Genomic DNA, 57671 nt, shown 5'->3' with positions numbered 1-57671 from the left:
ACGTATCCCCTCCAGCAAGTGCACCTCGTCATGGGTGACCGGCTGGAAGGTGGTCAACACCAGTGACGGGAGAACTGCCGATGGACCAGCGCATTCAGGACGTACTTGACCACTACCAGGAAATCGCCCGGGAGGAAGCCAGCCAGCCGCGAACCGAAGCCCCGGGTGGCCGGGACGGCGGGCAGGACATGCGAATGCGGGCGATAGGACCGGAAACCGGACAGTTGCTGAACATCCTGGTGAAAAGCCTGGAGGCACCCCGCATCCTGGAGCTGGGCACGTCGTTCGGGTACTCGGGTATCTGGCTGGCGGAGGCCGCACGGGCCCGGGGCGGGCGCCTGATCACCATGGAGAAGCATGACTACAAGTCAGCCTTCGCCCAGGAGATGGCCGCCAAGGCGGGGCTCGCCGGGTCCATCGATTTCCGGGTCGGGGACGCCCTGGAGATGATCGACGCGCTGCCGGATGGCCTGGATTTCGTCTTCGTCGATCTCTGGAAGGATCTGTACGTTCCCTGCCTGGAACGCTTCTACCCGAAGCTCAACCCGGGTGCCATCATTGTGGCCGACAACATGATTCGACCCGCGAACACTGAGGTGAAGGCCTATGCCGAGGCCATCAGGCATAAGCCGGGAATCACCAGTGTGATGCTGCCGGTCGGCTCCGGTATCGAGGTCAGCCGGTTCGAGCCATAGCCTGCCTCTTCCGGATGCCTAACCGCCGCGGCCAGATCCGCGGGGCCCACCGGATTGCCCGTGAATCAGGCGGACTCAGCCCCGGGAAAGACCATGGACGGTCCGGGCCAGTTGCCCCGCCGTCTGCTTCAGGTTGGCTTCGGCCTCGTGCATTGCTTCTTCAAGGGTGGCCGGCCCCGGCACGATGGAGTAGGCGGCGGTCAGGCCCAGCTCGTGCATGGCCTGCAGGTCACGGCCCAGCCGGCCACATAGCCCGATCACCGGCACGCCGCTTTTCCGGGCCAGCGACGATACCCCGGCCGGGGTCTTGCCGGCGGCACTCTGGGCATCAATGGCGCCTTCGGCGGTAATCACCAGGTCGGCAGTGGCAACCTGCCCGGCCAGGCCCACGGTCTCCATCACCAGCTCGATACCGGATTTCAGGGTAGCCCCCAGCATACCGGCGACCATACCGCCGATACCGCCAGCGGCGCCGCTACCGGGGAAGGAGTGGATATCATGGCCCTGCTCGGCGGCAAGGCGGGAAAAGTGCGCCAGGGCGCTGTCCAGTTGGCGGACGTCTTCCGGCAGCGCGCCCTTCTGTGGCCCGAAGACGGCGGCGGCCCCGTCCGGGCCCAGCAGTGGATTGCTGACGTCACAGGCCACCACCAGCTGGACGCCGGCAAGCGCCTCCAGTGCAGGCGACAGGTCAAGGGCGTCCAGCAATCGCAGGCCGGCGCCACCGGGCGGTATGTCTCGGCCCGACGAATCCAGCAGCCGGGCACCCAACGCCTGCAGGATTCCGGCGCCGCCATCGGTGGTGGCACTGCCCCCCAGGCACAGCACCAGCTTGTCCGGACCATGGGCGAGTGCCGCCCTGATCACGTCGCCGGTGCCACGGCTGGTGGCCTGCATGGCGTCCCTCTGCACGGCGGCAACGTGGTGCAATCCACTGCCCTCGGCCACTTCCACAATGGCGGTGCGACCGTCATCCACCAGCCCGTATTGTGCACGGACTGTCGACCCCAGGGGGCCGGTGACGTCGACTGGTATCAGCCTGCCAGCCTGGGACTCCACCAGGGCCACCGTGGTGCCCTCACCGCCATCGGCCAGGGGCACCAGGGAAAGGTCGTCCCCGGGCGCGGCCTGTTGCCAGCCCTCGGCAATGGCCGCCGCCACTTCCCTGGCGCTGAGGCATTCCTTGAACGAATCCGGGGCAATGACCACTCGCATGTTACAGCGCTACCAGGGAAACCGCCCAGACCGCCACGATGGTGACAATCCCCATGAACAGGGTGGCGGCGGTATGGGAACGATACGCCGTGGCCACATCCATCTTGCTGAACTGGGAGACCACCCAGAAGTAGCTGTCGTTGGCGTGGGAGATCGTCATGGCACCGGCACCAATGGCCATCACCGCCAGCACCCGGCCAAACTCGGAGTCCAGGCCAAGCTGCCCCATCAGTGGCGCCACCAGGGCCGAGGTGGTGACCAGCGCCACGGTTGAGGAACCCTGGGCGGACTTCAGCGCTGCCGCCACCAGGAACGGCATGATGACACTCAGGCCCAGCGTGGACAGGGTGTCCCCCAGGTAGTCACCCAGCGGGGTCTCCGACAGCACACTGCCGAAGGCGCCACCGGCACCGGTGATGAGGATGATCGGCGCGGACACTTCCAGGCCTTTCTGGGTGTGGCGTGCAAACTCCTCAAGCTTGCCCTTGCCCTGCAACAGCAGGACGGCAAAGCCCAGGCCGACCATCAGGGCGTTCAGCGGCTTGCCCAGGAAGTTGAGGGTTTCGTAGAGCGCACCCGTGCCCAGCGGTTCGGTGGGGTAGCTGGCCACGGAACCCAGGCAGATCAGCACGATGGGCACAAAGATCGGAGCGAACGCGGCCCAGGCAGATGGCAGTTCGCCATAGTGTTCCTTTGCCTCCTCAAAGGCCTCTTCCGCCAGCTCCAGTTCCCGGCTTTCCAGGTTACGGCAACGGGATGCCCAGAACAGGCCCGCGCCCGCCGCGATCAGGGCGAACACAAAGCCAACGCCGATCACCAGGCCCAGGTTGTCCTCAAGGCCAAGGTTGCCTGCGGCTGCAATCGGGCCCGGGGTGGGCGGTACCAGGGTATGGGTGGCGAACAGGCCCGTGGACAGGGCCACGGTCATGGCAACCGGTGACACCGACAGGGTGCGGGCCATGGAGCGCTTCAGGCTGTTCAGGATGACAAAGCCGGAGTCACAGAATACGGGGATGGAAACGATGAACCCCACCATCGACATGGTCAGCGTCGGGAACCGTGGTCCCAGCACCTTCACGATGCTCTCGGCCATGACGATGGCGGCGCCGGTGCGCTCCAGGATCACACCAATAATGGTGCCGAGCACGATGACCAGGCCGATATAGCCGAGGATACCGCCGAAGCCCGAGCGGATCGTGCTTTCAATGGAATCAATGGGAAGGCCGAAGGCGAAGGCCGCAATGAAGGAGGCCAGCAGCAGCGTAATGAAGGGGTTGAGTTTCAGTTTGCTGGTGGCGAATACAATGAAGGCAATCAGTGCCACAAGGATCAGGACCAGATGCATCTTTACACTCCGTTAGTCGTTCTTGTCGGAATCCGGGTACAAGACGCGACAGTCTAGAAGCTAACCGGCAACAGGTCTTTAGCGGTTTGAACAAAAAATACCCAGGGCTTACCAGGGCTTTTTGTCATTTTCTACAAAACTGGTCGGATGGGTTTCCAGCGCGAGGTGCAGTAGCAACAGATCGGGCAGGGAAAACGGGGACAATCCGGTCAGGCCATGGATCTTGCGCAGGCGATACCGAACCGTATTGGGATGGATATGGAGCTGATCGGCGCAACGCTGCACCTCGCCGTTGCACTCGATAAACCGTGACAGGGTCTTCAGGTAGCCCTCGCCCTGTCTCTCGTCCCGGACGGCTGTGATCAGGGTCCGTAGATCCTGCTGCTGCCATCCCGGTGACAGGCTGTGCCAGAGCGCCGCCATGCGCAGGTCCGTGTAGCGCAGGTCCAGGGCCTGTGGGGTCTTGCGCCGCCCGACCTCCCGGGTAGCCTGGACCGACTGGTAACCAAGCTCAAAATCGGTGGTAAACGTCTGCCCCACCGCCAGGGCCACGTCGTCGCGGGCTGTCAGGTTGAGCATACGGCGGATACGGTCCGTATCAGGGCGGCCCGATTCAATCTCCAGGAACACCAGCAGGCGTGAAGTGGACTGCCGGACCGCCAGTACCGGCTTGCCTTTCCGCTCCAGGAAGGACACCAGCGGGGTCAGCACCTTCTCAACTGCGGGTTCGCCATGGGCCTCAACAATCACCCCCACCCGCAGGCTGTCAGCCCTGAGCCCCTGCTGCTCGAACCACACCGCCGGGACCGGCTTGCCACTGCAGGCCGCCAGCAGGGTTTCCTCGATGTGACGCCGGCGATGCTGGCCAGCCTCAAGCAGGGCGACCTGCTCCAGCATCAGTTCGGCGGTTATCCGGACCAGATCCGCATAGCGGGACACCTCCTCCGGTGGACCGGAGATACCCACCACCGCCGCCAGCCTGCCCTCCACCCTGACGGGCAGGTTGACGCCGGGCCGGGCGCCCGGATAGTTGTCGCAATCCTGCTCGCCAATGATCAGGGGTTCGCCACCCTCGGCCACCAGCCGCGCGGCCTCGTGCAGGCTACCCACCCGGTGGGGGTCACCGGACGCGATGATCAGGCCGTCCGGACTCATAACATTCACCGAGTGGCCGATGGCCGGCATGGTGCGGTCGACAATTCGCTGGGCGCTGCGTTGGTCAAGGACTAGCACGTTATGTCACTCCACCGGATCGGGGTATGGCCCCGATGCGTTGCTGCAATGGTTCCACCACCGAGTCCAGGAAGTGCCGTACCCTCGGTGACAGCAGTCGGCTGTGGGGGAAGACAAACTGCACCGGCAGTTCCGATACGATGTAGTCCGCCAGGACGGGTACCAGCGTGCCATCTTCAAGGTCTTTCTGCGCCTGGTAACCCAGCACCCGGCACAGGCCGAGGCCGTCCCGGGCGGCGTCGAGCCCTGCCTCGATCCTGTTGACACTGACAACGGGGTGGACGCGCTGCTCCCAGGGTTCGCCATCGACCTGGAATCGCCACACCTCGCCAGCGGGGTCGAAGCATACGATCGGCCAGTCCGACAACTGCCTGGGGTGGGTGGGCTCCCCCAGCTGCTCCATCAGGGCCGGGCTCGCACAGATCACGATCGGCGTGCTGCCAACCACCCGTGCCACCAGGGAGGAATCGGCCAGATGGCCGATACGCAGCGCCAGGTCAAAGCCCTCCTCAATCATATCCACAATATGATCGTCCAGGCTCAGTTCGGCACTCATGCCGGGATTCTGCTTGAGCCACTGGTTCAGCAACGGCGCCAGGTGCAGGCGCCCGAAGGTGTCCGGGGCAGTAATCCTCAGCTTGCCCGCCGGGTTGGCGCGGCAGCTGTCGAGCCGGATCTCCATCGCCTCGATATCCGCCAGTATCTGCCGGCTGTGTCGCAGGTATTCATGGCCTTCGTCCGTCAACGCAATGCGACGGGTGCTGCGGTTCAGCAGGCGAACGCCAAGGTGCTTTTCCAGTGTGGCAAGGGTCCGCACCACGGCGGCCGGGGATCGGTCCAGCCTGTCGGCAGCGGCGGACAGACTGCCCTCGTCGACAATCGCGACAAAGGTGCTCATGGCCTTGAGTTTGTCCATCGTCAGATACCTTCCGCAGCCGCTCACCGGGGATTTGTGCAAAAACCTGAATAAACCTAGCAGGTCCACGGCATTTATTGAATCCGTGTGGAGGCGTTTACTGGTCCCACAACGTCACCACTCGGAGTCAGTCATGAAACAGCCCCAGCCCATTCGCCAGTACGACCACGTCGGTATCCGGGTGAGCGATCGCCAGGAGGCGGTGGCCTTCTACGAACAGCTCGGATTTGAGGAGGTACGCCATTTCGGCCAGTACGAGGCCAATGAAATGGAAACGACCGATGGCGCGCGCATCAACCTGATCTTCAATGCCACGCGATTGCCCCACGGCAGGAATGTCCTTCTGGACGAGCCGATCAAGCTGCCCGGTGTCACCCACCCCGCCTTTGTGGTGGACGACCTCTACGCCCTGAAGGACTGGCTTGATCAGGCCGGCATTCCCATCACCGAAGGAATCCATCGCCTTGGCCCACGGCGCATCACCCTGTTTATCCGCGACCCGGACAGGAACGTGCTGGAGTTTAACCAGCTACTGCCTGAACCGGCGACCGACAACGACACACCCACATCCTGAGGAGGAACCGACCATGACACTGTACGACCTGGAGCTCTCCGGTAACTGCTACAAGATCCGCCTGTTTGCCGCACTGGCGGGCATCGAACTGGAACGGGAAGCGGTGGATGTGCCCGGCGGCGCTCATAAGCGCTCACCGTTTATTGACCTGAACCCCTGGGGCCAGGTGCCGGTGCTGACCGATGGAAACCTGGTGCTGCGGGATTCCCAGGCGATCCTGGTGTACCTGGCGCGACGGTATGGCGGCCATCAGTGGTGGCCGGATGCGGCCGCCCATCAGGGCGAGATCATGCAATGGCTGTCCACCGCCGCCAATGAAATCCACAACGGCCCGAACATCGCCCGGCTGGTGGACAAGTTTGGCTACCCACGGGACAAGGCCCGCGCACTGGAGGTCAGTGACCAGATTCTGCCCCTGATCGACCAGCACCTGAGTGAACACGCCTGGCTGGCCCTGGGCCGTCCGACCATCGCCGACTGCGCCGTGTTCCCCTACATCGCCGTTGGCTGGGAAGGGGGGGTGTCCCTTGAACCCTACCCGGCGATCCGGGCGTGGATCGACCGTATCAAGGCACTGCCAGGGTACATCGCTATGCCGGGGATCGGGTAGCCGGCGTGCCCTCTCGCTGACTGTAGCGTCAGGGCACGCCTAAATCAGCCCTTCATATGCGCCCGATACGCCCCCTGGCGCTCCAGCATCCAGCCGGGGTACTCCGCCGGCAGGCGGCTGACCTCATCCAGGGCCGTCAGTTCGTCTTCCGAGAAGCGAACCTGTGCGGCCCGGATATTGTCCTGCAACTGGTCAGCCCGCTTGGCGCCGATGATGACACTGGTGACGGCGTTCTGGTGCAGCAGCCAGGCCAGGGCGATTTGCGCCACGCTGACCGGCTGGCCGTCCACCTGCTTGCCGGCGGCGATCTCCCGCATGGTGGTGATCACTGCACTGCCCCGCTCCCGGTCAACAGGTGGGAAATCGAACCTGGCGCGGCGGTTTTCTTCCGACACATCCGGTCCTTCATACTTGCCGGACAGGTAACCACCTGCCAGCGGGCTCCAGACCATCAGGCCGATGTTCTCGGATTCCAGCATGGGGATCACCTCCCGCTCCAGGTCCCGGCCCACCAGGGTGTAGTAGGCCTGTAATGAGAGGATCGGGCACAGGTGGCGGGCCCGGGTAATGCCCACGGCCTTCATCACCTGCCAGGCGGCCCAGTTGGACAGGCCGACGTAGCGGACATGGCCGTGTTGCACCAGGGTGTTCAGTGCCTCCAGGGTTTCCTCGATCGGCGTGGCCGGGTCGAAACCGTGGATCTGGTACAGGTCGATATAGTCGGTTTGCAGGCGCTGCAGGCTGGCCTTCAGTTCGCTCATGATATGGCCACGGGAGGCGCCGCGGGCATTGGGGCCCTCGCCCATGGGGCCGAGCACCTTGGTGGCCAGCACCACGTCTTCGCGGCGGACATCCAGATTCTTCAGGGACTGGCCTACGATGCGCTCACTGGCACCACCACCATAGACGTTGGCGGTATCGATAAAGTTGATTCCCGCCTCCAGGGCGGTCTTCACCAGTTCATCGGCCTGTTCCTGCTGGAGCTGGCCGATCAGCCCCCACATGTCGTCACCGCCACCGAAGGTCATGGTGCCCAGGCACAGTTCCGATACAAACAGGCCCGAGTCGCCCAAGGTGCGCAGGCGCAGGGGCGACTCATTGGAGGGTTGGGGCAGGTTGGGAGTTGTCGTCATCGTCGATCACCTCATGGTTGTGGGACAAGCTGCCGTAGCAGGACCGTTGATCCATACTAGGTGATGTCTACAGAACCGGGCTGGCGGAAACTCTCAGGGGATTGCACAATCCTCTCAACCTGCTGAAGGGCGTGCTGACCTGTAGCACCGGAAGACTTATGATCGAATCAGAACAGGAGACCGCCATGACCGCCCAGCCCAATGTCGTTCCGATGCAACCGGACAACCCTGCCCTGGACCAGCTCCGTGATCTGGTTGCGCAGCAATGGCTGACCCATGGCCTGGAGAATGCCATCGACGGTCTTCGCCTGACCCGCGCGTTGGAACCCAGCGGCACCATCCGGGCCCTTTACCAGACCTCGTTCTGCATTGTCCTGCAGGGGGCCAAGGTAACGGCGGTTGGGGAATCGACGTTTCATTACCGACGGGGTGAGTGCCTGCTGGCGTCCGTGAATGTGCCGGTCAACTCCCGCATTGTAGAGGCAGCCCCCGACAGGCCGTATCTGGCACTGAGTCTGGCGATTGATCCGGCCATGATTTCCGAGCTGCTGGTGACCCATCCGGAGATGGCATACCGGGGCCCCAGACAGCCGGCGATGGTGACGGCCGCAATGCCGGATGAGCTGTACGATCCTGTCACTCGCCTGCTCCAGCTACTCGACCAGCCGGATGATCGCGAGGTGCTGGAGCCCCTGGTACGTCGGGAAATCTGCTGGCGTGTCCTGCGCTCGCCGCTGGGGCCGGCCCTGCAGCAGATCGGCCTGAAGGACAGCGACACCGCCCGCATTGGCCGGGTAACGGCCTGGATGCAGGCGAACTACCAACAGCCCTTCCGGGTGGCCGAACTGGCGGCGATGGCGAGCATGAGTCCGGCGTCTTTCCACCGGCATTTCAAGAGCATCACCCGGTTAACGCCGGTGCAGTTCCAGAAGCTGGTGCGCCTGCAGGAGGCCCGGCGGTTGCTGTTAAGCGAGCAGGAAGTGGCGAGCGTTGGCTACCAGGTCGGCTATGAAAGCCCCTCACAGTTCAGCCGGGATTATCGCAAGCTGTTCGGGGCGCCGCCGGGCCGGGACAAGGCGGTGATGCGGTCGAGTGTGGCGATTGAGAGTGGTGCTTGAGACGGACTATTCGCCCGCCGCTGCCGGCCCCTCGGTTTTACGCGTCCGCCGATACATCCATGCCAGACCCAGCAACGCCAGCCCCAGCCCCATAAAGGCAGCAACACGCCACAGCCCCTGCAAACCCGACATATCCACCAGGAAGATCTTGGCGATCACCACACCAAGCAGCGCCATGCCACCCTTGTGAAGCCACTCGCTGTTGCGGCGGATCGACCAGAGGATCGCCGCGATGGCGTACCCCATGCCCACGATGGAGTAGGTGTATAGCTCGCCTTCGGACACGCCGTACCAATACGCGATCTCGCTTCCCTGCCACAGTTGCCGGATTTCCAGGGCCGTGAACAGCAGGAACGCGGCGGCGGCCCCGCACTGCGCCCAGAGTTTTGGCACGAGGTCGGAGAAACGGGCATGCGCCAGGGCCAACAGCACAGGCGCACCGTAGGCCAGCAACAGCAGGTTGAAGACCGGTGCATCACCAATAAGGTCCATTTGCCACCAGGGGTTGTTCACCGTGATCACCGTCAGGTAGCTCAGTCCCGCCAGCACCAGTAGAATCCGCGCCAGCAGTCGGTAGAACCAGGCCATGGAGACACTGGCCTGCGCCCGGACCACGTACACCACGCTCAGGGCGCCCCACAGGGCGGTATTGATGGCCGCCTCGGTGAGCCCGTAACTTTGAATAAAGATCTCTCCGTCGTACAGCCAGTAACGCAGAACCGCGCCCAGGAACAACACCACGAAATGCAGGGTCGCCCCCTCCAGCCACAGCCGGATACGACTATCCCGGGACGTCAGCCACGTGGCGATGGCACTGCTGAGGGCGACGCCGCCATAGGTAAGGAGCGTCCAGTGAACGCTGGCCTCATAGTTACCCAGCCAGGGATTGAAGGTAAGGCGTGCCACCACAACCGCCAGTATGGCTTTCAGCAACAGGTACAGCTCCGGGGCCTGGTAACGTCTGGCGAGCAGCACGAGGCTGACGAACTGCGCCGCCAGCGCCAGGGTCAGCGACGCCTCCTGCAACCACATGACCACCGCCAGGGAGTAGCAGGCATGGGCGGCCAGCAATGCCCAGACGAGGCCGGCCCGATACCGCTCGTTCCGGTCCATAAACCAGGCCAGCCCGCCGTAGACGCCCCCGGCCAGCAACGTGAAGATCGCCCAGGGGACGGATGGCGCCCCGCCGTTGGTCAGCAGCCATCCCAGCACCAGCCACACAACCGGTGATACCAGCACCAGCGAGGCCCAGCGCCGGAGGTCCACCTGCTGCTGCCACCGCCAGAAGGCCGGCAGGGTCGTCGCCACGGCCACCATGCCCAGGTAGGCCAGGAAGGCACCGTGGTGAGCCGTGTCCAGGGGTGTCAGCACCTCGAGTGAGTGACCGCGTCCTGCGTACCCCAGCCAGCCGGCAAACGTGGCCAACACCGCCGCCCAGGGCAGGAACCAGAGCAGGCCCCGGCTCATGGGCGTCACCACCGCAATGGGGATCAGTATCAGCCATCCGGCGAACGTTGGATCCGCCAGCGGCTGCAACGTGATCGACGCCGCCCAGGCAAGCAACAGCATCATCAGCGCGATGGCACATTGGCGAACCGGAACCCGGGGGGCACCCGGCAGTATCGAGAACAGGACAAACAACGCCGAGAGGTAGCAGGCCGCTGACAGATCGCTGGAGAAAAAGCCAATCACCAGCAGCCACCACAGCAGAGCGCCTGACACAGTGGCGTACCACAGCCAGAGACGGAACACATAGCGCATCAGCAACAGGGAACTGAGGGTGATCACAAAGCTGTAGCCGAGCAGGAAGGCTCCGCCACCGTCCTCGCCTCCGACCAGAATCGGTACCACATAGGCACCACTGAGCCCCATCACCGCCAACAGCGGCCCATGCACCAGGGCCAGCAGCATGGTGATAAGCGAAACCACCGCCAGGGCTACCAGGGCGGTCGCCGGTCCAAGCAGTTCGAAAAGGTGAACCCCTGCCAGCAGGGCCGCATACAACGTAACGCTGCCCCCGCCCGCGAGCGCCGCAAACACCTGATCAGTGCCCATATGGCGGCGGCGCAGGAACTCCGCTCCGGCATGCAGGGCCAGGCCCACCAACAGCGCCAGCAGGAACTGCTGGACAGGGCCGATCAATCCCGACGTGATGGAGTGGCTCACCATGAAGATGCCGGCAAGGCTGACACTGAGGGCCCCCAGCCAGACCATCCAGTTCTCTTTCAGGGCAGCCAGTAGGCGGTTTTCCAAGGACACCACCGGTGTGGGTTCTGGCACCTTTGGTGAGTCGTCCCGGGGAGGTTCCTCGGGTTCGGATGAGGTGACAGGCCGTGGAATCGGATCAGGCTGGCGGCTCATCGGTTCCGGAACCGGTTCCAGGTCCAGATCGAGGGACGGCTCTTCCTCTGGATCGTCGATCGGGGGCTCCGCTTTCAGGTAGGCAAGTTCCTGGCGTAGCTGCGCCAACTCCTTATCAAGTTCCGCTATCCGGGAGGTCTGCCGACCGCTGGCACGAAAGGCGAGAAACCCCAGCAATGATCCCACCGGCACCAAAAGCATGATGCCGGCAACTACAACGATAAGAAGAGCTTCCAATGCGTGAATCCTGATCCGCGACGTTTTTCTTCTGTTGTATTAATGGCATCAAGTTAATGGAAAGCAACAGGGCCAGCAAGACAGACCGCTCAACCCCGTGACACGTATGGGATGTATATAGTGAACCGTAGACGACCTGAAGGTCCTGGCTGATTGCGTTGGAACCCGGGGCTTCCGGCAGAAGCCCCGGGACAGGAGGTATTACTCCCTGGCAGCCGCCGCCTTTTCGGCGGCATCAAAGTTCGCCTGGATCCGCTGCAGCAGGTAGTCCCGGGCGGAGATGGGCGGGTATTTCTGCTCCGGGCCCTGGATGATCTCTTCCTTGTTGGCCTGGCAGAAAAACGCCAGGCTGTAGCGGGGGCCGTTGTACTCACCCGGCCTGGGCATACGCACCCGGTGCAGGGTGGACTTGAGACGGTCGTCGCTCCAGCGCATCAGCATGTCGCCGATGTTGCAGGTGATGCGGTCTTCCTTCGGGGTGACGCTGAACCACTCACGGTTATCACCTTTGCCTTCCGCGTCCTTGCCGGGGCTGACCTGAAGGCCGCCCTGGCCTTCCTGCTGGAACACCATGGTCAGGCAGTCGAAGTCGGTGTGGGCACCGGCCCGCCAGATGGATTCGTCCGGCTGGTGATCCTCCGGCAGCGGCAGGTAGTGCAGCAGCCGCAGGGTGCTCTGGTAGTCCTCGCGGGTGCGGTCGTGGGCACGGGTGAAGAAATCCCGTTCAAAACCCAGGCGGTCGGCGAAGCACGACAATACCTTCATGCCCAGTTGCCAGGCCCGGTGTTCGAAGTCCAGCATCACCCGATGGAACTCCGGCACCACGGTCTGGTTCGGCCAGAGGTCGTCCATGTGCGGCAGGGTGATCTGGTAGGACTCCTTGTCGTCCGCCGTGCCGGTGGACGGGCGCACCTGGGACTTGTACTCCCAGCCGGCGTTCAGGCCCCTCTTCAGGGGGAAGCGCTGTTTCTCGGATTCCGGCAGGGCGAAGAACTTCTCGGACAGGCTGAAAGCCTGTTTGATCAGGGCCAGGTCCAGGCCGTGGTTGGACAGCTGGAAGAAACCCACTTCCGTGGCGGCGTCCCAGAGCTGGTCGGTGATCTCCTCCCGGCGCTGGTCGAAGTCGGTCAGGTCGATCACGGGCACGTCCCGGTCGATCTCCCTGCCCATGCCACCGAAGGTAGTTTCCAGGTTGAGCTCTTTCAGCGCGTACTTTTCTGCAGTGTTGGTCATCGGTGCCTCCCGGGGCTATCGTCTGATTGGGATAAACGCACCGGAGGAGACGAGGGGCAGGCGCAAACGCAGTGGGTCCTGCTGTCGCCGCCTACCGTTCTCGCATCTCCGGTCGACGACTGAGCAATGACCCGACGACAACCGGAAGGCTGGCGACTGACTGCTTCTACTCAGACTGGGCAGGTCAGCCACCTGGCCATGACCCGCTGAACAGTGGGAAGCAGCATCCATGCCACCGCCTCCCCGGGAAAACCCATCCAACAATCAGTCACTTGACCACGGTGCCGGTATGCATCCGCCCTGCCCCGGAACCATGACGGTGCATAATCTGTCACACATGCACTATGAAGGTGCCACGTTGAAACCCATCGGGCGGGAAAATCATTGATCTGACCAGTTGGTCAAATAATGGAAGCGATCTTGCATTGCGCTATCTACCCAGTGTCATTCCATACACAGCCAGTGTCATACGATACACAGAGAGTAGAAGCGGTCAGAGGCCTGCCGGATCCCGGTAAGGCTTCGGGACATTGCTCTTTCGTTCGCAAAGGAGCAACCAGTGAACTATCTGATCCAGAATGCCGTCGCGGTACATTCCGATGAGGCCCCCGGTGCCCGGGACATCCGTATCCGCGATGGCCGCATTGCCGAGTTGGGCCGGGACCTGACCTCCACACCAGAGCAGCCGGAAACCGTTATCGACGCCTCCGGTTGTGTTATCTGGCCGGGGCTGGTGAACACCCATCACCACCTGGCCCAGTCCATCATGAAGGGCGTGCCGGCAGGTCTGAACCAGGGCCTCGGCGAATGGCTCAGCAGCGTGCCCTACCGCTTCTGGCCCAAGGTGACGCCGGAACTGATGTACCACGCCGCCCGCCTGGGCCTGTACGAACTGATCCGTTCCGGTGCCACCACCTGCGCCGACCACCACTACCTGTACCACGCCACCACCAGCCCGGAGCTGGAGGAAGCGGTCTGGCAGGCTGCCGATGAGCTGGGGATACGACTGGTGCTGTGTCGCGGCAGTGCCACGGAAACCGGCTCCCACGAGGGCATGATCGAGCACCGTATCGAGCCGGAGACCATTGAGCAGGTGATCGACCGCCTGGATGCCACCCGCCGCAAGCATCATCAGGATGGCCCCGACGCCATGAAGAAACTGGTGGTGGCCCCCACCAGCCTGATCCATTCCAGCACACCCGACGGCCTGAAGGCGCAGGCACAATGGGCCCGGGAGCATGGCCTGAAGATGCACTCGCACCTGCTGGAGGTGGAGTTCGATGAGATCCAGGCCCGGGAGAAGTATGGTCTGAGCGCCATCGACTACGCGGAATCCTGCGACTGGCTGGGGCCGGACGTCTGGTATGCCCATCTGGTGCACAGCGATCCGCACGCTATTGAGCGTCTTGCCGCCTGCGGCACCGGCATTGCCCACTGCCCCACGTCCAACTGCCGGCTGGGTAGCGGTATCGCGCCCGTCATCGATATGCAGAAAGCCGGGGTGCCTGTCTCACTGGCTGTGGATGGCTCGGCCTCCGCCGAGTCCGGCTCCATGCTGCAGGAACTCAACCTCACCTGGCTGATCCACCGTGCCGTGCACGGCCCGGACGTCACCACCCTGGAACAGGTGCTGGACTGGGGCAGCCGTGGCGGCGCGGAGCTGCTGGGCCTTGGCGATACCGGAACCCTGGCCGTTGGCAAGGCGGCGGACCTGGTGCTGTACGACATCGACCAGCCCCGTTTCGCCGGCGTCCATTCGCCACTGATGGCACCGCTGATGTGTGGTGAACCGGTGACGGTGCGGGACAGTTTCGTGCAGGGACGGCAGATCGTGAAGGATGGTCGGGTTGGCGACCTGGATGAGGCCGAGCTGACCCGCCAGGTACGGGAGAGCGTTGCCGAATTACTGGCCGACGCCTGAGCACGAAAAAGCCGGCAGGTGAGATCACCCGCCGGCTTTTATCATGGTCGATCAGAACCGGAGAGACTTACTCCGGCAGGTTGGCGGTCATGCCTTCCACATACCAGTCCATGCTGGCCAGTTCCTCGTGGGTCATGCGCTCACCTTCCGGTACGCGCAGCTTGCCGGACTGGTCCTTGAGGGGGCCGGTGAACGGATGGAATTCGCCACTGTCGATGGCGGCAATCACCTCGTCCACCTTCGCCCGCTGCTCGTCGGTCAGACGGTCGCTGATGCCGACAATCTGAATGACATCCTCGGAAATACCGCCCCAGTAGTCCTTCGGTTCCCAGGTACCATCCATAACGGACTGAATAGTGTCGATGTAGTAAGGCGCCCAGTCATTGACCACGGACAGCAGGTGGGCGTCGCCACCGAACTTGCGCATGTCGGACGCCTGGCCCACCCCCCAGTTATCCCGCTTTTCGGCTGCGAGCAGCGGTGCCGGGCTGTCGGTGTGCTGGACGATCACGTCGGCACCCTGGTCCATCAGTGCGTTGGCGGCGTCGGCTTCCTTGGCCGGATCGAACCAGGTGTTGGCCCAGACCACTTTGAGTTCGATGTCCGGGTTCACTTCCTTGGCGCCCAGGTAAACGGCGTTGATGTCACGGATCACTTCCGGAATCGGGAAGGACGCGATATAGCCCAGGGTATCGGTTTCGGTAACCAGGCCCGCCGCAGTGCCGGTCACGTAACGGCCTTCATAGGTTACTGACAGGTAGGTGCCCAGATTCTCGGCCTGTTTATAGCCGGTGGCATGCAGGAAGGTCACGTCCGGAAACTGCTCCGCCACCCTCGCGGTGGGGTTCATGAAACCGAAGGAGGTGGTAAAGATCACGTCGTTGCCCGCCTGGGCCAGACGGCGGATGGTGCGTTCGGCATCGGCTCCCTCGCTAACATTCTCCACGTAGGTGGTGTCTACCTTGTCACCGAAATGCTCTTCAACGGCAAGACGCCCCAGGTCGTGCTGGTAGCTCCAGCCGTGGTCACCAATGGGACCCACATAGACAAAGCCCACTTTCATGGGGTCCTGTGCCATGGCGGGGGCAGACAGGGTAATGGCGGCAGCAAGCGCCAGGCTGCGTTTAAGGCTCATGGATACATCTCCTGAACGGTTTGATTATCGTCGTTTTATTGGGTGAACGAATCACACCTTCATGGGCGAGCAAAAAACTGGCCAAGTGTTCAGGAATTCCAGAATCATGATTTAAAAGGACTTTATTTATATCGCCGGCATCACGCCAGGAAAACGGCACCAAACTGGCGCACTACGGGAACCCCATGCCACATGAGAAGCCGGGGCGGTGCCCGGTTTCTCCGGATGACGGGCTGCGGGATGACGGAGAAAACCTTCAGCCTTCCAGTCCGAAGCAGGACCGCAGGGACCCGGCAAGCCCCCTGATCAACTCCGGATAGAGTGTGGGACCTGGCGTCAGATCCGCCCCCAACGGGTCCATCACCGCAGACGTGTTGACACCAGTACCCTCAAACACGGTTCTGACCATATCCGGGTTGTACTGGGGTTCGGTGAAGACACATTGAACGTTGAGCTCCGCCACCCGTTCACGGATCTCCCGGATGCGTGCCGGGCCCGGATCGGAGGCATCGCCAATGGAAATGGCGCCCGCCGCCGCGATGCCGAATCGTTTTTCGAAGTACTGGTAGGCATCGTGGAACACGATGAACTCCCGGTCACCCATCTCATCCACCGTCGCTTCCACGCGGAGGGAGATGTCGTCGATGATTCTTTTCCCCTCATTGGCATTGCCGGCGTACAGCGCTGCGTTTTGCGGATCTTCTTCCGAGAGGGCCTTTGCTATGACATCCAGCCACCGCCGGGCGTTGGCCGGGTCCAGCCAGGCATGGGGGTCGACACCCTCATAGTGGTGATCGTGCCCGTGGTTGTGGTGATCCTCCTTATGATGGTTTTCTTTGCCATCGGCTTCACCAGCATGGCCGTGGTCGTGCCCCTCGAAGGTGGCTCCTTCGCGGAACGGGTAGGTGGTGGTGCCGGAGATATCCAGCATTTCGATGACCTGCGCGTTCGAGGCGAGGTTTTCCAGGGATTTCTCCATCCAGGGTGTCAGGTCGTCGCCAATCCAGAACACCAGGTCCGCTTCCTGAAGCGCCTCGGCCTCCGAAGGACTCAGGGAATACCCGTGCGGGGATGCCCCCGGCCGGACAAGCAGGTTCGGTTCGCCGGCGCCCGCCATCACCTGGGCCACCAGTGAGTGCAGCGGCGTGATGTCCACCGCCACCTTCGGTACCTCTGCCTCTGCGCTCAACGGGAGCGACAGGGCCACCAGCGCGCGGGTAAACCATTGGGTCTTCCTCATTCTCGTCTTGCCTCTTCGTTTGGTTGTCCGTTAATGTTATGTTATAACATATTAAACGTGCCAGGTAGACGACAATGACACTGATCACCACCAGGAACATGGCGATTGGCTTTGGCGGGCCTGCCCTGCTGCGGGATATCGACCTGGATATCCGGCGGGGCGAGATCCTTGCCTTGCTGGGCCCGAACGGTTCCGGCAAGACAACGCTCCTGCGCACCCTGATTGGCGCGCTGCCGCCCTCCGCCGGCGTCATCTCCCGCCGCGACGGGCTTGTCGTCAGCTACGTGCCGCAACGGCTCCACATCGATGAAACCATGCCGATGACCGTCCACCGCTTCCTCCGGCTGCCGGTTCGCCACCACCGCCGGGACCTTGAGCGGGCGCTGGAACGGGCGGGCGTTCCAGCGCTGGGCGCCAGGCAACTGGGGGAGCTGTCCGGTGGCCAGTTCCAGCGGGTGCTGCTTGCCAGGGCCATACTGGAAAAGCCGGACCTGTTACTGCTGGATGAAGCCTCGCAAGGCCTCGACTACGGGGGCACCCGGGATTTCTATCGTCAGATCGAATGGATTCGGCAGGAGATGGATTGCACGATCGTGCTGGTCAGCCACGAACTGAAACTGGTCATGCAATCGGCCAGCCGGGTGATCTGCCTGAATAGAACCATTGTGTGCCAGGGGGCCCCTGAGGAAGTCGCCGCCATGCCTGAATACCGGTCACTGTTCGGCATCGACGAGCCGCAAGAGCCCGCGGCCAGGGCGCCGGTCTATCCCATCACCCCGGAGTACAAGGAAGCCCTGAATGCTCGATGACTTCATGGTCAGGGCGACCCTGGCCGGCATCGGCGTTGCCATTGCCGCCGCACCACTCGGCTGCTTTATCGTGTGGCGGCGAATGGCCTACTTCGGTGACGCCACGGCCCACGCGGCGGTGCTGGGTGTGGCCCTGTCGCTGACCCTGTCCACGCCCATTTTCGCCGGCGTGCTGGTGGTGTCCCTGTTGATGGCACTGATCGTGACCCTGCTGAGCGGCCGTGGCTACGCCATGGATACGTTGCTGGGTGTCATGGCTCATTCCGCCCTCGCCTTCGGGCTGGTGGCGGTATCCTTTCTTTCCGGCATCCGGATAGATCTCATGGCCTATCTGTTCGGGGATATCCTGTCGGTGGGCAAGGTCGACCTGGCGGTAATCTGGGGCGGAGCCGGGCTGGTGCTGGCACTGATCGGGATGCGCTGGTCCGCGCTGCTGACCGCCACCCTGAACCCGGATCTGGCCCACGCCAGCGGTATCTCGCCGAAACGCGAACAATTGATCCTGACCCTGTCCCTGGCTATTGTGGTCGCCGTGGCAATCAAGGTGGTGGGCGTGCTGCTGATTGCCTCCATGCTGATACTGCCGGCGGCGACCGCCCGCCCCTTCAGCCGCACCCCGGAAGTCATGGCCACCCTGGCGGCTGTGATAGGATGCACGGCGGCTTCGGTCGGCCTGCGTGCTTCCTACGCCCTGGACAGCCCGACCGGGCCGACCATCGTCTGCACCGCCGCGATACTCTTCGGGATATCCGGTCTCCTGCGGTTTCGTCCACGCAGGGTAATGGAAACGGCAGCAAGTACACCACGACAGCATTAAAGGCATGGCAAAAAAACTCTCTCTTTCAGCACATCAGAAGATCCTTCTCCTACTGGGCGTACTGATCCTGGGGGTTGGTGTATCCGGACTGCCGGAGCACGCAGCCGCCCTGTTCGGCAAGCAGGCGGAGATTTCCGACCCGCCCCCTGCCACAACCCAGGAAGCCCCGGAAGAAGCTCTGCCAATCATCCCCCTGGTGAAGGTACCCGAGCCCGACCCCATCGAAACCTACCGCATCCGGGACGGCGACACCCTGAGCGACATCTTTGATGACAGGGAGATACCGGCCAGTGACCTGCACAAGCTGCTGGTGGCCGATGCGGAGTTCCTGTCGCTTGAGACCCTTCATCCCGGCAAAGAGTTGACGTTCGAGTTTGATGAAAACGAGAACCTGGAGAAACTGACGCTGCACCTGGACCCGGCCCGGGAGGTGGTCTTTGACCGTCAACCGGACGGGGAATTTGCCCACCGGCAGATCGAAGCCGAGACCTACTGGTCACATGAGGTACGGTCGGGAACCATTCAGCGGAGCTTCTACTACTCCGGCATGGAAGCGGGAATGAGTGAACGACAGGTGGACGAACTTGGCCGGTTGCTGAAGAAGAAGATCGACTTCCGGCGGGAAATCCGGAAGGGCGATCCGTTCTCGGTGCTGATCGCCAATGAAATGACCGGAGATCAGAGAACCGGACGTTACCGCATCGAGGCGGTCACGCTGTCAGCCGGTGGACACGAGACCAATGCCTTCCTCTATACCGACGGAAACTACTACGATGACAGGGGCGAAAGCATCCTGCCGGCCTTCCGGCGCTGGCCCACGTCCAGGCACTACCGGGTGAGCTCCCCGTTCGATCCCGGCCGCCTGCACCCCATTACGGGCAGGGTATCGCCCCACAACGGGGTCGATCTTGCCACGCCGGTCGGCACGACGGTCCTAAGCACCGGTGACGGCGTGGTCACCCGCGTCGGCGACCATCCCTACGCCGGCAAGTACGTCGATATCCGTCACAATGGGTCGCTATCCACACGCTACCTGCACCTGAGCCGGGTACTGGTCAACAAGGGGCAACGGATCAAGCGTGGCCAGGAGATCGCGCGGTCCGGGAACACCGGGCGCTCCACGGGGCCCCACCTGCATTTCGAGTTCCGCGTCGACGGGCGCCCGGTCGATCCGATGACCGCCGATATTCCCACCGCTGCCCAGGTGCCCGACGACGCCATTGAGGCATTCGATGCCCTGGTGCGGAAACGTATGGCGCTTATGCAGGCCCCCGAATCTTCCGATCCCCCCATGATTCACGCGCAATCCGTGGAAATGAACGGCAGTGGCGAAAGCTAGTATGCCACCGTACCCTAAACCGATAGCTGACTGGCCCCGGATTGCCTGCGCCTGGCCAGACGCCAGGCAATAAAGAGGGCCAGCAGGATAAAGCCGCAGGCAATCGGCCGGCCCAGCAGGAAGGTGACGTTGCCGTCGGCCAGCAGCACCGTCTGGCGTACGTTCAGTTCGAACATCGGCCCCAGCACGAAGCCGATGATGAAGGTCACGAACGAGAAGTCCAGGATACGCATCAGAAAGCCCAGGACCGCGAAGCCCACCAGCAGCCAGGCGCTGAACAGGTTGGTGGCCACCAGGATGCCGGTGACACACAACAGCACCACGCAGGGCAGTACCAGCACCAGGGGCAGCTGCACCACCTTCGAGAACAGCTTCATGCTGAACAGGCCGATGACCAGGTTCCAGAAGGTACCCACCATCATGGCGCCAAACAGCGCATACACCAGCCTGGGCTGCTCGGAGAATAACTGTGGGCCCGGTGAGATGCCGTGGATGATGAAGGCGCCGAGGATAAGGGCCGCCGCCACGTTCCCCGGAATACCCAGGGACAGCAGCGGGATGAAGTTGGCACCGACTACGGCGGTATTGGCCGCCTCGGTTGCCGCCACGCCCCGGATATCGCCCTTGCCGAAGGACTCCGGATCCTTGGCGGCCCGTTTCGCGGAGGCATAGCCCAGAAAGGCGGCTGCTGAGGACCCCAGTCCCGGAATCGCCCCGATGATGGTGCCGATGGCCGAGGACCGCAGGATGGTGGGCGCCACATGACGATAGTCCTGCCAGCCAAATCGATTGGCCTCCCGACTGCCCAGGCCCGCCACCTGGGTGTCACCGTGAACATCATCCCGGTGGAATACCATCTGTCGGAAGATCTCCCCCAGCGCCAGCACCCCGATGCCAACAGCGCTGATGGACAGGCCATCCATCAGTTCCGGGACACCGAAAGTCAGACGGCCGCCGGCGGTTTCCGGATCGGTTCCCACCAGGCTGAACAACACCCCCAGGAAGGCCGCAATCAGCCCCTTGACGATGGAGTCACCGACAAGACCACCAACCACCACCAGCGCCACCAGGATAACCGCAGCCATTTCAGCCGGTCCCATCTGTAGGGCCACGATCGACAGGGGCGCCGCCACCAGGAACAGGACCATGTCACTGAGGGCGTCCCCGGTTACCGAGGAAACGTGGGCGGTTCGCAAGGCCTTCAGCGCCCTGCCCTTTTTCGCCATGGGGTAACCGTCAAAGGCCGTGGCGGTGGCCTCGGGCGAACCCGGCGTGTTCATCAGGATGGAGGAGACGGCACCGCCGAGGGTACCGCCCTTGTTGATCCCCACCAGGAAACCGATGGCCGTCACCGGGCTCAGGTAGAAGGTAAAGGGAATAGCGATGGTGACCGCGGTGAGCGCTCCCACTCCCGGTGCTGCTGCAAATATCTGCCCAATCAGGACACCGGCGGCAATGTACAGGAAGTTCGTGACTGTCAGCGCGTCGGACAGCCCCAGCAGAATGTCATTAATCATAATGGATTAACCCGGCAGCGGTGTCTCAAGGAGTTTTTCGAACAGCAGCCACAGGAACAGCGGCCAGCACACGGCGGTTGGAATGATCCAGTGTGGCCGTCGCTCTCCCATGGCGATCATGAAGGCAGCCATCATCAGCATGGATCCCGGCAGGTAACCCCAGACCGTCATCGCCAGCAGCCCGCCACCCAACAGGACCGTCAGCAGGAGCAGGCGGCCTGAGGATTTCAGGCTCAGGGGAGACCGCGAGCTGGCATCGCCCTTCCCAAGGACACGGGACAGCACCAGGATCGCCCCCAGCACCGTGATGGCCACGGAACAGATGTAGGGGAAAAAGCGCGGGGACAGGCCGAAACCAAAGCCCCCGGACACATGGACCGGTATCAGGTAGAAGGTGGCGATCAGGCCCGCCAGGGTGATCACCACACCGGCCCACAGATCAACGTTGCGCACTGTCATGGCGATTGAACCCCGTGAATGCTGATGAGCGGGTTCCAGCAGGTCTACTGGAACTGTTTCCGGTATTTGTCGGCATTAGCCTGGATGAAACCTTCAAGTTCCTCCGGCTCAAGGACCACATTGGGGAAGCCCATGCGTTTCTCGGCAAGCTCGGCCACTTCCTCTGATGACGCAGCCGCCTGCAGGGCCGTGGTCAGTTTGCGGAAAACCGGCTCCGGAATGCCCTTGGGCGCGGCAAACATGAAGTAGGAGGTGTAGGAGTTGTCGTAGCCGATTTCCCGGATGGTGGGCACCTCCGGTGAGGCCGTCAGCCGCTCCTCGTTGAGGGCGGCGATGACCTGGATCTTGCCATCGTTCAGGAAGGCCTGATGTACCCCCGCACTCCAGGCGATATCCACATGGCCGCCAATCAGGCTGTTCATGATTTCCAGGCCACCGCGCATGGGAATAATACGGATATCGATATCTTCCTTTTTCGCCACCTCGTTAATGAACAACCGGGTGATGGGAGAAATCGAGGCGTAGGTCAGGCCATTCTCCTTGCCATAGGCAATCATCTCGTCCCAGGAGGAGAACGGCGCGTCACCGCTGGCCACCAGGGCGCTCTGCAGCTGGGTGACGGTAGTGAGGTAGTCAAAATCAGCGGTGGTGTATGCAAGGTCGCCAAACCAGGGCATGGCGTCAAACGAGGAATTCGCCGCCAGCCCGAAGGTATACCCGTCGGGGTCTTCGTTCTTCAGGCTGGTGGCCATGACCACGCCGCCGCCACCGGCCATATTGCGGACCACCACCGGCTGGCCAAGCTCTTCTTCCATCTTTTTGGCGACCAGGCGGCTCAGGGTATCCGCACCGCCGCCAGCGCCAAAGCCCACCATCAGTGTCAGGGGCTTGGTGGGCCATTCCTCCGCAGAGGATAAAGCCGGAAACAGGCTCAGTGCGAGGGTGGCCGTCAGGGCCATCAGGAAGCGGGCGGGCAGCCCGCCCAGGGTCAGGACATTCATGACGAAATACCTCTGGATTGCTTTATTGTTGGAGTCAGGCAAACGATATCGGCGCAACAGGATAAAATAAAATACTATTTCAGAATGCCAGTGATCTGATTTCGTGATACCAGACTCTCAGGACTCCGGGCCGATCAGCTCGCCTTCCCAATCCCCCATACGTACTGCGTCGTGCATGATCCCCAACAGCACATCCCGGACGCATTCCGCCGGTCGTGATAGTGGTCGGTGCTTCGGCCAGGCCAGGGACACCGTGCGGGTGACCTCCGGTTCCACGATCCGGCGGGCAAAGTACTCCCGGGACAGACCATGGCGACCTCCCGCGTGGATCACGTTGGAAATGGTGCAGGCCATGCCGAAATCAATCAGCCCCCGCAGGGTGCGGGGCGAGTTCTGGCTCATGCGCAGGTTCAGGGACGCGCCGATAGCCAGCACCTGATCGTCGAGCACGCGGCGCATGCTGAGCTGCCGGTCACCGAGCACCAGCGGCGCCTGGACCGCTTCCGCCAGCGCAATGGGATCGTCGGAGCACTCCGGCCGGCTACGCTGCCCGAACAGGCAGAAATACTCCTGCAACACGGGGATAGCCTCGGCGTTCTCCAGTTCCGCCGCGTTGGGCACCACACCGATCTCGACCGTGCCGGTATCGATCACGTTGCCCGTCACCGAACTCAGGCCCTCGACAATCTGGATGTGCACCCGGGGGTAGGCCTGCTCGATGGCGAAGATCAGTCGCGGGGCGAGGTAATGGGCCATGGTGAAGGGCAGGGCCACGGACACCTCCCCCGCCGGCTCGTTGTTGAGGGAGGCCTTGATGTCGTTCCTGGCGATCTCCGCGTTCTTCAGTATCAGCAGGGCGTGACTGAGCAGGCGCTTGCCGGTGGGGGTGATTTCCACACCCCGACGGCTGCGCTTGAACAGTTCCGCCTCGAACTCCTGTTCAAGGGCCAGAATGTGCTGGCTCAGGGCCGGCTGGACGATGTTCAGCTTCTCGGCGGCGGCGGAGAAACTGCCCTCCTCCCATACCGTCACCAGGGACCGGAGATGTTTGAAGTTCATGGCTTGCATCCACGTTAACGGCGCCCGGCGAACCCGTTCAGGCCCGCCGGGCCGCCCTCATTCGGGCAACTTGGCCGGGGTGACAATATTGAAGCGCCCCGAGAAACGATCCAGGGACGACAACAGCAGCATCAGCCGGCTGCCATCACCCTGCACCCTGATATCCCCGCTCTGCAGGGCCTCCTGCACCGCGCCGGGTTTGCTGCCGATCAGCGGCAGCAACGTCTGTATCGTGGTCACTTCCACATCCGGCTGCTCGAACCGGTCATCCTGCCGGTGGGTCAGCACCCCATTGCGGAGCGTCAGCGCGTAGCAGGTGCCGGTATCGGAGAAACGCCAGTTGATGGCCACCTCCTGGCCCGCCACCTTGCCGGCATCCAGGCGCACCGCCAGCACATCGAAAAACTGGGACGGGGTGATGGCCTTGATCAGGTCATGGGGCACACCACCTGCACTGCGGGTCTCACGGACGCCGTTGCGGAGCTCCATGGCCCCGGTCAGGTAGGCATTACGCCAGGTGGTATTCTCACACTGGTAACCGAGCTGTTCCAGCGCATCCGCCTGCAATTGCCGGGCGGCCTGGTTGTCCGGGTCGGCGAATACCACCTTGTTGACGATCTCCGCCACCCAGCGGAAATCCCCTTTATCGAACGACGCCTGCGCCCTTTCCAGCACCCGTTCGGCACCACCCATCCAGTCCACATGACGGCGGGCGGACTCCACGGTGGGCAATGGATTCAGGTTAGCGGGGTTGGCGTCATAGAAGCCCATGTAGCGCTGGTAGACCGCCCGCACGTTATGGCTGACAGAGCCGTAGTAGTCCCGGCTGTACCACCGTTGCGCCACCGGATCGGGCAGCTTGCGCAGGTGGTCGGCGATGTCCAGCGGCGTCAGGCCGTGGTTGAGCAGGCGCAGGGTCTCGTCGTTGAGGAACGCGTACATGTCCCGCTGGTCTTCCAGGAAGGTGCGGATATTGTCCTGCCCCCAGGTGGGCCAGTGGTGCTGGGCGAACAGCACATCGGAGCGGTCGCCATAGCGGGCCAGGGTCTCCCCCAGGTAGTAGGACCAGATCCTGGGATCCCTCACCTGCGCCCCGCGGATGGTGAGGATATTGTGCTGGCAGCGGCAGGCATTCTCGGCCACACACAGCGCCCGCAGCGACGGGAAGTACAGGTTCATCTCCGCCGGTGCCTCGGTTCCGGGCGTCAGCTGGAGCTCCATTTCCAGTCCGTCGATCACCCGGGTTTCGATGGATTTGCTGACCAGGTCGGTGGGGGCTATCAGTGTGACGGTTCCCCGGGAGGTGGCCTTGCCCAGGCCAGCATCCACCTGGCCCTTCGGGCCCTTGGGCAGCAGTCCGCCATACATGTATTGCGCCCGTCGGCCCATGGCCGGTCCGGCCATGATATTCTCGCTCACCGCCTCTTCCATGAAACCGTCCGGCGCCAGGATGGACACTTTGCCCGCTTTGACATCGGCCTCATCCACCACGCCTTTCACGCCACCAAAATGGTCCACATGGCAGTGGGTGTAGATCACCGACACCACCGGCTTGCGGGGGCGATGCTGGAAATACAGGTCCATCCCGGCACTCGCCACTTCCGTCGACACCAGCGGGTCCATAACGATGAGCCCGGTGTCGCCCTCAATAATGTTCATGTTGGACAGGTCGAAGCCGCGAATCTGGTAGATGCGGTCGGTGACCCTGAACAGACCGGCAATGTTGTTGAGCCGTGCCAGGCGCCAGAGGCTGGGATGAACGGTCAGCGGTGCCTGCTCCGTCTGCTGGAACTCGTAGGCACGGAAATCCCAGGCGATCTTGCCATTGTCCCGTTCGACGGCATCCAGGTGGGGCCTGGCAACCAGCCCCCGCCAGGCGTCCTCGAAATCGGCGTCGTCTTCGAAGGGCATGGATTGCAGGCAGGCCTGGTGCTTGCGGATGGTTTCCGGTTCGGCATCCCGGGATTCAAAACCGGAGTCTGCCGCAGGGCTTGGACGGGTCACGATGGTACTTCTCCTGAGGGTTCTTGTTGAGCCAGCGGGGCGGAACCTTGCCAGAACTGCTCCCCGGTGGCCGGAATGAAAACGGATTGCAGGGTGCGGACCAGCACATCGCCGATCCGGTGCAGCTCTTCCTCACTGACCCGGAACGACGGCATCATCACGCTCAGCACACCACAGACGGCGCCAGCGGCATCCCGCACCGGCGAGGCCACGGCGGCGGCGCCTTCGGCCCGCTCGCCGACCGAGGTGGCGTAACGCTGTTTGCGAACCTGATCCAGCTCGGCATCCAGCCGGCGGATCCGATCCTCATCGAAACCGGAATCACTCTGGCCCAGGCGGTGGAAAACCCGTGCCCGCTGTTCGGACGACACAAAGGCCAGCTCCGCCTTGCCAGCGGCGCCCAGGTGCAGGGGAAAACGTTCACCCACCTCCATCACGTAGCGAATGGGCTTGCGGCTCGGCTGGACGGCGGTCAGCACGTGTTCGTCGCCAATGCGCTTGAACAGCGAGACGGTTTCACCGGTTTCCACCCCCAGGCGCTCCATCACCGGAATCAACTGGGTGGTCAGGTCATTTTCCGCCAGCAGCGGACGGACAAACTCCAGCACCTTGGCGGACATCCGCCAGCGCTCCATGCCGAGACGATTGATCTCGACAATGGCCCGTTCCATCAGCGGCTCCAGCAGTCCTTCGATCACCGCCGGTTCAAAGCCGGTCTTCGTGGCCAGCTCACTCAGCGATGCCCCCCGGGAACCACTGCCCCCAACGCCCCGCAGGAGCGTCATCAGCCGCAGCACGGTTTCACGTGTGGATGCGCGCCCCGCCAGGCTATAGCGCTTGTCACTGTCCCGGCGATAGACGTATTTCCGCTCTTCCAGGGTCTGCAGAATCCTGAACACAATGGGAGTAGACTCCCCCATTTCACGGGCCAGTTCCGTCAGTGACAGCGGTTCCCGGGCCGCCTCGATACGCTCAAGAACGTCCAGCCCCCTGGAGAGGGTTCGCAGTTGGTTTTTGGGCTCCGACATGATTACAATCTCCGAAATCGTTTTCTATATTCGTAATTTTTTTGGGCGGGTGTCAACCGGTCGTTCACCAGAAAATGATCGCCACGCCCCCAACCCGACGCCACGACACCGGAGCTGACATGAACTGGACGTCACCGATCCTCGCGCGATTAAACCGGCTGCTGCCTTTCCTGGGCTGGGGCAGGCCATCGCGACAGCAGCTCCGGGCCGATGCCATTGCCGGTATCACCGTGGGCCTGGTGCTGATCCCCCAGGCCCTGGCCTACGCCCAGCTTGCCGGCATGCCGCCGGTTACCGGGCTCTATGCCGCTCTGCTACCGGGGATTGTCGGTGCCCTGTTCGGTTCGTCGTCCCTGTTGGCAGTAGGGCCAGTGGCGCTGACCAGCCTGCTGACCTTCGCGGCTCTGCAGCCTCTGGCCGAAGCCGGATCCGCCCAGTGGGTGGCCATGGCGGTGTGGCTGGCGATCTATTCCGGGCTGATGCAACTGGCCATGGGGGCCTTCCGGATGGGAGTGATCGCCAACCTGGTGTCGAACCCCGTGGTGCAGGGGTTTATCAACGCCGCCGCCATCATCATTATCGTGTCCCAGCTTCCCGCCCTGCTGGGATTCGGGGCGGGCGATGGCGGCTGGATCGCCCGGCTTGAGCACCAGTGGCAGTCCAACACCCCGGCACTGCTGGCAACCGCGGGCTTTGGCCTGGGCACCATGGTGTTCCTTGAGCTGTTCAAGCGTCTGTCACCCCGGCTGCCTGCGGTCATGATTGCCTGCCTGATCGGTATCGCAGTAAGTCTGTTGGCGGGGTTCGATGCGCTGGGGGGCGCCGTGATAGGCCATATCGGCGGCGGCCTGCCGGATCTCTCACTTCCCTTCACGCTGACCATGGACCAGCATCTGGCCCTGCTGGTGCCGGCCGCCATCATTGCGCTGATCAGCTTTACCGAAGCCATGTCCAGTTGCCGCACCATGTCCCGGATGACCGGCGAACCCTGGGACCGGAACCAGGAACTGATCGGCCAGGGGCTGGCCAAGATGGTCAGCGGGCTGAGCGGTGCCTTCCCGGTCAGTGGGTCCTTCTCCCGCACGGCCCTGAACGCCTACAGCGGCGCCCGCACCGCCTGGTCCACGATCGCCGCCTCACTGGTGGTGATGGTGGCCCTGTTCGGCTTCACCGGCATGCTCTACCACCTGCCCACGGCGGTGCTGGCCGCCATCATCATCGTGCCGGTGTTGCGGCTGATTGATATCCGCTCACTGCTCAGGCTGTGCCGGGACAACCCCAAGGATGGTGCCGTGGCGCTGGTGACCCTGGTGGTCACCCTGGCCACAGTGCCCAACCTGTACTGGGGAATACTGGCGGGGCTGGGGGCCTCGCTGCTGGCGTTCCTCCACCACCATGCCGCGCCGCGAATCATCGAGCTGGGCGTGCACGACACCGGCAGCTTCCGGGACCGCAGGCTCTACCGGCTACCACCGATCGCCGAGGGCGTTCTGGGAGTGCGCATGGACGCTTCCCTCACCTACCTGACCGCCCCCATGCTGGAGCGCTATATCCGTAAACGGGTGGGCGCCGACCCGGACCTGCGGCAGGTGCTGATCTCCGCGTCGTCGCTGAACCAGATCGACGCCACCGGCCTCGATACCCTCCGGGATATCTGGTCCATGCTGGAGTCCCGGGGCATCCAACTCTGCCTGTCCGGCCCCAAACTGCCAGTGCGGGAGGCGCTGGCGCGATCAGGCCTGGAGCAGCTGATCGGTCCCGATAACATCTTTGCCACCGATGCCCGGGCCATTGAGGTTCTGACTCGCGGTTAGAGTCCGAACCGGGATTTTAAATCATTTTTTATGATACCTGATCAACAAAAATAATATTTTTCTTGATCTCCTGCGATCGGCATCATCTGGGCACGACTCAGTGAAACGCCGAAACCAAGGAGACAACAATGAATCTCGGTCGATTTGTCAGTCGCAGCGCCCGCTATTGGTCGGACGCGCCTGCCGTTGCCGATTCCCGTGGCTCGATCACCTATTCCGAGCTGGACCAACGCTCAAGCCGGCTGGCCAATGCCCTGCTGGGACTCGGGCTCGAGCCCGGTGACCGGGTTGCCATGTACTCCGTCAACCGCAAGGAACTGGTGGAGATCGAGGTGGCCCTCTACAAGGCCGGTCTGGTCAAGGCGCCCCTGAACGCCCGCCTGTCCCTGGAAGAAGCTACCCATGTGCTCGAGGACGCCGACGCCCGTGTCCTGATTGTGGGCCCCGAGCATGCCGAAGCCATTCTCGACCAACAGGACTCCCTGCCCGCCATCGAACACATCGTCGTTATCGGTCAATCCGGCGACGAGCACTATGAGGGTCTGCTGGCCAAGGGCTCGGCGGTTTCTCCGGATATCGAGCTGGCCCCGGACGCCCCGGCAGTGCTCCATTACACCTCCGGCTCCTCCGGACGCCTCAAGGCCGCAGTACAGACCTTCGGCAACCGCATGGCCCTGTTGCGCAAATCCCTGATGCTGCCGGAAGCCCGCAGCAATGGGATTGAGAAAGTCGCCCACGTGGGGCCGGTCACCCATGCCAGTGGCATGCAGGTCATGCCGGTGCTGTTCAACGGCGGCTGCAACTACCTGATCGACCGGTTTGATATCGACTCACTACTGGCGACCATCGAGCGGGAGAAGATCACCCGGTTCTTTGCCGTGCCCACCATGATCTACCGCCTGCTGGACGCCTACCAGGGCGGCAAGTACGACCTGTCGAGCCTCAACCGCATCACCTACGGCGCCGCCCCCATGGCACCGGCCCGCCTGCGCGAGGCCATGGACGCCTTCGGCCCCATATTCATGCAGGGCTATGGCGCCGGTGAGACCACCTCAACCATCACCACCCTGCTCACCTCGGACCATGTCCGTGGCCTCGCCGACAAGCCGGAACTGCTGGCGTCCTGTGGCCGGGCGTTCGGTGAGTCCGACGTGATCATCGCCGACGACGACGGCAATCCGGTGGCCAAAGGCGAGCCGGGGGAAATCCTGGTACGCGGACCCGACGTCATGAAGGGCTACTGGCGGGCGCCGGACCTGACGGAGGAAGTGCTGAAGGATGGCTGGTACCACACCGGCGATGTGGCCACCGCGGACGAGGAAGGCTTCTTCTACATTATCGACCGCAAGAAGGACATGATCATTTCCGGCGGCTTCAACGTGTACCCGGCAGAGGTGGAGTCCGTGCTGTTCGACCACCCGGCAGTCTCCGAATGCTGCGTGGTGGGCGTGCCCGACAAGGAATGGGGCGAGAGCATCATGGCCCTGGTGGTCGCCAAACCGGGGGTTTCCGTCTCGGAAGACGAGCTGGGCACCTTCTGCGCTGATCGCCTGGCCCGATTCAAGAAGCCCCGGATCATCCGCTTTACCGAAGAGCTGCCCAAGAACCCCAACGGCAAGGTCGCCCGCCGCATGGTCAGGGAGAAGTACTGGCAGCAACAGGACCGTCAGGTCGGCTAATCACGGAGGCATCCCATGTTTATGACGTTTACCGGAAGCGAAAACGGCGAACAGGTACGCCGCGAAGCCCTGGCGTTTATCGAGGACTACCTGAAACCCCTGGAACGGGAACATGGCATTACCCACGAATCCGAGGTACCCATGGATCTGTTGCGCCAGATCTGGAAAGACTCCCGCGAAGCGGGGCTTTATGGCGCGCAACTGCCGGAGAAACTCGGCGGCCGGGGCCTGACCATCTACGACCAGTGCCTTCTGAAGGAAGACATCGTGTCGGCGGGCGCCGTACTCGGCGGCCATGTACTGGGGGAACTGGGGGGGCCGCCCCGGGTGGGGCACCTGTTCCAGTTTGCCAGTGAAGCGCAACTGGAGTCCCACTTCCTGCCGGTGATCCGGGCCGAACGTACCTGCTGCTTTGCCCTCACCGAACCCAACGCGGGCTCCGACGCCAGCCGGCTGGCCACCCAGGCGGTGAAGGATGGCGATGACTACATCCTCAACGGCCACAAGCGCTATATCTCCGGCGCGCCCTATTCGGATTTCGCCATCCTGATGGCGGTCACCGATCCGGACGCGGGCGCCAAGGGCGTGACCGCCTTCCTGGTGGACTTCAGCATGCCGGGCGTGTCCCTCAACAGTGACTACCTGCCGATCTCCGGCCAGCGCAGCCATGCCGACATTATCCTTGAGAACGTGCGGGTACCGGCCAGTCACATTGTCGGCGGACTGGGTCGCGGCTTCCTGCTGGGCATGTCCCGCATCAACGTCAACCGCCTGCTGCACTGCCCCACGATGCTGGGTCTGGCACGACAGGCACTGATGGAAGCGGCCACCTATGCCAGCGGCCGGGAGCAGTTCGGCACACCCATCGCCAGCTTCCAGGCCATCCAGCACATGCTGGCGGATATGGCCACGGAACTGCATGCGGCCCGCAGCATGATGCTGGATGTTGCCTCACGGCTCGACCGGGGCGAAGACACCCGGGAGGCCTCCGCCATGTGCAAGCTGTTCGCCTCCGAGCGCGCCTTCCAGATCGCCGACCGGGCGCTCCAGATCCATGGCGGTGTGGGCCTGATGAAAGGTAGCAAGGTTGAGTTTATCTTCCGCGCCCTGCGCATGTTCCGCATCGTCACCGGCACCAGCGAGATCCAGCGCAACACCATTGCCAAGGGGATGCTTAAGGAGCTGACCGGCAAGCAATAACCCGCTCTTCCCAACCCAACAACAAGTACCCCGGGGCCAGACGTGGCCTGGCCCCGGTCGGGCATCTTTTGCCCGGAAAAGAACGCCACGACATCAACAACAAGCACAACGGAGTAACCATGAAGCTACCTGTGACCAGACCCGCACTGAGCCTGCTGACCCTCGCGTGCAGCGGATTGATACTCGGCAACGCCCATGCCCAGACTCCCGATGACCTCCAGCAACTGAGGCAGCAGACCCAGGAACTGCAATCCCGGATCGAGGAACTGGAGGCGCAACGGAACAACCAGGCCAATGAAGCCCCCTCATCCGACGACGCATCATTCGAGTCAGCGGTAACGGAGATTGTTGAGGCGGTGCGCCCCGTGGAAATCTACGGCAACCTGCGCCTGTCCGTGGACTACGGCGAATCCGACGTATCCAGGTCCATGGAGAATGCCGGGCGGGGCCTGTCCTCCGGTGATTTCGGGCTGTCCGCCAACACCACGGTGATCGGCTTCCGCGGCGCCCATGACTTTGAACTGGGCGGCTCACCCTACGCACTGCTGTACCAGGTGGAGCAGAACTTCAACCCCGGCGTCAGCGAAGGGGACACGTTTGCCAACCGGGACACCTTTGGTGGTTTCAAGACACCCTATGGCCGATTCCGTGCCGGCCTTCTGAGTACGCCCTTCAAACTCACCGGGCTCCAGTTCACCAAGCTCACCACCACCGTCGCCGACCCCCACGCCATCCTCGGGGCCAGCTCTACAGCCGGTGGTCGCCTGGACCTTCGTGGCGGCAACTCGATCATGTGGGACCACAGGATCGGGGGCGTAAAACTCCGTCTGCAGTATGGGTTTGACCAGAACCGTGGCAGCTACGGCTCCAACAACGACACGCCGATTGCGGGCACCGAGGGCGTGCTGGACGACAACGACAACGACATGTACAGCGCCAGCGTTTCCTGGAAGAAAGGCGGCTTCGACATGGGCGCCGCCTACGTGAATTACACCTCCCTTTATGCGGGAAGCCGGATCGAAGGTTACCGGGCCGGTGCCAAGTACGAGTTTGGCAAAGCCGAGGTCGGGGGCATCTACGAGAACATCAAGGCCGACGATTACACGCCGCTGGACCGGGAGGGCTACGGCGCCTTTGCCACCTATGATGTGCTCCCCAGGCTGTCCGCGACGCTACAGTGGATGCACGCCGACGAGACGGATCTGGGCAACGACGGCGCTGATCAGGGCAGCATCATCCTGGCTTACGGCCTGACCCGACAGATCCAGCTCTACACCGGCTTCAGCAAGACCTTCAACGATGAGAACGCCCGTTACCGTACCGCCGATTATGCCCATGGCGATGTGGTCAATACCGTCCGGGGCGGCAACCCCAGCGCGGCGACCATTGGTATCAACACCCGCTTCTAGAAAGCCCTTTCAGCATCGACCGATTGAGGTGACCTCCTTTGCCCCGCCATGATGCGGGGCTTTTTTGTTCGCAGGCAAAGTGAAAGGTCACTATGACACCTGGCCCTGACTATCCCCGCGAAGCACCACCACCCGACCATCACGTACCGAGGCCTGCACCGGCTGCTGACCCACCAGTACCTCGTAGGGCGACTGCCCCTGCAACACCACGCAGCGGGCAGGCAGACCACTTTCAATGCCGTATTGCGACAGGTCCAGCGCCGCCGCGCCGTTGTCGGTGATCATTTCCAGGCAGTGATCGATACGCTCCATTCCCAGCATGTGGCAGGCATGCAGCCCCACATCCAGGGTCCGTAGCAGGTTGCCGTTGCCCAGCGGGTACCAGGGATCGCGGATCGAGTCCTGTCCAAAGGCGACTGTCAGGCCGGCATCCAGCAGTTCCGGCACCCGGGTGATGCCCCGGCGTTTCGGGTAGGTGTCGAACCGGCCCTGCAGGTGCAGGCTTTCCGTGGGCATGGACAGGAAGCGCAGCCCCGACTTTTTCAGCAATCGGAACAGCCGGCTGCAATAGGCGTCATCGTAGGAACCCATGGCGCAGGTGTGGCTGGCGGTGACGCGGGAGCCGTAATCCAGCCGTAGCGCTTCCGCGGCCAGTACCTCCAGGAACCGGGACTGGGGGTCGTCGATCTCATCGCAGTGCACATCCACCAGGCGGTCGTGCCTGTGGGCCAGCTCCACCAGCCAGCGGACGGATTCCACGCCATAGTCCCGGGTATGCTCGAAGTGCGGGATGCCACCCACCACATCGGCGCCCATCCGCACGGCTTCCTCCATCAGTTCCCGGCCGTTGCGGAACGACCAGATACCCTCCTGGGGGAAGGCGACGATCTGCAGGTCCACCAGGTCCGCCATACGCTCGCGCACCGCCAGCATGGCCTTGAGGGCGGTCAGTTGTGGATCGGTCACATCCACGTGGGTGCGCACGTACTGGATGCCATGGTCGGCGAACAGCTTCAGGGTCTGCTCGGCCCGGTTGATAACGTCTTCTTCGGTGAGCATGGCCTTGCGCTCGGCCCAGCATTCGATGCCCTCGAACAGGGTGCCGCTCTGGTTCCAGCGGGGCTCGCCCGCGGTCATGGCGGCATCCAGGTGGATATGGGGTTCCACAAACGGCGCCACCAACAGGTTGCCCCGGGCATCCAGCGCCTGGCCGGAGGCTTCCATCAAGGCGGTCTGGGGGGTGATTTCACCAAAGACATCGTTGTTGATGGCGATCTGGTGCAGGCCCTCGCGGCCCGGCAGACGGGCATTCACGATGGCATTCAGGGGTTCTTGCATAACCTCTCCGGTTCAGGATGTTGTGGAGCTGTCCGCCCACGTCAGCAAATGGGCCAGCAGTAAGGTTCGGAATTCCGCATGGGTCAGGCCGCCCGTCAGCCCGTGCATGCGGTTGCGTATGGTATTGCGGTGGCAGCCCAGTGCCTGGGCCATGGCCTGCTGGTTACCACCGTGGGTCAGCCAGGCATCCAGCAGGTCGCCGGCCCCGGGCAGGCCGTTGTCCGTTGCTGGCAGGTAGCGGTCCAGAAGCGGGTCCAGCTGGTCGCTGCCAATCCGGTCGGCAATGGCACCGGCCAGGGTATCGGCTGACGCCGGTTGCTCCAGGGCGACAATGGCCCGACTGACAGCTTCGGTCACCCGGACCATGGGCAAGGAATAGGGCTGCTCGAACACCGGGATCGACAACTCGTCCGCCAGCCGGCTCAGTATCGCCGGGAACTGACCGATATAGGCCTCCCCGGTGAGTACCACCATGCCGGCGATGCCGCACTGCCTGCCTTCGTAGAGACATTCCGCCAGATTCTCGGGGCTGCGATGGCGGCTGATACCGGTGACGAACACCAGCTCGCCGCCATCCACCCAGTCACGGAAGGAACGGTTCTCCGCCACATAGGGCCAGCGAATGACGTTCTCCGCCCCGGCCTGCCCGCCCCGCAGCCGAATGGCCTCAAGACCGGGCAGTGTCGGAATGTCCTGGCAGCGGAGCATGGCTCAGGCAGCGCCGGACGTCTGGGTGCGGCGCTGCCGGACCGAGTCGGTGGCCAGCAGCAGGATGGCATAGCTGCCCGCTGCCACCACCACCCCCACGATGGGGGCAATCCAGGGTGAGGTGTAAGCCGCCGCCGAACCAATGGCATAGGCGGCCAGGCCAGGCACGTTGAAGGCCGGGAGGGATACCTGATCCAGTGACGGGTACTCACGCCTGTAGCCCACGAAGTAGCTCGCCATGATAACGCCGCCAATGGGCGGAATGAAGGTGCCCAGCAACACCAGGAAGGGAATCAGCCACTCGTACATGCCCAGCACCGCCAGCACGGTACCGATGGCCGCGCCACCGACAGTGACCAGCTTGCGGCGGCGGGTGCGCAACAGGTTGCAGCCGGCCACGGCAAAGTTGTAGACGGTGTTGTCCTGGGTGGTCCACAGGTTCAGGAACAGCATCAGGATGCCCAGTGTGGCCAGCCCCTGGGCCACCATGATGTCGACAATGTCCGCCTGCTGGTACACCAGTGCACCGAACGCGCCGATCAGGGTCATCAGGCCATTGCCCAGGAAGAACGCCAACAGCGTGGCAATGACGGCGGTCTTGCCGGAGCGGGCAAACCGGGTCCAGTTGGTGGCCTGGGTACCGCCGCTGACAAAGGTGCCGAACACCAGGGTGATGGCAGCGGCCACGGTCATGTCCTCACTCGGGGTAATGGACATCAGCCCGGCCAGACCACCTGCATCGGACCCGGCGATAGTCATGCTCACCGCCACCAGTACGATCATGGCGGGTACCGCAAAACGCGAGAGCCATTCCAGCCCCCGGTAGCCGATAAAGGCGGTGACACAGAAGCCGAACCCGAACACCACCATCAGCGGCTTGGCCCAGTCCTCCGGCAGGCCGGTCAGTTTCACCAGCAGGATCGCCATGGTCGCCGTACCCCAGGCGTACCAGCCAATCTGGGTAAACCCGAGGATCACATCCGACAGCTTGCTGCCGATTTCGCCAAAGGTGAAGCGGCTCATCAGTGCGGTGTTGAGACCGCTGCGGGCGGCGATGTAGCCAAGGATGGCTGCGTAGATGCCCAGCAGCAGGTTACCGGCGCCGAGTACCAGCAGCATGGTGGGAAAGTCGAAAGCCACACCAACGCTGCCGCCCGCCCACATGGTGGCGGTAAAGAAGGTAAAGCCAAGCAGGACAAAGCCCATGGACCACAGGCTCTTGCGCTGGTCCAGGGGAACGGGGCTAAGCGGGTAGTCCTGCTCCTGGGGTGAGGGTTGTGAGGTCATTGCCATCTCCTGTCGTGAACATGTACACGGCGGTTCGCAATGTTTATGCCATAGCACCCCAGACAGGTTTGGCATGCCCCCGGCCGCACGAAGAGCTGTGCATACTGCACAATCACAAACCGTCAGATTAGGCCATCACACACTTTTTGCATGATTCCGGGGCAATTTCGGGTGATGGTTTCCAGTTTGGTGCACAGGCGCGCGGATCAGAATGCCAGACAACGGGCTGATGGGCGAGCGGGACAGGCAGGAAAAGCCTGCTGGTGGCGGGAACCACCAGCGGCGGACGTGGAGAATGGATCAGTGGACAGCGGATCGCAGTCTGCGGGCCGCCGACACCACGTTGGTCAGGGCCGGCACCACTTCCTCCCACTGGCGGGTCTTCAGGCCACAATCCGGGTTGATCCAGAGCCGGTCACGGGGGATGCGCTCGGCGGCCCTGGTCATCAGGGTGATGATGTGATCCTCCGCCGGGATGTTCGGCGAGTGGATGTCATAGACTCCAGGGCCAATCTCGTTGGGGTACTCGAACCGCTCGAACACATCCAGCAGTTCCATATCGGACCGGGACGTTTCGATGGTGATGACATCGGCATCCATCCTCGCAATGGATTCGATGATGTCGTTGAACTCCGAATAGCACATATGGGTGTGGATCTGGGTTTCGTCCTTCACGCCGTTGGCGCTGATCCGGAAGGCGCCCACCGCCCAGTCCAGGTAGTTTTCCCACTCCGAACACCTCAGCGGCAGGCCCTCCCGCAGGGCGGCCTCGTCGATCTGGATGATGTTCACGCCGGCGGCTTCCAGGTCCAGCACCTCCTGGCGTATCGCCAGGGCCAGTTGCCGGCAGCTCTCGCTACGGGGCTGGTCATCACGGACAAAGGACCAGTTGAGGATGGTCACCGGGCCGGTCAGCATGCCTTTCATGGGTTTGTCGGTGAGGGACTGGGCGTATCGGATCCATTCCACGGTCATGGCCTTCGGGCGGCTGATATCGCCAAACAGGATCGGCGGTTTCACACAGCGGGAGCCGTAGGACTGTACCCAGCCAAACCGGCTGAACACATAGCCCTCCAGCTGTTCGCCGAAATACTCCACCATGTCGTTGCGCTCGGCCTCGCCGTGGACCAGCACGTCCAGGCCCAGGGCTTCCTGTTCCCGCACGGCCCGTTCAATCTCCGCCTTCATGCGGGCTTCATACTCAACGGCATCAATTTCACCCTTTTTGAAGGCCAGGCGGTCCCTGCGGATGTCCTGGGTCTGGGGGAAGGAGCCGATGGTGGTGGTCGGGTACAGGGGCAGTTTCAGGTATTCGGACTGCTTTCGTGCACGCTCCGCATAGGGGCTGCGGCGCTGCTCCAGTTCCGGCGTAATCCGGCTGACCGCGTCCTTCACCGCCGGGTTATGGACCCGGGTGGAGCGATTGCGACGGTCCACGGACGCCTGGTTGTCGGCCAGCGCCCCGGCCACCGATTCACGCCCCTGGTTGAGGGCCTGGCCCAGCACCACCAGTTCATCCAGCTTCTGGGTAGCAAAGGCCAGCCAGTCGCGGATCTCGCCATCCATGCTGACCTCACTGTCCAGGTCCACCGGCACATGCAGCAGTGAGCAGGATGGCGCGATCCACAGCCGGTCGCCCAGCTTCTCCGCGATCGGCTCCAGCCAGTCGAGAGTGGCGTTCAGATCAGTCTTCCAGATGTTGCGACCGTTGATGGCGCCTACCGACAGCACCTTGTGGGTGGGCAGCCAGTCCACCACCTGGGCCACCTCCTCCCGGCCACGTACCGCATCCACATGCAGCCCCGCCACCGGCAGGTTGCAGGCCTGGTGCAGGTTTTCCTTCAGGGTACCGAAGTAGGTGGCCAGCAGCAGTTTGGGGCGGTTGGCCTTGAGGATGTGGTAGGCGCTCTCCAGGGCCTGCTTCCAGTCGCTGTCCAGTTCCGTGACCAGCACCGGTTCGTCAATCTGTACCCACTCGGCACCGGCCTCCGCCAGCGTTTCCAGCAACTGGCTGTACACCGGCAGCAGTTTTGGCAACAGGTCCAGGCGATGGGAGTTGTCCTTCTCCTTGCTCAGCCACAGGTAGGTCACCGGGCCGATGATCACCGGCTTGCCATTGACACCCTGCGCCCGGGCCTCTTCCAGTTGCCCCAGCAGGCGCTCCGGGTTCAGGGAGAAGTCGGTATCCGCCGTCACCTCCGGTACGATGTAGTGGTAGTTGGTGTCGAACCACTTGGTCATCTCGCCGGCATGCACGCCGCAGCCACAATCCTGGGCGGAGCGACCACGGGCCACGCGGAAATAGTTATCCAGCCCGGCGCCATCCAGTGCCGCCACCCGCTCGGGGATATGGCCCAGGGTAAAGCTCATGTCCAGCACCTGGTCATAGAGGGAGAAGTCCCCCACCGGCAGCAGGTCCAGGTTTTTCTGCAGGCGCCAGTTGGTGGCACGCAGCCGGCTGGCCACATCCAGCAGATCCTCTGCCGAGGCCTGGCCTTTCCAGTAACCCTCAAGGGCGAATTTCAGTTCACGTTTCGCGCCGATGCGCGGAAATCCAAGGTTATGTATCAGTGCCATGCGTGTTCCTCCCGATGATTGGTGGCCAGCCTAACCAAAAACACCCATGACGAATAATGGTATGATTTCATCCATCAATGACTAGAATTCATGGATTAACCAATGATTGAACGCATCCACCTGCGCATCCTCCGGGAGATCGAACGCCAGGGCTCCCTCACCGCCGCCGCGGACAGCCTGCACCTGACCCAGTCGGCCCTGAGCCACACCATCAAGAAGCTGGAACGCCAGGTGGGCACGCCCCTGTGGACCCGGGACGGTCGCCGCCTCCAACTGACCCAGGCCGGCCACTACCTGTTGCGGGAGGCCCGGCGGGTGCTGCCGCAACTGGAACGGATGGATGAGGTGCTGGAGCAGTATGCGTCAGGGGAAAAGGGCACTCTGCGCATCGGGATGGAGTGCCACCCCTGCTACCAGTGGCTGCTGAAGGTGGTGGAACCCTTCCTGGCCCGGTGGCCGGGGGTGGATGTGGACGTAAAGCAGGAATTCCAGTTCGGTGGCGTTGCGGCCCTGTTCAATCACGACATCGATATGCTGGTCACCCCGGACCCGATCCGCAAGGCCGGTATCGGCTTCGAGGCGGTGTTTCCCTATGAGCAGGTGCTGGTGGTAAGCCGGGACAATCCCCTGTCGCGGCTCAACCACGTGGAACCGTCGCAGCTATCGGACCAGGTGCTGTACACCTACCCGGTGGACACCGAGCGGCTGGATATCTACCAGCAGTTCCTGCTACCGGCCGAGTGCAGCCCGCGCCAGCACAAGACGGTGGAAGCCACGGAAATGATGCTGCAGATGGTGGCCGCCAACCGGGGTGTCGCCACCCTGCCCCAGTGGCTGGTGGCGGAGTATGCCGGGCAGCTACCCATCGCCCCGGTCAGGCTTGGCAGGCGGGGTATCCACAAGCATATCCACCTGGGTACGCGGGATACGGAGGAACAGCCTCTCTATACCAGGGCGTTCCATACCCTGGCCCTGGAGGCCGGTCACCATTGACCATCAGAACAGGGACCAACAGAACGGGTCCTCGGAGATGGGTCAATTTTCCCGGGGCCTGACATATTACTGTCACACAAAGCTGCCACTATGAAGCCTCACGAGATGCATTGTGCCATTGTGAATGGTTTTAGTGATTGTTGCCGGACTCCATTGGATGTCCGGCTTTTTTTTGCCTGTCACTTCCCGAATTCACTCTCGTTCACTTCACAGGACCGGACTGACGGTTACGATTGGTTACGCAGCCAAACCCTGCCAATATTTAATGTAGCAACATTTGGGTATAGAATAATCAGGTTGTGAGTTGCCAGGGAGGCCTTCTCCCCGGCACGCTACGCTGTGCCATCAATAACACAAAGACTTCAGCCTCAAGGAAGAAGCCAATGAATATTCGCGGACACTGGAGCGTTCTGCTGACGCCCCTCATTCCCATCGCCCTGGGCCTCTACCTGCTCAACCATTTCGGCGTAACACCCGGCCAGACCCTGGCCAAGATCCAGCATGTCATGAGCCGGCAGCCACCTTTTGAGTGGACCATTGTCATTGATATCGCCGTGTGGCTGGTGATCGGCTTCGGCATCGTGGTTATGACCGGTCGCATCGCCTGGCTGCTGACCACCCGGGTGGATGTGGAGAAGAACGGCATTGAGCACCGCACCGGGATTCTCCACCGATACACCTCGCGGATCCAGTTCAAGGACGCCGAATGCCTGTCTCTGTACCAGTCCTGGCTGGGCTACCTACTCGGTTACGGCACTGTCACCGTGCACGGAAGGGGCAGTGCCACGGTGGCGCTGAAGAATGTCTCCACCGCCCGTGACCTGATGCTGTATATCGACCAGCAGATGGCCAGGGCCGACGCAGCCGCCAGACCTGCAGCGCCGGCGGCTCCGGTATCCCGGCACACCAATGAGGCCAAGGACGACGTCGCCCTGGCCGGATAGCGCCCCCTCCTCTTCCCGCCGCTGCTGAAACCTGCGCCCTCCATCCGTCGGGCGCAGGTGTATAACCATTGCACGTCCTGAAGTGTTACGATCTTTCTCCCATAACGAAAAAGCCTGCCCCGATAAACCTGCCGTCCCTTCCAGACACACCTATCGGGCCAACAACAAGGAGAAGCACATGGATATCCAGAATCGTATCGTCGTCGTCACTGGTGCCGCCGGTGGCATTGGCAAGGCCCTCGCCATTCGCCTGGCCCAGGCCGGCGCCAAACTCGTGGTCTGCGCCGACCTGGATCAGCAGGGCGCCGAAGCCACGGCCGCCGAAATCAACGGCGTCGCCCGTCAGGTCAACGTAGCCTCCGAGGACGAGATCCGCTCCCTGATCGAGGACGTGGAAAACGAACACGGCCCCATCGACCTGTTCTGCTCGAACGCCGGCATCATGGTCAAGGGCGGCCCGGAAGCCGCCAACGAGGACTGGCAGAAGATCTGGGATATCAACGTGATGGCCCACGTCTACGCCGCCCGCCACCTGGCACCACGCATGAAAGAACGGGGCCACGGCTACTTCCTCAACACCGCTTCCGCCGCCGGGCTGCTGTCCCAGGTAGGTTCCGCGCCCTATTCGGTGACCAAGCACGCCGCCGTGGCCCTGGCCGAGTGGCTGGCCTTCACCTACGCCGATGACGGCATCAAGGTATCGGTGCTGTGCCCTCAGGCAGTACGCTCCGCCATGACCAAGGGCCACGAAGAAGGCGTCGCCAGCATGGACGGCATGCTGGAGCCGGAGCCGGTGGCGGATGCCTGCCTGAAAGCCATCGAGGAAGAAACCTTCCTGGTGCTGCCCCATGAGAATGTGCTGGGCTACTTCCGTAACAAGGCGGAGAACTACGACCGCTGGATCGGCGGCATGAAGAAGCTCAACCGGATCTACAAGTAAACCGCCCGCGACCGCCGGGACTGCCCGTGCATTCCCGGCGATCACCTGATCATCCCGACGGAGGCAGCCGATGAGCACACAGTGGATTAACGTCACCAATAGCGATGGCGACACCTTCGACGCCTACCTGGCCCTGCCACCCACCGGCGAAGGCCCCGGCCTGGTCCTGATACAGGAAATCTGGGGCGTGAACGCCCACATCCGCACCCTGGCCGAGCAATACGCCCTGGACGGATTCGTGGTGCTGGCCCCGGACGTATTCTGGCGGCAGGAAAGACGGGTAGACCTGCCCTACGACAAGCAGGGCAGTGAAAAGGCGTTCTCGCTGGTCAAGGCAACGGATGCCGAAAAGAACGGCGCCGACATGGCTGCCACCGTGGCGCACCTGCGCAACCTGGAGCAGGTCACCGGCAAGGTGGGCGTGATGGGCTTCTGCTTCGGTGGCCAACTGGCCTACCGGGCCGCCGCCACCGGCAAACCGGACGCCGCAGTCAGTTACTATGGCGGCGGTACCCACAATCACCTGGGCCTGGCCACCGACGTCCGCCAGCCCATCCTGTTCCACTTCGGCGCCGAGGACCCAATGATTCCTACCGAGGCCGTGGACAGCATCCGCCAGGCCCTTGCCCATAACGACCAGGCACAGTTCCATGTCTACCCCGGCGCCGACCATGGCTTCAACTGCTGGGGACGACCGTCCTACCACCAGAAAGCCGCGGCACTGGCCCACGGACGTACCCTGGAATTCCTGGCGACGCACCTGTCACTGGGTGCCTGACTTTCCCCAAAGGTCGCATAAACAGTATTTCAGGAACCAAACTTGACAACCCAGTCAGGTTCCATCTTTAATGCCATGGAGCTTCCGGACGTGATTCAGGAATCCGTCCGGATCGCGTCTTGCTGTGTTCAAAAAAACAGCCGTCACAGATATCGGAAATATCCGGTATAGCCAATAATAAAAACACCCCACGGCCCGTGTAGTTGGACAACCAATAGCCGGGCAAACAATAGTGGGGCAGACAGGGTGACGATCCGTGAGTGAAAACCAGCCCACTTCATCCGTAATCCTTGAAACCCGGGGCCTGACCAAGGACTTCAAGGGTTTCAAGGCTATCGAAGACATCAATGTGCAGGTGCAGACCGGGCACATCCATGCGCTGATCGGTCCCAACGGGGCCGGCAAGACCACCTTCTTCAATCTGCTGACCAAGTTCCTGACACCCACTTCGGGCAGAATTCTCTATAACGGTGACGACATCACGCGACACCGTCCGGCGGACATTGCCCAGCACGGCCTGATCCGTTCGTTCCAGATCTCCGCGGTATTTCCGCATCTCTCCGCCCGGGAGAACGTACGGATTGCCCTGCAACGCAAGCTGGGCGTGTCCTATAAATTCTGGCGGTCCATCCGGGTGCTCGACCAGCTCAACGAGGAAGCCCAGCACCTGCTGGAACAGGTGGGCCTCGGGGACTTTGGTGACACCCCGGCGGTGGAGCTGGCCTATGGCCGCAAGCGGGCGCTGGAAATTGCCACCACCATTGCCCTGAAACCGCGCCTGATGCTGCTGGATGAGCCTACACAGGGCATGAGCGCCGAGGATGTCGGCACGGTCACCGACCTGATCCGCGAGGTGGTGAAGGACCGAACCATCGTGATGGTGGAACACAACCTCAATGTGGTCTCAACGCTTGCCGACCGCATTACCGTACTCAACCGGGGGCAGGTGCTGGCCGAGGGTGACTACGAGGCCGTGTCCACCAACCCTGCCGTAATGGAAGCCTACATGGGGACCACCGATGCCGCCTGAGAACGCCAGAGAGCTGCTGAAGATCGACAACCTGCACGCCTGGTATGGCGAGTCCCACATCCTCCATGGCCTGGACCTGACCGTACACGAGGGTGAAGTCATCACCCTGCTGGGGCGCAACGGCTCCGGTCGTACCACCACCCTGAAGGCCATCCTGGGCCTGGTGGGCAAGCGTACCGGGTCCATCAGGGTCAACGGTACTGAACTGATCAACCTGCCCACCCATCAGATCGCCCGGGTCGGCAAACTGGGTTATTGCCCGGAGGAGCGGGGTATCTATGCCTCCCTCAACGTGGACGAAAACCTGGTGTTGCCACCGGTGATTGCCGAGGGCGGCCTATCGACCGACGAGATCTACCAGATGTTCCCGAACCTCAGGGAACGTCGCAAGAGCCAGGGCTCCAAGTTGTCCGGGGGCGAGCAGCAGATGCTGGCCATTGCCCGCATCCTGCGTACCGGGGCCACCTTGCTGCTGTTGGACGAGATCACCGAGGGGTTGGCGCCGGTCATCCTCAAATCCCTGGACGATGTGATCCGCAAACTGCGGGCCAGGGGCTTCACCATCATCCTGGTGGAACAGAACTTCCGCTTCGCGGCACCGCTGGCGGACCGGCATTACGTGATCGAGCACGGGCGTGTGGTGGAACAGATCGCCGCCGACGAGCTTGACGCCAAACAGGACCAGTTGAACAGGCACCTGAGTGTCTGATCAAAGGTGAGGGACACGCCCCCACCCAATACAACAAGAAGGGGAAACAACATGCTCAAGAACTGGAAGACAGGTATCACCACCGTGGCCGCTGCCGCAGCGGTCTCACTCCCCATGGCCGCCAGCGCGGAGCTGTCGGACGACGTACTGAAGATCGGCGTCCTCAGTGACATGTCCGGTGTCTACAAGACCCTGGAGGGCCCCGGCGCCGTGGTTGCCGCGGAGATGGCCGTTGAGGATTTCGGCGGTTCCATCATGGGTACCCCCATCGAGATTGTCTCGGCGGATCACCAGAACAAGGCGGACATCGCTGCCAGCACCGCCCGGGAGTGGATCGATGACGACGAGGTGGATATGCTGACGGCCCTGGACAACTCGTCCGTGGCCCTGGCGGTGCAGGGGCTGGCCTCGGAGCGCAAGGTGATCACCATGAACACCGGTGCCGGCACCACCGCCCTGACCGAGGAACAGTGCACGCCCTATGGCATCCACTATGTGTACGACACCCACGCCCTGCCGGTGGGGACCGCCACCGCCATGGTGAAGAACGGCGGCGAGAAGTGGTTCTTCCTCACCGCTGACTACGCCTTCGGCCACTCCCTGCGGGACAACACCGGCGCCGTGGTGAAGGAGCTGGGCGGCGAAGTGGTCGGCAGCATCGAACACCCGCTGTCCACCAATGACTTCTCGTCCTACCTGCTGCAAGCCCAGTCCTCCGGTGCGGAAGTCATCGGCCTGGCCAATGCCGGCCAGGACACGGTCAACGCCATCAAGCAGGCCAACCAGTTCCAGATTGTGCAGGGCGGACAGAAACTGGCCGGCATGCTGGTGTTCATCACCGATGTGCACAGCATGGGCCTGGATATCGCCCAGGGCCTGCAATTCACCACCGCCTTCGTGTGGAACCAGGACGAGGAAGCCCTGGAGTGGTCCAACCGCTTCTATGAGCGCCACGGCGCCATGCCCACCATGGTGCAGGCGGGTGTCTATTCCGCCGTCAGCAACTACCTGAAGGCGGTGGACGACGTGGGCACCGACGACAGCGATGCGGTACGGGCGAAACTGGGTGAAATGGAGCTGAACGACTTCTTCGTGAAGAACGGCAAGATCGCCCCCAACGGCTCCATGCTGCACGACATGTTCCTGGTGGAAGTGAAATCCCCGGACGAGTCCGAGAGCGAGTGGGACCTGCTGGAAGTGGTCTCCCGGATTCCGGCGGATCAGGCCTACATCACCATGGAAGAGACCAAGTGCAGCCTGGTTAACCAGTAACGGGCAACGCCCTTAACCAATAAGAACAAGAGGGGATAACCGACGTGTCGATGCAGGTCCTCATGGCCCAGGCACTGCTTGGGCTGAACGTAGGTGTGTTCTACGCCATGCTGAGTCTTGGCCTGGCGGTGATATTCGGTCTGCTGAATATCATCAACTTCGCCCACGGCGCCATGTACATGCTGGGGGCGTTCGTCGCACTGATCGGTTATTCCTACCTGGAACAATGGTTCGGTATCAGCCTGCAGATCGGCTTCTGGGGGTCGCTGATCGTGGCGCCCCTGGTGGTCGGCCTGCTGGGCATTCTCATCGAGCGCACCATGCTCAAGCGACTGGCGGACCTGGACCATATCTACGGCCTGCTGCTGACCTTTGGTATCACCCTTATCCTGCAAGGGCTGTTTGCCAACTATTTCAACGTCTCCGGCACCCCTTACCCGGGCCAGCCGGAGGTGCTTGGCGGCGTGCTCAACCTGGGGTTCATGTATTTCCCCACCTACCGCATGTTCGCCATCGTCTTCTCCCTGGTGGTGTGTTTCGCCACCTGGTACGTCATCGAACACACGCGACTGGGGTCACGGCTGCGGGCGGGTGTCGAGAACCCGCAACTGACCCAGGCCTTCGGCCTTAATGTGCCGCTGATGGTCACCCTCACCTTCGGCTTCGGCGCCGCCCTGGCGGGCCTGGCCGGGGTACTGGCGGCGCCCATCTACTCGGTCAGCCCGCTGATGGGGGCGGACCTGATCATCGTGGTGTTCGCGGTGGTGGTGATCGGCGGCATGGGGTCCATCATGGGGGCGATCCTGTCCGGGCTTGCCCTGGGGCTGGTGGAAGGCCTGACCAAGGTGTTCTATCCACCGGCGGCCAATACCGTGATTTTCTTCCTGATGGTGCTGGTGCTGCTGTTCCGCCCGGCCGGTCTGTTTGGCAAGGAGAAGTAACCCCATGATGAATAAAGTGCTGTTTGCCATCATGCTGGTGCTGGGGTTGATTGCGCCTTTCCTGGCCTACCCCGTGTTTGTCATGGACCTGCTCTGCTTTGCCCTGTTCGCCTGCGCCTTCAACCTGCTGCTGGGCTACGCCGGGCTGCTCTCCTTTGGCCATGCCGCCTTCTTTGGCGGCGCTGCCTACATTGCAGGCTACACCCTCAAGGAGTGGGGCTTTCCGCCGCTGCTGGGCATCCTGGCCGGCACCGGCTTTGCCTTCCTGATCGGGGTGGTGTTCGGTTTCCTGGCCATCCGCCGCCAGGGTATCTATTTCGCCATGGTCACCCTGGCCCTGGCCCAGATCATCTACTTCCTGTGCCTGCAACTGCCGTTCACCGGCGGCGAGAACGGCCTTCAGGGCATTCCCCGGGGTAAGCTGTTCGGGCTGATCGACCTGGGCAATGAGATCAGTATGTACTACCTGGTGTTCGCCATCTTCCTGGTAGGTTTCGGCATTATCTACCGGACCATTCACTCGCCTTTCGGGGAAGTGCTGCAGGCCATCCGGGAAAACGAATCCCGGGCCCTGTCCCTGGGGTACGACGTGGACCGCTTCAAGCTGCTGGCGTTCGTGCTGTCAGCCACCATGGCGGGACTGGCGGGGTCCACCAAGGCGCTGGTGTTCCAGTTCGCCTCGCTGACCTCGGCCCACTGGCAGACCTCCGGTGAGGTGGTGCTGATGACCCTGGTGGGCGGACTCGGCACGGTGTTCGGGCCAGTGTTGGGCGCGATCACGGTGGCCACCCTGACCCACGAGCTGGGCTCCTTCGGCTCCTGGGTGCAGGTGATCCTGGGCACCATCTTCGTGGTGGTGGTGCTGGTGTTCCGCCGGGGCATTATCGGCGAGATCCATCACCGGCTGGAGCGGCGCAAGGCGGCCCAGGCGGCCGCCGACAATGACTGACGGTTCCCGACGTCAGCTCACCAGTCCTTTCAGGTAGGCCAGGTCGTCCTCTTTGATGGCAACCCCCAACTGTTCCGCCTCGGCCCGTTGCCGGTAACGTCGGTCCCCGGGCTGGCGCTGCTGGCCGGCACCCACCATGGCTTGTACCAAGGCTTCGGTGCGATCGGCAAAGTTGCTGCCGGCGCCCCGGGCCGGATCGATCACGATAATCAGCTCCCCGGTCCAGGGCGTCTTGGCCCCCGGGTGGCCCGACCAGTCGAACTCGAAGGAAAAGTTGCCGCCGGTCAGCGCCGCCGCCAGCAATTCCACCATCATGGACAGGGCCGAACCCTTGTAGCCGCCGAAGGGCAACAGGGCGCCACCGTCCAGGATCCGTTGCGGATCACAGGTGGGCTGGCCGTCTGCGTCCACCCCATAGCCTTCCGGCAGGGTTTTCCCCTCCTTCGCGGCAATCTGCACATCACCGTGGGCAATGGCACTGGTGGCCAGGTCAAACACCAGTGGATCATGGCCACTGCGGGGTGCCGCAAAACTGATGGGGTTGGTTCCGAACAAGGGTTTGCGCCCACCGGCGGGCACCACGCAGGCCATGCTGTTGACCAGCGCCAGGGCCACCAGCCCCTCCCGGGCAAAGGGCTCCACGTCCGGCCAGAGCGCGGCGAAATGATGGGAGTTGCGGATGGCCATCAGGGCAATGCCATTTTCCCGCACTTTCTCCATCAGCAGTCCGCGCCCGGCTTCCAGCGCCGGCTGGGCAAAGCCGTTGCCGGCGTCCACCGCCACAAAACCCGGGGCACAGTCCTCCACTTTTGGTTCGGCCCTGCCGTCCACCCAGCCGCTCGCCAGGGTGGACAGGTACCCGGGAATGCGGAATACACCGTGACTGTCGGAGCCGTCCCGCTGGGCGCTGGCGCAATTGTGGGCCAATACAGCGGCCACGGCCTCTGAGGTGCCATGGCGCTGAAAAACAGCCGTCAGCAGCGACACAAGATTATCGAAGGGGATATGGACCTGGGGCATAACGTGACTTCCGGTTGACCACTGGATGTCCTCAACCATGCGACGATCCGGTTGCCGTGTCAAAACCTGGAATCACCGGACAGCCCGCCTATGTCGGGCTATCTCGGGGCAAGCAGAGGTTCCATGATCTGATAGTCCTGATGGGTGACCTCTGTCACTCTCTTTGCCCCGACATTTTTCAGATAGCGTGAAAGTTGTGGTGACGGTGTCATCATCAATTCCCGGACACGTGCCCTGACCGGCTCGCAAAGCCGGGCCGAAAACACAAACGGATCGTAGTGGAGCGGGCCGGACCGCCAGATAACCCGGAGCTCGTCGACGGAGACCTTTCCCCGCCGCACGTATTCGTCGACCCGGGAGCTGGAGACAAAGGCACCGTCCACCCGTCCGGCAATCAAGGCATCCAGGGCCCGGTCGTGGCCACCGGTATAGGTCAGAGTGCCAAAAAACGCGTCAAATCCGTTATCGGACGTCTCCGGAAACAGGGCCCGGGGAATCAGGTTACCAGAGGTGCTGGCCGGATCACCCAACGCCACACTGGCGCCACGAAGGTCCTGAGTCTCGTGGAAGTCATCGTCGGCACGAACCAACAACATTGAATAATAGAAGCTTCCTTCTGCTGTGAACGAGCCACCTTCCATTGCCAGCGACGCGAACGGTATCAATCCCGGCTCCCGTCGCACCGCCAGGATGTAGGCCGCCGGCCCCATCACCCCCATATCGGCTGCGCCGGTGGTCACGGCGTCCATCACACTGTCGTAGGAACTGGCCGGCAGGATATCCACCGGCACTCCCAGCCCCTCCGCCAGCAGGTCCGCCAGCGGCCGGAATTCCCGCACCTGCTCCTGCACATCCTTCTTGGGGATCAGGGTAAACTGGAAACGGTCGATACCACAGGCCGTCACCGGGTGTCTGTCGGCCAGGGCATCCAGCGATAGCGACAGGAGGAGTACAAACCAGGTTGATTTCAGGGTCATACCAGGGATTCCGTTTCTCCAAACCGTTCGATAAAGGCCGGGATATCCTGCGCCGGCATGGGGCGACCGAGGTGATAGCCCTGGGCCACATCGCAACCGGCCACCTTGAGGTGGACCAGTTGCTCCCGGGTTTCCACCCCCTCCGCCACCACCTTGAGAGACATTCGTTTGGCCAGGATGATGGTGGACGACACAATAGGACTGTCGTCATGGGTGTTGCAGATACTGGCAATCAAGCTGCGATCGATCTTGAGCTTGTCCACCGGCACCGCTTCCAGATGGGCAAAACCGGCGTATCCGGTGCCGAAATCGTCCAGGGCCAGGCGTATACCCGCCTTGCGTAGCACATGCAATTGTTCAACCGCCTGCTCATCGAGCATGGCCGTCTCGGTGATTTCCAGCTCCAGCTGTCCAGGTTTGAGGTGGTACTCCGCCAGCAGGTTCATCACCTTGGCCGGGAAGTCACTCTGGGCAAGCTGGTGGGGAGAGACGTTGACCGCCACCGGCGTCACCGGCAGGCCCTCATGGCGCCAGCGGCGCATCTGCTCGCAGGCAAGGCGGATGACCTCAATGCCCAGGGGGAGGATAAAGCCGCTGCTTTCCGCCAGGTCGATGAACCGGTCCGGGAACAACAGCCCGAACTCCCGATGCTGCCAACGCACCAGGGCCTCATAGCTGACCACCTCCTGGGTTTCCAGATCCACCTGGGGCTGATAATGAAGGATGAAGTCGTGGTTGCGCAGCGCCTCGGCGAAGGACTGTTCCAGCAGGAACCCTTCCACATCCTTCAGGTTCAGGGACTGGTCGAAGAACCGGTAGTGGCCGCGACCGGCCTTTTTGGCTGAGTACATGGCGGCATCCGCCGCCTGCACCAGATCCTCCAGGGACTGGCCATCCCGTGGGCAGATGGCGATACCGATACTCGGGCTGTTATTGATTTCCACGCCATCCAGTTCATAGGTGGCGGACAGGTGCTGACTGAGGGACAGCACCCAATGCTCGATATCCTCCTCCCGCCGCTGGCCGGCCAGCATGACCACGAACTCATCACCACCGAAGCGGGCCGCCAGGTCCGCCGGCTCCAACGATCGCTGTATGCGCCCGGCTACCGCCTGAAGCAGCAGGTCCCCCACTTTGTGGCCCAGGGAATCGTTCACCGCCTTGAAACGGTCCAGGTCGATAAAGATCAATGACGATAGCCGCCGATTGCGACGCTGCTCCTCCAGCAGACCGTTTGCCACCTCCATGAACTGGCGCCGGTTAAGCAGCCCGCTCAGGTGATCAATGGCGGCAGCCCGACTGCTGCGCGCGTGTTCCATCTCCAGTCGCTCGATCAGTTGCCGCTTGGTGGCCTCTGATTCCTGCAGGGCCTGGAAGGCCTGTTGCTGGCCAATCAGGGTACGCCTTAGCCAAAGGATGATGGCCGTCACCAGCAGTGTCATCAGGACATTCAGTATCAACTGGCGGACGTGTCCGGCCTGCAATGGACGCAGTATTTCGTCCACCGACTGGTTGACCACCAGGGTGAATCCCCGGTCCAGACGGCTGACATACTGCCTATGCAGTTCCTGCCCGCCAGTGCCCGTGATCATGCCACCCAGTTGCATCTCAGCATCACCGGTCGCCTGGATTCTCCCGACGCCCTCGCCACCGGTAATGACCCCGCCACTGTCGGCCCGTAGCCACTCCCGACCAGTCTCGTCCAGGATCTGTATGAAGGTGGTATCACCCAGCGACACGCGCTGCAGCAATCCGACCAGGTAGCCCACATCCAGTTCCATCAGGAAAATGCGACCTCCGGTACGGGCCGGAATCAATACCGGCAATCGCCAGACCGGCCTGTCCATGCGGCTGGCTTCGTCACCCAGGCGCTGTGGAATCATGGGCACATCACCAAACCTTTGCTGGTGCCCCCGGAACTGCGTCAGCCAGGCGCCAGCCAGCGTATCGCGGGAGGTCGGGTGGGAGGCATACTGAACCTCGCCAGCGGGACTGTAGAGCGCCAGTCGATTAAACAGCGGATCCTCCGCCAGAAGGTTAACCACCATGTCCCCCCGCCGACGCCCGGGCTCGATGCCCTTGTCAATCAGTCCCGCCAGGGCACTGGCACGGTCGATCATCTGCTTCATGCTTTCCGAGGAAATCAGAGCCAGGTTACGGTGTTCCACTTTCCGGGTGGAGAGGATTTCCTGACGGGAACTGGTCACCTGGTATAGAAACAGGGCCCAGATAAAGATGACAATCAGCAGCCCCAGCAGGATAGTGGCCTGCTGGACGCGGCTGGAAGCTGGTCCGTGGGTGATAGCCATGGAGGATCTGTCTCAAATGGGGCCCGGGTTGCGAAAAATGACGGAACACCATCCACTGGCCATACTCCTGACGGGCCCACAGTAGTGACGCGCCAACGAAGATGTTACAAAAGCTACATGTCAAAGTGGTTACAGGGGAGTCACCGATGCGACGCAACATATTGATTACCGGCGCCAGTAGCGGCCTTGGCGAAGGCATGGCCCGGAGCTGGGCGGCAAAAGGCTGCAACCTGGCCCTGTGCGCCCGCCGCACCGAAAAGCTGGTGCAGTTGCAGAGTGAACTGCTGGCCGCCCATCCCGGCATACAGGTGGTGGTGCGCTCACTGGATGTGTGCAACCACGATCAGGTGTTCGAGGTTTTCCGGGAATTCCAGCGGGAGCTGGGCACCCTGGACCGGGTGGTGGTGAACGCGGGGATGGGCAGCAAGTCGGCCATCGGCCATGGCGACTTCGCCTCCAACCGTCAGGCGGCGGAGACCAATTTCGTGGCCGCCATCGCCCAGTGCGAGGCCGCCATGGAAATCTTCCGTGAACAGAACAGCGGCCATCTGGTGCTGATGTCGTCGGTAAGCGGTGTGCGGGGGTTCAGGGGGCCGTTTAATGTCTATGCGGCGACCAAGGCAGCCGTGGCCGCCCTGGCCGAGGGACTGCAACTGGATACCCGGGGCACGCCGATCCGGGTGACCAGCATACTGCCCGGCTATATCCTCACCGACATCAACCGGGAGGTGAAGAACGCCCCCTTCCGGGTGGACCTGGAAACCGGCGTCAAAGCCCTGGTCAAGGCCATCGACAGTGAGAAGCGCCGGGCCTATGTGCCCTGGTGGCCCTGGACACCGCTCAGCTACGTGCTCAAGGCGATGCCCTTTGGCCTGTTTGCCCGGGCCATGTAGGCCCGGGCGTAAACGCCCGTCAGAGTGCGTCGACGATTTCCTCAACCTGCAGGCGAACACTCTGCAGGCCACCGCCGGACAAGTACCACAGGCGCGGGGACAGTACCGTCACCCTGATGTCCGCCCCACCGACAGCCGCCAGGTCACTGCGAAGCTGGTCCGCATCCAGTGCCCCGGCGCCGATGGCGGCACTGCGGTCCACCACGAACAGGTGCTCCGGTGCCATGTCAGACAAGACCTCCGGCGTCACCGGGGTGAACACCCGGGTACCACGAGTGACCGACTCAACACCTTCCGGCACCGGCGGCTGTTCCAGGTCCAGCAACTGGAACACGACCGCCTCGTCCCGCAGTGAGAAGTTGCCATCGTTATGGGTGACCACCGCCACCTGCGGATTACCGGCGATCCCGGCCCGTTGCTGGTCGACGAAATCCCAGAGTTCCCGCAGGTCTTCGTCCGCTTCATTGTACAGGCCGTACAGGGTGGCCAGTCCCAGCACTCGAACCTGGACCGCTTCGCGGTAGTCGTCCCCCAGCAGGGACACATCCTGTACCTGAACGATTTCCTCGAGGGCCTCAAGGCTGTCGCCCTGACGACCGGTGACCAGCACCAGGTCCGGTGCCACGTCGGCCACCACATCCAGATCCGGGGTCTTCAGGTTGCCGGCATCAGGACGACCATCCGCCAGCTCGCCCAGGTAGTCCGGCAGTCCGGTTTTAGGGACCGCCACAATCTTGTCCTCAAGGCCCAGTTCCACCAGGGTATCGGTGGCACCGTGGTCAAAGCTGATCACCGTGGGGCCCGCAATATCCTTCGACAGGGTGCTGCAACCAGACAGGATCGCCGCGCCCGCCAGGGCCAGTAAACAGGTTCGAATCGTGTTCATGGGGTTCTCCCGCTTCAGAAGTCGACCGTCAGGCCGAGGTTAACGCGGCGGCCATCCAGGACGACACCGTAGGTATCGTTGGTAACCTCTTTATCCGCCACATTGTAGAGGCCCGCCTTCACCCGCGCGCTATCGTTCAGCGCGTACACCATGCCGACATCCACAAAGGTGTAATCCGGGGTGCCGTCCTCCATGCTGGTGCGGCTCAGGTAGTCGGTGGTTTCGCCCCGGTAGTTGGCGTCAAGCCACAGGTTCAGCCGGCTGGTGCTCTGCCAGTCCAGTCCGGCGTTCGCCATGTGTTTGGGTATCTTGTTCAGGGGCTCGCCCTCGAACTCGCCGGACTTCTGCTCGGAATCCGTGTAGGTGTAGCTGGAACTGAACGTCAGTGCCGGCGTGATGCCATAGTCCAGGGACAGCTCCACACCCTGCATGGAGGCTTCATCAATGTTGTCGCGGGTACTCAGGAACAGGTAGTTGTTGCCCTGGTATGCACACTGCCAGGTGGACGGATCGTTGCGGTCACCACCCGGATCGCAGAACCGGTCTTCGGCGATCTTGTCGTCGAATTCGGTGTAAAACACCATCGCACTGGCGTCCAGGTCCGTGGCCAGGCTGTTGAAGACAAAGCCAGCTTCATAGCTGACGCTGGTTTCCGGCTCCAGATCCTCGTTGCCGATGATCAGGGCCCGGGGATGGGGTGCGGGGGAGCCGCCACCACCGGTGCCACGGCCAAAGCCTTCGGTGGCCTCCGGCAGGCTGGGCTGTTTATAGCCCGTGGACACGCCACCCTTCAGGGTCCACTCCGGTGTGATGTGGTAGTTGGCGTAGACTCGGGGCGTCCAGTGGCCACCAAACAGTTCGTCGTCGTTGTAGCGAATGCCGGTGGTGACATTCAGGTCGTCCAGGACCGACCACTCGACTTCAGCGTAAAGGGCTCCAATCCATCGGTCCACCGACGCGGTGGCTGTTGGTATGTCGGTGCCCAGCAGACCATTGGTTTCATCGGTCAGGTCTTCGTATCGGTACTGGCCGCCAAAGGTCACGATATGCCGACCCAGCAGCGTGGTGCCCTGGGTATTGAAGGTGGTGATCTCTTCCCGCTTCTCCAGGTCCTGCTCACGCTCGGACACATCGTGCTGCAGGTAGGTGTCCAGGGTCAGGTTGTTGTAGGTGCCCCGGTGGCCAAGCAGGTAAACATCCTTGTGGTAGGTGTAGGTGCTGGGGTCCTCGCCTTCTGCAATACTCACCCCAGGATTGTGGGTGTACTCCAGTTCCGCCGTGTTGTAGCCCAGCTCGATCTCATTCCGGTCGTTGGGGGTGAAGATCAGTTTTGCCCCGCCCTGGCGACGGTCGCTGTCCGGGGTACTTTCGGCGTTGTCGTCACCGCCGATGTAATGGCTCTCTTCGGTACCCTGCCAGGAACCGTCAAACTGCAGCCCCAGCAGGCCCGGCACGATGGCGCCGCTGGCGTAGGCGCTGACCAGTTGCGAGTCTTCGTTCAGGTCACTGAGGGACTTGGTGTATTCCGTGGTTACCGAGCCGTGCCATTCCTCGGTGTTCTTTTTGGTGATGATGTTGATCACACCACCCATGGCTTCGGAGCCGTACAGGGACGACATGGGGCCACGGATCACCTCAATCCGCTCGATGGCGGAGATGGGCGGCAGGGCTATCTGCTTGCCACCGTCGCTGCCGTTGGTGTTGATGTTCCGGCCCGCCGACACCGGGCGGCCGTCCACCAGGTACAGGGTGTAGCCTTCGGTCATGCCCCGGATGGTGATGTCCCTGGCATTGCCACCACCGTTGACGTAGACGCCGGGAATGTTGCTCACGGCATCGGTAATGTCGGTGTAGGAATGCTTTTCCAGTTCCTCCGCCGGAATCACGGAAATGCTGGCCGGCGCATCCGAAATGTTCTGCTCGAAACCCGAGGCCGTGACGACGATCTCGTCGAGTTCGGTGGATTCGGTCTGAGCCATGGCGGATCCGGCGTTAGCCAGGGCCACGGCGGATGCCAGCAGCGTCATACGGCGATGCATGGAAAACTCCTTGTGTCTGAATGGTTCGCTGTTTATCGAAGACCCGCACCTAAATGCAAATCAATATCATTTGCGGCGAACATTAACACAAGGCCATCATTGACTGCGCGGTATGATGCGTTCCGTTTCATGGAACGATGGCATCGGACTCCCCCGACATCGTCTGCCGCTTCCACTGCGCCGGCGTGGCGGACCGTACATTCTGCATGAACAGGCGGGTGCGCCTGGGCAATATGCCGTGGGGATAGAGCATGCTGACCGGCAGGACCGGCCCCTGCCAGTCCGCCATACAGAGTTCAAAGGCCCCGGGGTGGGCCTGCAGGCGTTTTTCCGCCAGCCAGTGGGGAATCAGTCCGACCCCACGACCGGCGGCAATGGCATCACCCTGGACCGTGTACTGGTCGACACTGAACCGGCCGGCCCGGGGCATGATCGGATAGGAGCCGTGTACCGGGTGATTCAGTACCACGCCGGCGTTATCGGCTCCCAGCATGTCAATCCAGGCGTGGGTATCCAGGTCCGCCGGCGATTCCGGGCAACCATGCTTGCTGAAATACTCCCGGCTGCCATACACCCCCTGGGTCAGGTGGCCCAGCAACTCGCACCGGAAATTGCCCTCCGGTGGCGTGCCCAGCCAGACGCAAACCCCTTCCACCAGTTCTTCCGGCACGGCCCGCTGGGTCCGGACAGACACACTCAGACCCGCGTGCTGATCCCGGAATCGCTCCACCATCCGGGCAAACCAGCCCCGCACGAAGGCTTCGTGGCAAAAGAGCTCCAGTGTGCCGCTAACACCCGCCCGCAGTTCATCCAGTGCGTCGAACCCCTGCGAGACCAGTTCCAGGATTTCATTGCTGTAGCGGTAGAACACCCTGCCGGCATCGTTGGGGAAGATGCGCTTCGACTGCCGCAGCAGCAGGGGCTGACCCACGGCCTCCTCCAACTGACGGATACGGCGACTGAGGGTGGACTTGGGCAGGTCCAGGTCCCGGGTGCTGGCGGTGAGGCTTCCGGTTTTCACAACGGAGACAAAGGCTTCCAGCTCTTTGAGGTCGTACATGGCGGCGATCGTTCCAGGTTATGCAACAGGTCGTGCCAATCTATCAGCTTTATTAAATTAATGCGAACAATTATCATTACCCGACTTCTTGCCATGGCCGCCTGTTGCGGCGGTCTTCTGTCGGAGAGTCCCTCACTATGTCGTACCTGAAACGCCCACGGGTGTTGACCGCCCTGCTCTCAACCCTTGTCATCGGTGCCCTGAGCGGACCACTGCACGCGAATACCCGTACCATCACCACCGCCTTTGGTGAGGTGGAGGTGGAAGGCCAGCCGGAGACCGTTGTCACCCTGTACGAGGGCGCCCTGGACTCCGCCATTGCCGTTGGTGCCCAGCCCGTGGGTGCGGTGATCACCCGTGGTGGCCAGAACGTCGCCAACTACATCCAGGAAGCCGCTGGCGATATCGAGATTGTGGGCACCCCCGGCGAGACCAACCTGGAAGCGGTCATCGCCCTGCAGCCGGACATCATTCTGGCCTCCGCCTGGACCAGCGAGGAGCAGTACCAGCTACTGTCCCGTATCGCGCCGACCATTGTGCTGGACGTTCCGGCCTACCAGAACGATACCTGGAAGCGCGAACTGACCCTGTTCGCCCGCGCCCTGGGCCGTGAGGACCGCGCCTCGGAAGTGATTGCCAGGGTGGAGCAACGGGCCGCGGAGGTTCGTGCCCGGGCTGAAGCCGCTGCCGACGAAGGCCAGCGTGATACCGCCCTGGTGCGCTGGATGCCCCAGGGCCCGCTGGTGATGGCCGAAGGCCTGTTCTCCGCCACCGTGCTGGCATCCGCCGGCTTCGAGGTGGACGACGCCGACCTGGTGAAGGAAGGCCGCCCCCACAGCCAGCCCCTGAGCCAGGAAAACCTGTCGCTGATGGACCATAGCTGGATCTTCCTGGCCACCCTGAACGAGGATGGCCGCGAGGCC

The 57671-nt window shown here is 62.6% G+C and carries 48 protein-coding genes (1 of these 48 only partly in view); 23 read left to right on the top strand and 25 right to left on the bottom strand.

Annotation, left to right across the window (positions count from 1 at the left end):
- Positions 1–80: 80 nt before the first annotated feature.
- Positions 81–695 (top strand): O-methyltransferase, encoded by a 615-nt coding sequence (locus ACJO2E_RS17890; protein ID WP_406965658.1) that lies wholly within the window; start codon positions 81–83, stop codon positions 693–695.
- Between the two features lie 75 nt (positions 696–770).
- On the opposite strand, the gene ACJO2E_RS17885 is transcribed toward ACJO2E_RS17890, so the two are convergent.
- From ACJO2E_RS17885 to ACJO2E_RS17870, 4 genes are all read right to left on the bottom strand, one after another.
- Complete coding sequence (locus ACJO2E_RS17885; RefSeq protein WP_406965656.1) at positions 771–1907, bottom strand: glycerate kinase; 1137 nt, start codon at positions 1905–1907, stop codon at positions 771–773.
- Between the two features lies 1 nt (position 1908).
- The gene (locus ACJO2E_RS17880) at positions 1909–3252 is read right to left on the bottom strand and encodes a GntP family permease (protein WP_406965655.1); all 1344 of its coding nucleotides are present in this window, start codon (positions 3250–3252) and stop codon (positions 1909–1911) included.
- Positions 3253–3360: 108 nt separating this feature from the next.
- Complete coding sequence (locus tag ACJO2E_RS17875) at positions 3361–4485, bottom strand: sugar diacid recognition domain-containing protein (RefSeq protein WP_406965654.1); 1125 nt, start codon at positions 4483–4485, stop codon at positions 3361–3363.
- Position 4486: 1 nt separating this feature from the next.
- Complete coding sequence (locus tag ACJO2E_RS17870) at positions 4487–5401, bottom strand: LysR family transcriptional regulator (RefSeq protein ID WP_406965653.1); 915 nt, start codon at positions 5399–5401, stop codon at positions 4487–4489.
- 133 nt (positions 5402–5534) lie between these two features.
- On the opposite strand from ACJO2E_RS17870, the gene ACJO2E_RS17865 reads away from it, so the two are divergent.
- The gene (locus ACJO2E_RS17865; RefSeq protein WP_406965652.1) at positions 5535–5975 is read left to right on the top strand and encodes a VOC family protein; all 441 of its coding nucleotides are present in this window, start codon (positions 5535–5537) and stop codon (positions 5973–5975) included.
- 13 nt (positions 5976–5988) lie between these two features.
- Positions 5989–6585: a glutathione S-transferase family protein gene (locus tag ACJO2E_RS17860; RefSeq protein WP_406965651.1), complete on the top strand. Its 597-nt coding sequence runs from the start codon at positions 5989–5991 to the stop codon at positions 6583–6585.
- 44 nt (positions 6586–6629) lie between these two features.
- Here ACJO2E_RS17860 and ACJO2E_RS17855 read toward each other — a convergent pair whose 3' ends face one another.
- Entirely contained in the window at positions 6630–7718 is a 1089-nt protein-coding gene (locus tag ACJO2E_RS17855; protein WP_406965650.1) for an aldo/keto reductase, read from the bottom strand.
- Between the two features lie 158 nt (positions 7719–7876).
- Between ACJO2E_RS17855 and ACJO2E_RS17850 the strand changes: the two genes are divergently transcribed.
- Complete coding sequence (locus ACJO2E_RS17850; RefSeq protein WP_406965649.1) at positions 7877–8836, top strand: AraC family transcriptional regulator; 960 nt, start codon at positions 7877–7879, stop codon at positions 8834–8836.
- Between the two features lie 6 nt (positions 8837–8842).
- Here the strand turns inward: ACJO2E_RS17850 and ACJO2E_RS17845 are convergent, their stop codons facing one another.
- A complete protein-coding gene (locus ACJO2E_RS17845) occupies positions 8843–11434 on the bottom strand; it encodes a DUF2339 domain-containing protein (RefSeq protein ID WP_406965648.1) in 2592 nt (863 codons plus the stop codon).
- Positions 11435–11635: 201 nt separating this feature from the next.
- Entirely contained in the window at positions 11636–12667 is a 1032-nt protein-coding gene (locus ACJO2E_RS17840; RefSeq protein ID WP_406965646.1) for an isopenicillin N synthase family dioxygenase, read from the bottom strand.
- A gap of 559 nt (positions 12668–13226) precedes the next feature.
- On the opposite strand from ACJO2E_RS17840, the gene ACJO2E_RS17835 reads away from it, so the two are divergent.
- On the top strand, positions 13227–14588 hold the full coding sequence (locus ACJO2E_RS17835) for an amidohydrolase family protein (RefSeq protein ID WP_406965644.1): 1362 nt from the start codon (positions 13227–13229) through the stop codon (positions 14586–14588).
- A gap of 67 nt (positions 14589–14655) precedes the next feature.
- On the opposite strand, the gene ACJO2E_RS17830 is transcribed toward ACJO2E_RS17835, so the two are convergent.
- Entirely contained in the window at positions 14656–15723 is a 1068-nt protein-coding gene (locus ACJO2E_RS17830) for a BMP family ABC transporter substrate-binding protein (RefSeq protein ID WP_406965642.1), read from the bottom strand.
- A 256-nt stretch (positions 15724–15979) separates the two neighbouring features.
- On the bottom strand, positions 15980–16963 hold the full coding sequence (locus ACJO2E_RS17825) for a zinc ABC transporter substrate-binding protein (protein ID WP_406965641.1): 984 nt from the start codon (positions 16961–16963) through the stop codon (positions 15980–15982).
- A gap of 74 nt (positions 16964–17037) precedes the next feature.
- On the opposite strand from ACJO2E_RS17825, the gene ACJO2E_RS17820 reads away from it, so the two are divergent.
- Genes ACJO2E_RS17820 through ACJO2E_RS17810 form a run of 3 tightly spaced genes read left to right on the top strand, consistent with a single transcriptional unit; the run spans position 17038 to position 19928 of the window.
- Positions 17038–17772: a metal ABC transporter ATP-binding protein gene (locus ACJO2E_RS17820; RefSeq protein ID WP_406965640.1), complete on the top strand. Its 735-nt coding sequence runs from the start codon at positions 17038–17040 to the stop codon at positions 17770–17772.
- Positions 17762–18589 (top strand): metal ABC transporter permease, encoded by an 828-nt coding sequence (locus tag ACJO2E_RS17815; RefSeq protein WP_406965639.1) that lies wholly within the window; start codon positions 17762–17764, stop codon positions 18587–18589. Before ACJO2E_RS17820 ends, ACJO2E_RS17815 begins: the two co-directional genes overlap by 11 nt.
- A 4-nt stretch (positions 18590–18593) precedes the next feature.
- Positions 18594–19928: a peptidoglycan DD-metalloendopeptidase family protein gene (locus ACJO2E_RS17810; RefSeq protein ID WP_406965638.1), complete on the top strand. Its 1335-nt coding sequence runs from the start codon at positions 18594–18596 to the stop codon at positions 19926–19928.
- Between the two features lie 14 nt (positions 19929–19942).
- On the opposite strand, the gene ACJO2E_RS17805 is transcribed toward ACJO2E_RS17810, so the two are convergent.
- From ACJO2E_RS17805 to ACJO2E_RS17780, 6 genes are all read right to left on the bottom strand, one after another.
- Complete coding sequence (locus tag ACJO2E_RS17805) at positions 19943–21445, bottom strand: tripartite tricarboxylate transporter permease (protein ID WP_406965637.1); 1503 nt, start codon at positions 21443–21445, stop codon at positions 19943–19945.
- A 6-nt stretch (positions 21446–21451) separates the two neighbouring features.
- On the bottom strand, positions 21452–21904 hold the full coding sequence (locus ACJO2E_RS17800) for a tripartite tricarboxylate transporter TctB family protein (RefSeq protein ID WP_406965636.1): 453 nt from the start codon (positions 21902–21904) through the stop codon (positions 21452–21454).
- Positions 21905–21948: 44 nt separating this feature from the next.
- Positions 21949–22905: a Bug family tripartite tricarboxylate transporter substrate binding protein gene (locus tag ACJO2E_RS17795; RefSeq protein ID WP_406965634.1), complete on the bottom strand. Its 957-nt coding sequence runs from the start codon at positions 22903–22905 to the stop codon at positions 21949–21951.
- 117 nt (positions 22906–23022) lie between these two features.
- Positions 23023–23964: a LysR family transcriptional regulator gene (locus ACJO2E_RS17790; protein WP_406965632.1), complete on the bottom strand. Its 942-nt coding sequence runs from the start codon at positions 23962–23964 to the stop codon at positions 23023–23025.
- A gap of 57 nt (positions 23965–24021) precedes the next feature.
- Positions 24022–25968, bottom strand: coding sequence for an alkyl/aryl-sulfatase (locus ACJO2E_RS17785; protein WP_406965630.1), 1947 nt, complete (start codon positions 25966–25968; stop codon positions 24022–24024).
- On the bottom strand, positions 25965–26996 hold the full coding sequence (locus ACJO2E_RS17780) for an IclR family transcriptional regulator (RefSeq protein ID WP_406965629.1): 1032 nt from the start codon (positions 26994–26996) through the stop codon (positions 25965–25967). The genes ACJO2E_RS17785 and ACJO2E_RS17780 overlap by 4 nt, the downstream gene beginning before the upstream one ends.
- 119 nt (positions 26997–27115) lie before the next feature.
- On the opposite strand from ACJO2E_RS17780, the gene ACJO2E_RS17775 reads away from it, so the two are divergent.
- The 4 genes from ACJO2E_RS17775 to ACJO2E_RS17760 all read left to right on the top strand — a co-directional run bounded on the left by ACJO2E_RS17775 (position 27116) and on the right by ACJO2E_RS17760 (position 33098).
- Positions 27116–28810 carry a SulP family inorganic anion transporter gene (locus ACJO2E_RS17775; protein ID WP_406965627.1) on the top strand — a complete coding sequence of 565 codons (1695 nt, stop codon included), beginning with the start codon at positions 27116–27118 and terminating at the stop codon, positions 28808–28810.
- Between the two features lie 128 nt (positions 28811–28938).
- The gene (locus tag ACJO2E_RS17770; protein ID WP_406965626.1) at positions 28939–30489 is read left to right on the top strand and encodes an AMP-binding protein; all 1551 of its coding nucleotides are present in this window, start codon (positions 28939–28941) and stop codon (positions 30487–30489) included.
- Between the two features lie 15 nt (positions 30490–30504).
- Entirely contained in the window at positions 30505–31689 is a 1185-nt protein-coding gene (locus ACJO2E_RS17765) for an acyl-CoA dehydrogenase family protein (protein WP_406965625.1), read from the top strand.
- Positions 31690–31808: 119 nt separating this feature from the next.
- The gene (locus tag ACJO2E_RS17760) at positions 31809–33098 is read left to right on the top strand and encodes a porin (protein ID WP_406965624.1); all 1290 of its coding nucleotides are present in this window, start codon (positions 31809–31811) and stop codon (positions 33096–33098) included.
- A 90-nt stretch (positions 33099–33188) separates the two neighbouring features.
- On the opposite strand, the gene codA is transcribed toward ACJO2E_RS17760, so the two are convergent.
- The 4 genes from codA to metE all read right to left on the bottom strand — a co-directional run bounded on the left by codA (position 33189) and on the right by metE (position 39008).
- Positions 33189–34436, bottom strand: coding sequence for a cytosine deaminase (gene codA, locus ACJO2E_RS17755; protein WP_406965623.1), 1248 nt, complete (start codon positions 34434–34436; stop codon positions 33189–33191).
- Positions 34437–34448: 12 nt separating this feature from the next.
- Positions 34449–35144, bottom strand: a complete 696-nt coding sequence (locus ACJO2E_RS17750; protein WP_406965622.1) for a PucR family transcriptional regulator — start codon at positions 35142–35144, stop codon at positions 34449–34451.
- Between the two features lie 3 nt (positions 35145–35147).
- Positions 35148–36431, bottom strand: coding sequence for a cytosine permease (gene codB, locus ACJO2E_RS17745; protein ID WP_406965621.1), 1284 nt, complete (start codon positions 36429–36431; stop codon positions 35148–35150).
- A gap of 300 nt (positions 36432–36731) precedes the next feature.
- Entirely contained in the window at positions 36732–39008 is a 2277-nt protein-coding gene (metE, locus tag ACJO2E_RS17740; protein WP_406965620.1) for a 5-methyltetrahydropteroyltriglutamate--homocysteine S-methyltransferase, read from the bottom strand.
- Positions 39009–39110: 102 nt separating this feature from the next.
- Here metE and ACJO2E_RS17735 point away from each other — a divergent pair, with 102 nt between their 5' ends.
- The 9 genes from ACJO2E_RS17735 to ACJO2E_RS17695 all read left to right on the top strand — a co-directional run bounded on the left by ACJO2E_RS17735 (position 39111) and on the right by ACJO2E_RS17695 (position 47564).
- Complete coding sequence (locus tag ACJO2E_RS17735) at positions 39111–40001, top strand: LysR family transcriptional regulator (RefSeq protein WP_406965618.1); 891 nt, start codon at positions 39111–39113, stop codon at positions 39999–40001.
- Positions 40002–40384: 383 nt separating this feature from the next.
- Entirely contained in the window at positions 40385–40945 is a 561-nt protein-coding gene (locus ACJO2E_RS17730; RefSeq protein ID WP_406965617.1) for a PH domain-containing protein, read from the top strand.
- 178 nt (positions 40946–41123) lie between these two features.
- Entirely contained in the window at positions 41124–41885 is a 762-nt protein-coding gene (locus ACJO2E_RS17725; RefSeq protein WP_406965615.1) for an SDR family oxidoreductase, read from the top strand.
- A 70-nt stretch (positions 41886–41955) separates the two neighbouring features.
- Positions 41956–42663 carry a dienelactone hydrolase family protein gene (locus tag ACJO2E_RS17720; RefSeq protein ID WP_406965613.1) on the top strand — a complete coding sequence of 236 codons (708 nt, stop codon included), beginning with the start codon at positions 41956–41958 and terminating at the stop codon, positions 42661–42663.
- Between the two features lie 256 nt (positions 42664–42919).
- A complete protein-coding gene (locus ACJO2E_RS17715) occupies positions 42920–43693 on the top strand; it encodes an ABC transporter ATP-binding protein (RefSeq protein ID WP_504362695.1) in 774 nt (257 codons plus the stop codon).
- Entirely contained in the window at positions 43683–44402 is a 720-nt protein-coding gene (locus tag ACJO2E_RS17710; RefSeq protein ID WP_406965612.1) for an ABC transporter ATP-binding protein, read from the top strand. Before ACJO2E_RS17715 ends, ACJO2E_RS17710 begins: the two co-directional genes overlap by 11 nt.
- A gap of 51 nt (positions 44403–44453) precedes the next feature.
- A complete protein-coding gene (locus ACJO2E_RS17705; protein ID WP_406965611.1) occupies positions 44454–45674 on the top strand; it encodes an ABC transporter substrate-binding protein in 1221 nt (406 codons plus the stop codon).
- 50 nt (positions 45675–45724) lie between these two features.
- Positions 45725–46615, top strand: coding sequence for a branched-chain amino acid ABC transporter permease (locus ACJO2E_RS17700; RefSeq protein WP_406965767.1), 891 nt, complete (start codon positions 45725–45727; stop codon positions 46613–46615).
- 4 nt (positions 46616–46619) lie between these two features.
- A complete protein-coding gene (locus ACJO2E_RS17695; protein WP_406965610.1) occupies positions 46620–47564 on the top strand; it encodes a branched-chain amino acid ABC transporter permease in 945 nt (314 codons plus the stop codon).
- A gap of 12 nt (positions 47565–47576) precedes the next feature.
- On the opposite strand, the gene ACJO2E_RS17690 is transcribed toward ACJO2E_RS17695, so the two are convergent.
- The 3 genes from ACJO2E_RS17690 to ACJO2E_RS17680 form a co-directional block, all read right to left on the bottom strand.
- Positions 47577–48584, bottom strand: coding sequence for an Ldh family oxidoreductase (locus ACJO2E_RS17690; RefSeq protein WP_406965609.1), 1008 nt, complete (start codon positions 48582–48584; stop codon positions 47577–47579).
- A 98-nt stretch (positions 48585–48682) separates the two neighbouring features.
- Entirely contained in the window at positions 48683–49561 is an 879-nt protein-coding gene (locus ACJO2E_RS17685; RefSeq protein WP_406965607.1) for a phosphate/phosphite/phosphonate ABC transporter substrate-binding protein, read from the bottom strand.
- Positions 49558–51870, bottom strand: a complete 2313-nt coding sequence (locus ACJO2E_RS17680) for a putative bifunctional diguanylate cyclase/phosphodiesterase (RefSeq protein WP_406965605.1) — start codon at positions 51868–51870, stop codon at positions 49558–49560. The genes ACJO2E_RS17685 and ACJO2E_RS17680 overlap by 4 nt, the downstream gene beginning before the upstream one ends.
- A gap of 146 nt (positions 51871–52016) precedes the next feature.
- On the opposite strand from ACJO2E_RS17680, the gene ACJO2E_RS17675 reads away from it, so the two are divergent.
- A complete protein-coding gene (locus ACJO2E_RS17675) occupies positions 52017–52763 on the top strand; it encodes an SDR family oxidoreductase (protein ID WP_406965604.1) in 747 nt (248 codons plus the stop codon).
- A 19-nt stretch (positions 52764–52782) separates the two neighbouring features.
- On the opposite strand, the gene ACJO2E_RS17670 is transcribed toward ACJO2E_RS17675, so the two are convergent.
- The 3 genes from ACJO2E_RS17670 to ACJO2E_RS17660 form a co-directional block, all read right to left on the bottom strand.
- A complete protein-coding gene (locus ACJO2E_RS17670) occupies positions 52783–53649 on the bottom strand; it encodes an ABC transporter substrate-binding protein (protein WP_406965603.1) in 867 nt (288 codons plus the stop codon).
- A 14-nt stretch (positions 53650–53663) separates the two neighbouring features.
- On the bottom strand, positions 53664–55688 hold the full coding sequence (locus tag ACJO2E_RS17665; protein ID WP_406965602.1) for a TonB-dependent receptor domain-containing protein: 2025 nt from the start codon (positions 55686–55688) through the stop codon (positions 53664–53666).
- Positions 55689–55815: 127 nt separating this feature from the next.
- A complete protein-coding gene (locus tag ACJO2E_RS17660; RefSeq protein WP_406965600.1) occupies positions 55816–56748 on the bottom strand; it encodes a LysR family transcriptional regulator in 933 nt (310 codons plus the stop codon).
- A 137-nt stretch (positions 56749–56885) separates the two neighbouring features.
- Here ACJO2E_RS17660 and ACJO2E_RS17655 point away from each other — a divergent pair, with 137 nt between their 5' ends.
- Positions 56886–57671: the 5' portion of an ABC transporter substrate-binding protein gene (locus tag ACJO2E_RS17655; RefSeq protein WP_406965599.1), read on the top strand. Its footprint extends 153 nt past the window's final position; the window shows 786 of its 939 coding nt (coding positions 1–786); its start codon is at positions 56886–56888; its stop codon lies beyond the right edge, outside the window.

Source organism: Marinobacter shunpengi, assembly GCF_045449695.1.
Lineage (GTDB): Bacteria > Pseudomonadota > Gammaproteobacteria > Pseudomonadales > Oleiphilaceae > Marinobacter.
This window is presented reverse-complemented; position numbering and strand designations above follow the sequence as displayed.

Bases quoted from the DNA above. Each gene is read 5' to 3' on its own strand.
- ACJO2E_RS17890 (WP_406965658.1), top strand. From the start codon at position 81: ATGGACCAGCGCATTCAGGACGTACTTGACCACTACCAGGAAATCGCC.
- ACJO2E_RS17885 (WP_406965656.1), bottom strand. From the start codon at position 1,907: ATGCGAGTGGTCATTGCCCCGGATTCGTTCAAGGAATGCCTCAGCGCC.
- ACJO2E_RS17880 (WP_406965655.1), bottom strand. From the start codon at position 3,252: ATGCATCTGGTCCTGATCCTTGTGGCACTGATTGCCTTCATTGTATTC.
- ACJO2E_RS17870 (WP_406965653.1), bottom strand. From the start codon at position 5,401: ATGGACAAACTCAAGGCCATGAGCACCTTTGTCGCGATTGTCGACGAG.
- ACJO2E_RS17865 (WP_406965652.1), top strand. From the start codon at position 5,535: ATGAAACAGCCCCAGCCCATTCGCCAGTACGACCACGTCGGTATCCGG.
- ACJO2E_RS17860 (WP_406965651.1), top strand. From the start codon at position 5,989: ATGACACTGTACGACCTGGAGCTCTCCGGTAACTGCTACAAGATCCGC.
- ACJO2E_RS17855 (WP_406965650.1), bottom strand. From the start codon at position 7,718: ATGACGACAACTCCCAACCTGCCCCAACCCTCCAATGAGTCGCCCCTG.
- ACJO2E_RS17850 (WP_406965649.1), top strand. From the start codon at position 7,877: ATGATCGAATCAGAACAGGAGACCGCCATGACCGCCCAGCCCAATGTC.
- ACJO2E_RS17840 (WP_406965646.1), bottom strand. From the start codon at position 12,667: ATGACCAACACTGCAGAAAAGTACGCGCTGAAAGAGCTCAACCTGGAA.
- ACJO2E_RS17830 (WP_406965642.1), bottom strand. From the start codon at position 15,723: ATGAGCCTTAAACGCAGCCTGGCGCTTGCTGCCGCCATTACCCTGTCT.
- ACJO2E_RS17825 (WP_406965641.1), bottom strand. From the start codon at position 16,963: ATGAGGAAGACCCAATGGTTTACCCGCGCGCTGGTGGCCCTGTCGCTC.
- ACJO2E_RS17820 (WP_406965640.1), top strand. From the start codon at position 17,038: ATGACACTGATCACCACCAGGAACATGGCGATTGGCTTTGGCGGGCCT.
- ACJO2E_RS17815 (WP_406965639.1), top strand. From the start codon at position 17,762: ATGCTCGATGACTTCATGGTCAGGGCGACCCTGGCCGGCATCGGCGTT.
- ACJO2E_RS17810 (WP_406965638.1), top strand. From the start codon at position 18,594: ATGGCAAAAAAACTCTCTCTTTCAGCACATCAGAAGATCCTTCTCCTA.
- ACJO2E_RS17805 (WP_406965637.1), bottom strand. From the start codon at position 21,445: ATGATTAATGACATTCTGCTGGGGCTGTCCGACGCGCTGACAGTCACG.
- ACJO2E_RS17800 (WP_406965636.1), bottom strand. From the start codon at position 21,904: ATGACAGTGCGCAACGTTGATCTGTGGGCCGGTGTGGTGATCACCCTG.
- ACJO2E_RS17795 (WP_406965634.1), bottom strand. From the start codon at position 22,905: ATGAATGTCCTGACCCTGGGCGGGCTGCCCGCCCGCTTCCTGATGGCC.
- ACJO2E_RS17790 (WP_406965632.1), bottom strand. From the start codon at position 23,964: ATGAACTTCAAACATCTCCGGTCCCTGGTGACGGTATGGGAGGAGGGC.
- ACJO2E_RS17780 (WP_406965629.1), bottom strand. From the start codon at position 26,996: ATGTCGGAGCCCAAAAACCAACTGCGAACCCTCTCCAGGGGGCTGGAC.
- ACJO2E_RS17775 (WP_406965627.1), top strand. From the start codon at position 27,116: ATGAACTGGACGTCACCGATCCTCGCGCGATTAAACCGGCTGCTGCCT.
- ACJO2E_RS17770 (WP_406965626.1), top strand. From the start codon at position 28,939: ATGAATCTCGGTCGATTTGTCAGTCGCAGCGCCCGCTATTGGTCGGAC.
- ACJO2E_RS17765 (WP_406965625.1), top strand. From the start codon at position 30,505: ATGTTTATGACGTTTACCGGAAGCGAAAACGGCGAACAGGTACGCCGC.
- ACJO2E_RS17760 (WP_406965624.1), top strand. From the start codon at position 31,809: ATGAAGCTACCTGTGACCAGACCCGCACTGAGCCTGCTGACCCTCGCG.
- codA (WP_406965623.1), bottom strand. From the start codon at position 34,436: ATGCAAGAACCCCTGAATGCCATCGTGAATGCCCGTCTGCCGGGCCGC.
- ACJO2E_RS17750 (WP_406965622.1), bottom strand. From the start codon at position 35,144: ATGCTCCGCTGCCAGGACATTCCGACACTGCCCGGTCTTGAGGCCATT.
- codB (WP_406965621.1), bottom strand. From the start codon at position 36,431: ATGACCTCACAACCCTCACCCCAGGAGCAGGACTACCCGCTTAGCCCC.
- metE (WP_406965620.1), bottom strand. From the start codon at position 39,008: ATGGCACTGATACATAACCTTGGATTTCCGCGCATCGGCGCGAAACGT.
- ACJO2E_RS17735 (WP_406965618.1), top strand. From the start codon at position 39,111: ATGATTGAACGCATCCACCTGCGCATCCTCCGGGAGATCGAACGCCAG.
- ACJO2E_RS17730 (WP_406965617.1), top strand. From the start codon at position 40,385: ATGAATATTCGCGGACACTGGAGCGTTCTGCTGACGCCCCTCATTCCC.
- ACJO2E_RS17725 (WP_406965615.1), top strand. From the start codon at position 41,124: ATGGATATCCAGAATCGTATCGTCGTCGTCACTGGTGCCGCCGGTGGC.
- ACJO2E_RS17720 (WP_406965613.1), top strand. From the start codon at position 41,956: ATGAGCACACAGTGGATTAACGTCACCAATAGCGATGGCGACACCTTC.
- ACJO2E_RS17710 (WP_406965612.1), top strand. From the start codon at position 43,683: ATGCCGCCTGAGAACGCCAGAGAGCTGCTGAAGATCGACAACCTGCAC.
- ACJO2E_RS17705 (WP_406965611.1), top strand. From the start codon at position 44,454: ATGCTCAAGAACTGGAAGACAGGTATCACCACCGTGGCCGCTGCCGCA.
- ACJO2E_RS17700 (WP_406965767.1), top strand. From the start codon at position 45,725: ATGCAGGTCCTCATGGCCCAGGCACTGCTTGGGCTGAACGTAGGTGTG.
- ACJO2E_RS17695 (WP_406965610.1), top strand. From the start codon at position 46,620: ATGATGAATAAAGTGCTGTTTGCCATCATGCTGGTGCTGGGGTTGATT.
- ACJO2E_RS17690 (WP_406965609.1), bottom strand. From the start codon at position 48,584: ATGCCCCAGGTCCATATCCCCTTCGATAATCTTGTGTCGCTGCTGACG.
- ACJO2E_RS17685 (WP_406965607.1), bottom strand. From the start codon at position 49,561: ATGACCCTGAAATCAACCTGGTTTGTACTCCTCCTGTCGCTATCGCTG.
- ACJO2E_RS17680 (WP_406965605.1), bottom strand. From the start codon at position 51,870: ATGGCTATCACCCACGGACCAGCTTCCAGCCGCGTCCAGCAGGCCACT.
- ACJO2E_RS17675 (WP_406965604.1), top strand. From the start codon at position 52,017: ATGCGACGCAACATATTGATTACCGGCGCCAGTAGCGGCCTTGGCGAA.
- ACJO2E_RS17670 (WP_406965603.1), bottom strand. From the start codon at position 53,649: ATGAACACGATTCGAACCTGTTTACTGGCCCTGGCGGGCGCGGCGATC.
- ACJO2E_RS17665 (WP_406965602.1), bottom strand. From the start codon at position 55,688: ATGCATCGCCGTATGACGCTGCTGGCATCCGCCGTGGCCCTGGCTAAC.
- ACJO2E_RS17660 (WP_406965600.1), bottom strand. From the start codon at position 56,748: ATGTACGACCTCAAAGAGCTGGAAGCCTTTGTCTCCGTTGTGAAAACC.